This window comes from Olsenella sp. An270 (assembly GCF_002159735.1).
Classification (GTDB): Bacteria; Actinomycetota; Coriobacteriia; order Coriobacteriales; family Atopobiaceae; genus Thermophilibacter.
Genome location: NZ_NFJF01000006.1, coordinates 57,354 through 113,413 on the forward strand (window position 1 = coordinate 57,354; position 56,060 = coordinate 113,413).

The window sequence follows — 56,060 nt, forward strand, 5'->3', positions numbered from 1 at the left end:
ATGCGACATCCCCGAGGTTATGCGACGTTGGCGAGGTTATGCGCAGAAAAGGCCGAGGCTCTCACCTGCACAAACGCGAAAATCGCCGCGTCCTTCTCGACCAGCCATGCCGCATAACCTCGGGGATGTCGCATAACCTTCGGGGCGGACGGGATGAGCGGGCGGGCGAGAAGGACGAGCGCGGGCGCGACGGCTACACTGGAGACGTCCCTATGCAAAGGAGGACCCATGGCCGAGGTCAACGCCGCGCTCTCCAACCCGAGGGCAGACATCTCCGCGCTCGACGAGCTCGAGCGCACGCTCTTCTCGCTGCGCTACGCGATCGACGAGATCGGCTCGCTCGGGCCGGTGATCGACCCGCCCAAGGCAACGGCCGAGCGCGGCGAGGCCCTCGCCGAGCTCGAGCGCGCCCGCGTGGAGGCGCTCTGCGATCCGGACGTGGGCGACGTCCTCGAGCGCCTGGCGGCCGCCCCGGAGCTCCTGAGCGCCACGCAGCGCGCCCAGGTCCGCGTGCTCGCGCGCGACCGCGACGCCCTCGTGCGCATACCCGCCGACGAGCAGGCCGCCTTCAGCCGGCTCACCTGCGAGGCGGAGGACGTCTGGCGCCGCGCCAAGTCCGTGGGCGACTGGGAGGCGTTCTCCCCCTACCTCGACCGCATCGTGGAGGCGCGCCTGCGCATGGCCGCCGCCCGCGACGACGCCCGCGACCCCTACGACGTCTGGCTCGACGAGTACGAGCCCGGCTGCGACGCCGCCTTCTACGACCGGTTCTTCTCGCAGGTCAAGGACTGTGTGGTCCCGCTGCTCGCCGACTGCATGGCCAGCACGCGCAAGCCCGGCCGCTCCTGCGTCGAGGGACGCTTCGACGAGGGCCGTCAGTGGGAGCTGGCGCGCGACCTCGTGGCCCTGGAGGGCGTGGACGAGAAGGCCCTCTGGCTGGGGCGCACCGAGCACCCGTTCACGGGCGGCCCGTCCACGGGCTTTGTCCTGATCGCGAGCCACGCCTACGAGGACGACGTCCTCTCCAACGTGTTCTCCATGCTGCACGAGGGCGGCCACGCCCTCTACGAGCAGGGCGTGGATCCCGCCTACCGCTACACCTCGCTCAGGGGCGGCACGTCCATGGGCATGCACGAGGCGCAGTCGCGCTTCTTCGAGAACCTCGTGGGGCGCTCCGAGGCCTTCGCGCCGACGCTGCTGGCGGCGCTGACCGAGCGCTTCCCGGGCCGCTTCGCGCGCGTGACGCCGCGTCAGCTCTACCTGGCGGAGAACTGCGCCGAGCCGGGCCTCATCCGCACCGAGGCCGACGAGCTCACCTACCCCCTGCACATTCTCGTGCGCTACGAGATCGAGCGCGCGCTCTTCTCGGGCGAGGCCACCGCGTCGGACGTCCCGCGCCTGTGGGCCGAGAAGTACCGCGCATACCTCGGCGTTGAGGTCCCCGATCACGCGCGCGGCGCGCTGCAGGACACGCACTGGGCGGGCGGCGACTTTGGCTACTTCCCCACCTACGCACTGGGGTCGGCCTACGGTGCGCAGATCAAGGTGGCCATGGTCAGGGACGGCGTCGACTTCGACGGCGCCTGCGCCGCGGGCGATCTCGCACCCATCCGCGCATGGCTAGGCGAGAGGATCTGGCGCTGGGGCCGCTCCAAGGACTCGGGCGAGCTCATCGAGGGGGCCTGCGGGGAGCCCTTCTCGCCGACGTACTACACCGACTACCTCACGGCCAAGTTCTCGAAGATCTACGGTCTGGAGGCCTAGCCGTGCGAGCGCTGATCCAGCGGGTCGAGCGGGCGCAGGTCGAGGTGGACGGCGCCGTGGTGGGCAGCTGTGGCGCGGGCTACCTCGTGCTGCTGGGCGTGGCCCCCGGCGACGACGAGGCGCTGACCGAGCGCCTCTGGCGCAAGGTCGCGGCACTTCGCATCTGCGCCGACGACGCCGGGAAGACCAACCGGTCGCTCGTGGACACCGGAGGGGACGTGCTGGTGGTGAGCCAGTTCACCCTCTACGCCGACGCGCGCCGGGGCAACCGGCCCTCCTTCACCGGGGCGGCCGCCCCCGAGCTTGCCGAGCACCTCTACCAGCGCTTCTGTGACCTTGCCGAGAAGGACCTGGGGCCGGCGCGCGTGGGTCGCGGCGTCTTTGGGGCGGACATGCGCGTGAGCCTGGTGAACGACGGGCCGTTCACCGTCCTTCTCGACACCGACGAGCTGGGATGGGGCTCATCCAAAGGTTGAACTTGACAGTCCAGCTGAGTCTCTGCTGAAGATACTATGCTTGATAAGTTGTGCATCCAAGACAGAAAGGCTCATCAATGAAGATCGTCGACGAGTTCAAGGAGTTCATCGCCCGCGGCAACGTGATGGACATGGCCGTTGGTATCATCGTCGGCGGTGCGTTCACCGCCATCGTCAACTCGCTCGTGACCAGCGTCATCACCCCGGGCATCCACTTCCTCACCGCCGTCACCAGCTCCGCCACCGGCGGCGCCGCCGACGGGGCCAGCGACATCATCACCGGCCTCAAGTGGATGGTCCCCGGCACCGATGCCGCCCCCGAGTACATCGACCTCGGCGCGTTCATCGGCGCCGTGATCAACTTCCTGATCATCGCCTTCGTGGTCTTCTGCATGGTCAAGGGCCTCAACACCATGCGCGAGAAGATGGACGCCATCGCCAAGAAGGACGCCGAGGAGGAGGCTGCCGAGGAGGCCGCCGCCCCGCACTGCCCCTTCTGCCTCGAGGAGGTCAAGGAGGGCGCCACGCGCTGCCCGCACTGCGGCGCGGAGATCAAGGCTGCCTAGCCTCTCCCTCACCACGTAACGAAAGGCGCCTTCGGGCCTCTCGCCCGGCGGCGCCTTTTTCGTACGGAAGCTCAGCCCCCTACGACGGGACGCGGGAGGTGATGAGGGTCATGTCACCCGAGAAGAGCAGGTCGCCGCAGCCGGACGGCGCCAGGAAGTGCGCGCCGCGCGCGATCTTGTGCTCCGCGCCCGCATCGGCGGCGCGCACGGAGCCCTCGCCCTCGATCACGCTCACGCAGAGGAAAGGCCAGTCCTCGCCCACGGTCTTCTCGCCCTCCACGCGCACGCGGTCCACGACGAAGTTGGGGCACTCCATGAGCTCGGTCACGCCGTCCACCTCCGGTGCGGTGACCTCGCCCGAGGCGGGCGCCTGCTGCTCGTAGTCGACCACGTCGAGGCTCTGCTGGATGTGCAGGTCACGCGGCTTGCCGTCGTCGCCCACGCGGCCGTAGTCGTAGACGCGGTAGGTGACGTCGGAGGACTGCTGCGTCTCCAGGATCAGCGTGCCGCCCTGGATGGCGTGGACGGTACCCGGCTCGATGGGGAAGAAGTCGCCCTCGTTGCACGGCACGAGGTTGAGCATGTCGTCCCAGCGGCCCTCCTCGATCATGGACGCCAGCTCGGCGCGGTCGTGCGCGCGCTGTCCGATCACGATCTGCGTGCCCGGGTCGGCGCCCAGCACGTACCAGCACTCGCGCTTGCCGAGGCTGCCGTTCTCGTGCTCGCCGGCGTAGGCGTCGTCGGGGTGCACCTGCACGGAGAGGTTATCCTTGGCGTCGATGATCTTCACCAGCAGCGGGAAGCGGTCGCCCTCGAGGCCGCCGAAGAGCTCGCGGTGCTCGTCCCAGAGCTCGGAGAGGTGCTTGCCCGCCCAGGGGCCCTCGGCCACCACGCAGTCTCCGTTGGGGTGCGCGCTGATGGCCCAGCACTCGCCGATGGGACCGTCGGGAATCTGGTAGCCGAAGTCGTCGGCCAGCTTGCGCCCGCCCCAGATCTTGCCGTGGAAGATGGGCGTGGGGAAGATGAGGTCACGCGTGTTGTCTGCCATGGTTCCTCCGCATTCGTTGACGAGAAGGGCGGGGCGCCGCAGCACCCCGCCCCATGATAGACCCCTCTCGAGGCATCCCGCTAGAGGCTCATGCTGTAGAGCCCGTGCAGGTCCTGGTTGACGTCGAGCGCGACGAGCGTGGCCTCGACCGCCGAGCCCTCGCCCACCGTCACCACGTCGTGGTCGAAGTAGAAGAAGGCGTCGTCGGACTCGCCCGCCCTGACCGTGCACGACAGCGTCGCGTAGTCCCAGACGTCCTGCCCGTCGAGCGTGGTCGTGTAGTTGACCACCACGAGGTCCATGTCGGAGCGGTTCTCCACGTGGACGAGGTAGCCCGTGTCACCCTCGACGTCCTCGGCGATGCCCGTGATCTGGATGAGCACGGCCGCGTCATCGGCGACGGTGAGGTCGAGCGGGGCCGTCTCGGTCGCACCCACGTAGATCATCTTCTGCATGAAGATCATCTCGTCGTTGAAGAGGTAGGCAAAGCTGTCGGGGTCGTTCACGTCGGCGGTGTCACCCGTGTCGTCGCCGTCCGACTCGACGAGCTCGTCGGTCAGCTCCTCCACCGTGTCGCCAACGTTGTCCTTGGGCTGACGGTCCATGTTGGGGTCGTCGGACTCCTTCTCGAAGACCATCGTCATGCCCGACGCATCGAGGGTCAGCGTGTCTCCCGAGAACGGGACGTCAACCTCGGCGCCGCCCAGCTCGAAGGTGAGGGCGCCGTCCTCCTCGACGGACCAGGAGCCCTCCTGCTGGTTGCCCACCTCGTTGTAGATGAGGCTGCCATCCTTGTCGAGGTCGATCGTCACGAGCATGCCCGCGTCGGCCATGGAGTCCACGGTCTGCTCGTCCCACGAGTCGTCGTCCGACTCGGCGCTGACGAGCTCCCATGTCCCGACGAGCTCGTCGCGCATCTCCCCCAGGTCGGGACCAGACGTGCCGCCGCCGCACGCGACGAGCGACGTTGCCAGCACGAACGCTCCAGCGAGCGCCCCCAGGGTCCTTCTCAGCCTCATGGTTACCTCCCCGTTGGAAGCCTCATTTGACAGAAGAGTAGCTGAAAGGCACCCACGACGGGAAAGCGTTTCTCCGGATTCGGCGGGCGGAGGGGCTAGCGGCTGCCGCCGCGGCGCCTGCCGTGGGCATTACGCGGCAGGAGGAAGCGCTCGCAGACGTTGGAGGTGCGCAGATACTCCGCGCCAAAGGGGTCCACCGTGGGGACCAGGCCCTCGGGCCGCTCGGCGAAGTGGTTCTCGGGGGTCGTGGCCACGTGCGGGTTGGTGAGCGTGTAGCCGCGGCTGCATGCCCCCTGGTAGAGGCCCGACTCCTCGTGGAGCATGAACGTTGCGTAGGCACAGTCAGAGCAGTGAAGACCCATGGGAACCCCCTCGAGCGGCGTTTCCCTGATGGTACCCCTTTGTCAGGCCTCCCACACCAGCGCGCCGGACGCGGCGTCAAAGCCGTCTCCCAGGCGCTCCGCGCAGAAGTCGACGCACCACGGGAGAGAGAAGTCGGCGCAGCCGGAGACCAGCCTGACCTGGTTGGCCGCGGCCAGCTCCTCGGTGTAGTCGCGGAGCCGGTAGGTGGTGAACGCGGTGCCGTCCGCGCGATGCGTGACGAGCGGCGTGAGCGTGCACGAGGTGACCTCGCGGCCACCGTCGAAGCGCAGCGAGACCTGTGCCATGGCGCCCACCATCGTGTCCTTGCGCGGGGACGTGGAGGTGAAGTTGCCCAGGGACCAGAACACGGGCACGGCACGGCCGTCGGCGTCCTCGATCACCTCGAAGGGCTGCATGACGTGGGGATGGCTGCCAATGATCGCGTCGACGCCGGCGTCGGCGAGGACCTGCGCCCAGCGGCGCTGGTCGTCGCTCGGCCCGGCGGCGTACTCTACGCCCCAGTGCGGGAAGGCCAGGATCGCCTCGGCGCCCGCGGCGCGGGCAGCCTCCGCGTCCTCGGCGATCCGAGCCTCGTCCAACAGGCGTACGGCCCAGGGCTGCGGCAGGGGGATGCCGTTGGTGCCGTAGGTGTAGTTGAGCACGGCGATGCGATGCCCCTCGAGCTCGACCAGCGGAATGACGTCGAAGGCCTCCTGGCTGTCGGCGATGCCGGTGACCAGGACCTCGGGGTGTGCGGAGCGCCAGTACGAGAGCGCGGACTCGATGCCCGCCATGCCCTTGTCGAGGGCATGGTTGGACGCGCCGAGCGAGACGTCAAAGCCCGCGGCGACCTCGGCGTCGCCGATCTCCTGCGGGCTGTTGAACGTGGGATAGCCGGAGAGTCCCAGCCCCTCGCCGCCGAGGATGGTCTCCTGGCCGACGACGGCCACGTCCGCGGCGGCCACGTCGTCCGCCACCTGGGCGAAGAGGTGGTCGTAGGCGCGCGTGCCGTCCGCGCGCACGCCGCTCTCCCAGACGCGCTGGTGCACGAGGACGTCGCCGATCGCGAGGACGGCGAGCTCGTCGGGCGCCGCCTCGTCGAGGACGGTCGCCCGCTCGAGGGCGTCGTCGGACGGAGCGGGCGCCTCGCTGCGGGAGCAGCCCGCAAGGGCACCCAGGCCGGCCATGCCGGCGAGCGAGAAGAACTCTCTGCGCGTGAGCGTCCTGCGTGCCATGGGGCCTCCCCCGGACGGGCGCGCCGCCCGAACCCTAGAAGTCCGCGTTGCCCACGGTGCGCGGGTGCGGGATGACGTCGCGGATGTTGTCCACGCCGGTGAGGTACATCACCATGCGCTCGAAGCCCAGGCCAAAGCCGGCGTGCTCGCAGCCGCCGTAGCGGCGCAGGTCGAGGTAGTACTTGTACTGCTCGGGCTCCATGCCCAGCTCCGCGATGCGGCGCTCGAGGACGTCGAGGCGCTCCTCGCGCTGCGAGCCGCCCACGATCTCGCCGATGCCGGGCACGAGGCAGTCAACGGCCGCCACGGTCTTGCCGTCGTCGTTCAGGCGCATGTAGAAGGCCTTGATGGCGGCCGGGTAGTCGGTCACGAAGGTCGGGCGCCTGAAGTGCTCCTCGGTGAGGTAGCGCTCATGCTCGGTCTGGAGGTCGCAGCCCCACTCCACGGGGTACTCGAAGACGTGGCCGGAGGCGGCGGCCTGCTGCAGGATCTCGATGGCCTCGGTGTAGGTGACGTGCGCAAAGTCCGAGGTGGCCACGTGCGTGAGACGCTCGATGAGGCCCTTGTCGACGAACTTGTTGAAGAACTCCATCTCGTCCGGGCAGGCATCCATCACGTAGTTGATCACGTACTTGAGCATGTCCTCGACGCAGGCCATGTCGCCGGCGAGGTCGCAGAAGGCCATCTCGGGCTCGACCATCCAGAACTCGGCGGCGTGACGGCGCGTGTTGGAGTTCTCGGCGCGGAACGTGGGGCCAAAGGTGTAGACGTCGCCAAAGGCCAGCGCAAAGTTCTCGGCCTGGAGCTGGCCGGAGACGGTGAGGTTGGCGGCGTGGCCGAAGAAATCTTGCGACCAGTCGACGGCGCCGGACTCGGTGCGCGGCGGATTCTCCACGTCAAGCGTGGTCACGCGGAACATCTCGCCGGCGCCCTCGGCGTCGGAGGTGGTGATGATCGGCGTGTTCACGTAGACGAAGCCGCGCTCCTGGAAGAAGCGGTGGATGGCGTAGGCGGCCACGGAGCGCACGCGGAAGACGGCGCGGAAGAGGTTGGTGCGGCTGCGCAGGTGCTGCTGGGTGCGCAGGAACTCGCGGGTCTGGCGCTTCTTCTGCATGGGGTAGTCCGGGGCGGAGGCACCAGCCACCACGATCTTCTCGGCCTGGAGCTCAAAGGGCTGCGGGCGGTCCGGCGTGAGCGCGAGCGTGCCCGTGACCACGAGCGCGGAGCCCACGCCCGTGGCGGCGATCTCGTCGTAGTTGGCCAGGCGCTCGCGGTTCATGACGACCTGCAGGTCCTTGAAGCAGGAACCGTCGTTGAGCATGACGAAGCCAAAGTTCTTCATGTCGCGGACCGAGCGGACCCAGCCGGCAACGGTGACGGTGGTGCCGCCCAGGGCGTCCATGTCGGCAAAGAGCTGCGAGATGTGCGTGCGTTCCACGGATACTCCTTCGATGGTTCTTCTCGCCTGATTTCCAGCCCCTAACTCTAGCGCATCGAAGGCCGCTCATTGTCACGTGACTTTTGAGGCCGCAAATCTCGGACGAGGCTCCACGTTTTCCCAGATAGCCGAAAAATCCGCGTGACTTTTGAGGCCGCAAAAGACACGCGGGCGAGAAGGGCGGTCGGCTAGAATCGAGTCAGCGACAAGAACGCCCGCCCCCCGGAAGGAGCAGCATGGAAGCCTACAAGCGCGAGTTCATCGAGTTCATGGTCGAGTCGAACGTCCTGAAGTTCGGCGACTTCACCCTCAAGAGCGGTCGCAAGTCCCCGTTCTTCATGAACGCGGGCGCCTACGTCACGGGCAGCCAGCTCAAGCGCCTGGGCGAGTACTACGCGCACGCCATCAACGACAACTTTGGCCTGGACTTCGACGTGCTCTTTGGGCCGGCATACAAGGGCATCCCCCTGTCCGTCACCACCGCGATCGCCCTCCACGACCTCTACGGCAAGGAGGTCCGCTACTGCTCGGACCGCAAGGAGGAGAAGGACCATGGCGCCGACAAGGGCAGCTTCCTGGGCTCGGCGCTCGCGGACGGCGACCGCGTGGTCATGATCGAGGACGTGACCACCTCCGGCAAGTCCATCGACGAGACCTACCCCAAGGTGACGGGCGCCGCCAATGTTGAGGTCAAGGGCCTGATCGTCTCGCTGAACCGCATGGAGGTCGGCAAGGGCGGCGTCGTGACCGCGCAGGAGGAGATCCAGGAGCGCTACGGATTTCCCGTGGCGAGCATCGTGAGCATGGCCGAGGTCGTCGAGGCGCTCGACGGCACCGTGATCACGCCCGAGCTCAAGGCCGCGATCGACGCCTACTACGAGCAGTACGGCGTGAAGTAGCGGAAGTCCCCTACTCCGTCGCAGCCATCTCGGTGGGCCAGACGGCGCCCTCCGGCAGCGTGGCGTTGCCGGAGGCGACGTCCTCGGGGATGCGGCTGTCCATGGCCATGAGCTCGTTGATCGTCACGAACTTGTAGCCGCGGGCCTGGAGCGCCTCGATGATCCTGGGGAGCGCCTCGAGGTCCTGGTCGCGGTTGCCGCCGCCGTCATGCATGAGGACGATCGCGCCCGAGTAGGCGCCGTTCGTGCAGTTGGAGACGATCGCGTCGGCACCCGGGAGGCGCCAGTCCTCGCTGTCGAGGTTCCAGATCACGGACGCCGAGAGCGTCGCGCCCGAGGCGAGCCAGGTGTCGTTGTTGAAGTCGCCGTAGGGCGGGCGCAGCACCGTCGTCGCAGGCGCGCCGGACGAGGATATGGCGGAGAACGCGTCGGTGACCTCGGACTGGAGCGTCGCCGCGTCGAGGGTCGTGAGCTGCTGGTGGTTCTGGGTGTGCGAGGCGACCTGGGACCCCTGGTCCTCGATGGCCTTCACGAGGTCGGGGTTGGCGGCCGCGGCGGAGCCGAGGCAGAAGAAGGTCGCGCGGGCGCCGTACTTGTCGAGGATGTCCAGGTAGCGCTGCGTGTAGGAGCTGGGGCCGTCGTCAAAGGTGAGCGCGATGACCTTGGAGCCGTCGTCGGGCGTGGGGTTGACGCTCTCGATCACGGCGTTCTGGACCGGCTCGACCTCCTCCTTGAGGACCGCCTCTCCGGAGACATCGCCCACGGTGTAGACCGCCTTCCCCGCGCGGCCCCACTGGGCCACGTAGGTGATGGCGCCGATTCGCTCGTAGGGCTCCATCTTGGGCGCGGTCTCGCGCTCCTCCTCGTGCGAGGCCTCGGTCACGTCGGCACCGTCGCCGAAGACGATCTCCTCGTTGCCCTCCGCGCGGAATGCCGCGATCTGCTCGGCGTCGAGCTCCCTGCCAGCGACCGTCGCGGAGAACGGCGCGCCGCCGCCCTCCGAGATCACGGCGCCCCCGACCGAGACGAGGTCGCCCGGGGCAACCTCGACCTTCTGGGCGGCGATGATCTCCTCGAGGGTGGCGTCGTGGCGCACGTCGGCGAGCGTCCCGTTGACGCGCACGCTCACGGTCCTGTTGAGCCACAGCCACGCGCCCCCGCCCACGAACGCCGTGACGGCGAGAAGGGCGAGGACGACAAAGACGAGCGAGCCACGGCGCGAGCGACGTGCCGGCCTGCGGCTGTGCGACGTGCGAGCTCCATGGCGGGGCGTGCTCTGCTTCATGGGAACCACCCGTGGGACGAGGCTGGCGGGCGCGCGTTCCGCGGGCCCGATAATGAGAGCACCAGCGTATCAGTTAGCCGCTTTCAGCGGTGTGACGCTCCCGTCACTCAAGCGCGCGTTTCGGCGCTCACAGCCTCGTCACAAGCTCCTCGGTGGGGCGCCGCCTGAGGTGCATGGCCGAGGGCTCGGCGTCGTCGGCTGGATAGCCGATCGGGAAGAGCGCCACGAGGTCGTAGCCGGCGGTCTCCGGGAAGGCCTCGTGCACGGCCGGCGCGTCGAAGTGACCGACCCACGTGGTGCCCAGCCCCAGGTCGTGCGCCGCGAGCATGATGTGCGTCCCCACGATCGAGGCGTCCACGTCCGCGAAGTTGCGGTCGTCGTACTTGCGGACCCACGCCTCGTCCGCCCGGGCCCCCAGCATGAGGATGACCTTGGCGCCAAACGAGAAGCGCGTGAGGGCCGAGAGACGCTCCACCGCCTCCGGGCTCTCCACGACCCAGAGGTGCCAGGGCTGCTTGTCGACCGCCGTGGGCGCGGCGACGGCGGCCTCCACGAGCGCGTCGATCTTCTCGGCCTCCACGGGCCTGTCGGAGAGGTCGCGGCAGGAGTAGCGGTCGTGCGCGAGCTGCAGAAAATCGGTCATGGGAGCCCCTTTCGTCAGCATGTCCCGAGTATACCCGCGCCGCGCCCGGAGGCCGCTCGAGCATTGCTGAACGAAATGTGAAGATGGGAACCTCGTCGCGGTTTGAATTTTGCTTGTATCATGTCGTCATATACTCTTATGCCAATGCTTGACAGCTCGAACCACGGGAGGCTCACATGGCGCCAGACAGCACCGCGCGCCCTGACCTGCTCTACACCCAGGTGGAGAACAGTCTCCGCCAGAAGATAATCTCGGGGGAGCTCGAGGTCGGAGCGCGTCTTCCCACGGAGCAGGAGCTCTGCGAGCAGTTTGGCGTCAGTCGCATTACCGTGCGCCGCGCGGTCCAAAACCTCGTCGACGAGGGCCTCATATACCGGCTCCGCGGCCGCGGGACGTTCGTCTCCGCCCCCAAGCGCATGATTCGGAAGGGCTCCCCCAACTACTTTGGCTACCACGCCTTCTCCGAGGTCGGGGGGAAGAGCCCACGGCGCGTCCTCAGCAGGGAGACGCTCAGCGCGACGGGGCGGCTCGCCAAGGCCCTGGAGATTCCGGAGGGCTCGCGCGTCTCCATGGTCGAGCGTCTCATATACGAGGAGTCCATTCCGATCGCCATAGACTACGTCTACGTCTCCGCCCAGCTCTTCCCCAACTTCCTCGAGGACCTCGGCGAGGACATGAGTCTCTACAGCCTTCTCACCAGCACCTACCAATGCGTGCTCGGAAACGAGGAGCTCGTTCTCGACGTCTCGACCGCCCGCGAGAGCGAGGCCCGGCTCCTCTCGTGCTTCGTCGGCTCCCCGCTCTACGTCCTCTACAAGATCACCAGGGACGCCGACGGGGTACCCCTCCACTACTCCAAGTCGGTCATGCGAGGGGACCGGGCCTCGTTTAGGTTCGTCATCTCCCCCGACGGACGCGTCGTTACCTCGTAGGCGCGCCCTCGGCGCCCCTCATTCGGCGACCCAGGGCGTCGGTGGCGAGAAGGACGTCCACGACCTCCCTCACGTCGAGGTGCACCGGACTCGCCCCCCAGGACTCCGCCTCCAGGGCCGCCCGGGCGATCTTCTCGAGGTCGTCTGACGAAGGGTCGAGACGCAGCTCCTCGAACGTCACCGGGACGCCACAGTCCACGCACAGGTGTGCCGCGCGCTCGATCTCCTCTGAGGGGTAGTCCTCGGCTATGAGCAGGCTCAGGGTCGAGAAGCCCACGCGCTCCCCGTGCATGGATCTCTCTCCGTTCGACACCACCGTCATGGCGTTGCCCAATCCGTGAGCGAGCGAGCACCCAACGTTCTCGAACCCTATGCCGCTGAGAAGAACGTTGGCCTCCACCACGTTCTCGAGGGCGGGCGTGACCGTTCTGGCCGCGTTGGCCCGCACGGCGGCAGGCCCGTCTCGAAACAGCGTCTCGACGCAGGCGCGGGCCACGGCCCTTCCGGCGAGTGTGGCCACGCCGCTCTCGGTGTCGCACCACACGTAGTTCGCGTGTCCCGTCCGCTCGTTCGAGACGCCCTCGTAGTACGTCGAGAGCGCGTCGCCAATGCCCGCGGAAAGAAACCTGACGGGGGCGTTCGCGATCACGCGCGTGTCGACGAGCACGAGGTCGGGGTTCTTTACGTGAATGACGATGTCGTTCATCTCCCCCTCGTCGCTGTAGAGAATCGACATCGCGCTCGTCGGGGCGTCGGTCGCCGCGATCGTTGGGCACACCACCAGCGCGGCACCGTCTGCCGCCAGCATCTTCGCGACGTCGATCACCTTTCCGCCCCCGACCGCCACGATCACGTCATGGCCGGCCCCGGCCTCGCGGCGGACGCGCTCGACGCTCCCCCTACTGATCTCCCCCTCGAAGGTCACGAGGTCATAGGAGGACCCGCCAAGGTCCCCGTACTCGGAGAAGAGCGAGTCCCCCAGCATGTGCTGCACGAAAGCGTCCACGACAAAGAGGTGCCTCGTTCCAAACAGGTTCGCGTAGCGAGCCGCGTGGTCTATGATTCCGGGGCCCTGAAGGTAGTGCCCCACCGATCCCCAAGCCCTCATGCAGGCTCCTTTCGATTCGATTCAACAGGTCGACTCACGTGAGCGGGCTCGTCGCCAGCTGGTCGAGGAGCGCAAGGTCGACGGTGACGTTCTCGGCCCCGGCGAGCAGCGCCCGCTCGACGTCGCGCGGCGTCTTGAGCGAGGCGGCGCACACCATTGCTCGCGCACCAATCTCCCGGAAGGCGGCCGCAATGTCGCGCACGACTCCCATGCCGTCGCACCCCGCCCGGTCAAGGCGACTCACGTAGACCGCGACGCAAACGGCGCCCGCCGCCTCGGCGAGAAGCGCCTGCTCGACGTCAAAGACCGCCGTGCAGGAGGAGCGTATGCCAACCTCGGCAAGCTCGCGTATGGCTCGGTAGCCCTCGGGGCACGCGGGAATCTTCACGAGCGTGTTGCCGGGGACCTCGGCGACGATCCTGCGCGCGTCAGCAACCATTTCCTCGCACGTGTCGCCCATGACCTCGAGATAGAGCTTCGCCTCGGACCCGATCAGCTCCCGAAGGGCGCGCGAGCGCGCCAGGAAGCCCTCCCCCGAGTCCCCGATCCCCTGAACGGCAACGGTCGGATTGTCGGCAAAGCAGTTGCAGGGGTACGTCCCCGTGGCGGCTCTCACCTCGTCCAGGCTCATGCTCACAAGACAGATCTCGATCATGGCCACCCCAAACGGTAGAGAGGCCCCCGCCGACGCGCGGCGGGGGCCGAGGTCGTGCGCTACGCGACCATGTTGGCTATTCTCGCGCCCTTGCCGAACAGCCCCTCCCAGTCGGACTTGAAGGTGTCAAGCGTTCCCTGCGTCATGGGGTGAACGGCCATGGCGCCAAGCATGGGCAGGTCAACGGTAACGTTCTCGGCGCCCGCCTCAATGGCCCTCTGAAGGTCGAGCGGGGTCTTCAGAGAGGCGGCGCTCACCACGCAGTCAATGCCATGGGAGACGAACGCCTCCTTTATGCGCCTCACGACGTCTATGCCGTCGCCACCGTTCTTGTCGAGGCGGCTCACGTACACCGCGACGTAGGAGGCGCCCGCCACGGCTGCGAGCATGGCCTGGTTAAAGGTGTAGACCGCCGTGCAGGACGTGCGAATCCCCAGATCGCGCAGCAGGGAGATCGCCTTGAAGCCCTCGGGGCACGCCGGGATCTTCACGAACGTGTTTCCGGGCACGGCCTTGACCATTGCCTGGGCGTCTTCGACGAGCTCCTCGGCGGTGTCGCCCATGGCCTCGAGGAAGAAGGGGGTCTCGCTTCCGATGACGCCGCGAATGTCGAGGGCGTTCTGAATGAAGGTCCTCCCGGTGCCCTCGAGGCACCTGACCGCAATGGAGGGGTTCATGCTGTAGCAGTTAATGGGGTAGATCTTGCTGGCGGCCTTCACCATTTCAAAGTCGCCGGTGTCAAGGCAAAACTCAAGCATCGTCTCTCCCTTATCCGAGAATCCCAAGAGCTCCAAGGACAACGCCCAGGACCATGATCCCAATGATCTGCGCGAGGATGTTCACACCCTTCTTGTTCAGGGTGTACAGCCCCGCGAAGGCGGCGACGGGAAGCAGGCACGGGAAGATCGAGTCGAAGGTCTCCTGGAGGGAGAACGCGGTGCCGTTGAGGTCAAAGGCAATCGGCGTGCTCACCACAACGTTCGTCGCGACCATGGCGCCAATGACCATGAGGCCGACGACGGACAGCGCGGTCGTGAGCTTCTGCATGACGCTCGTGTCGGAGACCTTGGAGATTATGTTGCCGCCGAGACCGTAGCCGTACTTCACGCCGAGGTAGCGCAGGGCGATGGTGATCACGTTGTAGATCGCCAGGAACAGGATCGGGCCGAGAATCGAGCCGCTCATGCAGAGGCCACCGACGATGCCGGTCGCAATTATGCGCAGGGTGCCGGCAATGAGGGAGTCGCCGATTCCGGCGAGCGGCCCCATGAGCGCGACCTTCATAGAGCTGATCGACGAGGTGTCGAAGCCCTCGTTGTTGGCGTTCTCCTCCTCCATGGCCGCGACGATGCCGCCGATCAGGGGCTGCATGGTGGTCTGGCAGTTGTAGAACTCGAGGTGGCGCTGGTAGGCGGCAATGCGGTCCTCGCGGTTGTCGTAAAGCTTCTTGATCGCCGGAATCATGGACCAGCAGAACGCCATGTGCTGCTGACGCTCGAAGTGCCATGCGTGGGAAGTGGTGAACGACCTCCAGAAGAGGCTGTTGAGCTCCTTCTTGGTGAGCTTCTTCTCGTTAGAACTCGTTGTCATCGTCAACCTCCGTCTCGAGAGCAGAACCCTGGCTGGGAATGAAGATGTGGGCCATCATCAGCACGCCAACGAGCACGACGGCAAAGCAGACGATGCCGAGGACGGGAACGCCGAGGTATGCGGCGAGCAGGAAGCCGAGCAGCAGGAAGACCGCGGTCTCCTTGGAGACGATCATGGTCACCAGCTGGGCGAAGCCGAGGGCGGGAAGAATGCCCGTGGCAATGGTTATGCCCGTCGTGAGCCAGGCGGGAATGCTGTTGACCAGGGCGGACACCGCGTCCCCGCCAAACATGAAGGCCACGAAGCCAATGACGCCGAAGGTCACGTCAAACAGGAAGCCGTTGGCCAGGAAGATCGCAGAAATCCCCTTGTCGTTGTCCTCGGCCGCGAACTTGTCCGCGGAACGGGCCATGATCGGAGTAATGACGCCGTAGAAGAGGTTGACCACAAAGGCCGAGAGAACCGCGGCGGGCATGGCAATGGTGACGGCCGTGTCAATGCCGTTGCCCGTCGTGATCGCAAAGGCCGTGCCGAGCACCGAGCCAACGATCATGTCAGGCGGAATCGAAGCTCCGATCGCCTGCATGCCCATGAAGACGAGCTCGAGCTGGAAGCCGATCATGACTCCCGTGGGAACGTCGCCCAGCGCGAGTCCGACGAGCGCGCCGAGAACGAGCGGCCGTCCCAGCATCGCGGTGCCGACGAAGTAGTCGGCCTTGCCCACGAACACTATGAGGCCAATGAGAAAAGCTTGCAGTGCCATGTGTTTCCCTCCTTGCTTGGTTGTCGTGCGGAGAATCCCCTTGGTCCGCGGCTAGAGATCTGCCGCGGACAGTACCGCCTTCTTGTCCTTTGCCACCTGTCTGACCTCGACCTCGACGCCCTTCTCGACAAGCGCTCGCAGAGTCTCGCGCTCCTGGTCGGTGACGTGAACCGCGATTCCCAGGGTCTTGGTGGTCTGGTCCGTTTTCTCGGTGCCGCCGAGATTGAGCGAGGGAATGCCGCACTCCTCGACGAGGCGTGCGCCGTCCGCCACGCTCCCGGTCACGACAAGGAGCTTGTACTTGTCGGTCACGCCGCTTTTTATGGCTGCAATGGAGTCGTCGATGCTCTTAATCACGAGCTTCATGCCCACCGGCTTGGCCAGGCGCATGGTCTTCATGCGAATGGGATCGCTCGCCGCCGCGTCCGAGGCGACGAGAATGGCGTCCGCCCCCAGTGCGTGGCACCAGGAGAACGCGACCTGGCCGTGCAGGAGTCGGTGGTCAACGCGGCAAAGCTTGATCATGTGCTACCTCTCTTCCTTCTCTGGCTGGCTGTTTTTGTGGTGTGCTAACTGGGCAAGGCAGCCCTCGTAGAGCTCCCTGGTCTCCCGGACGTAGGACTCGGGGTCGCGGAAGCTCATGGGGTGGACGTACTCGAGCGAGAATCCGCCGCGATACCCGTGCCGCTCAAAGGCGCGCAGGCTCTCGAGCATGTCGAGTTCCCCGTGACCCCAGGGCATGTGACCGGTCGGGGTGCCGTCGACGAAGTGGCAGTGGGCCACGTCGTCGCCAAAGGCCTCGAACCAGTCGTCCACAGTCTCGCCCGCCGCCGACATGGCGCCAAAGTCAATGGTCACGAGGAGGTTGTCCCGATTGACCCGCTCCTTGATCAGCGCGAGCGACGCGATGTCGGGACCGACCTCGGACGACTTTGTCCAAATGCTCTCGAGCACGAGGTCAATCCCCCGCTCGGCTGCATAGTCGGCAAGCCGGCGCAGCATGGTGACGCTCCGCTCGCGCGCCCGCTCGACGGGCTCGTCGTAGTAGTTCCACCCCGGGGTGACGAGCACCTTCGGGCAGCTGGTCGCCTGTGCAAGGTCTATGACTTTCTCGAAGTAGGACCTCGTGTTGCTCACGAGAAGCTCTTCGCGGGCGGCTATGTTGTTGGGCTTTGGGTTGTTCTGCTCCCCGCACAGGCATGCGAGGCGCACGCCATAGGCGTCCATGAGGCGAAGAAGGCGCTCGGGGCCCTCGGAGAACTGACCGTTGACCAAAACGTGCTGCGGACAGAGCCACAGCTCGGCCGAGTGCAGGCCAAGGCGCGCACAGCTGGCGAAGAACCCCTCGAGGTCGAAGTAGCGGTAGCAAATGTTCATGGGGTAGAGGGACTGGGCGTCCATGGCCTAGAACTCCTCGGACTCGTCGGAGGCCAACCCGTTGCAGACGAGGATCGACCGCCTTCCCCGCTCGACAACGCTCTGGACCCCCTCGACGGTGGGCTCGTCCTCGGAGACCAGCTCGACGAGCGTCGGCATGTTCATGCCCGCCACGAGAATGAAGTCCTTCTCCCCCAGCAGCGCCATGAACTCGTTGTTTACGCTCCCGCCGAATATGTCCGTCACCACGACGACCGCGTCCTCCGGGGAGAACTCGGCGAACGTTTGGTCAATCTGACTGCGCAGCGAGACGTCCTGGTCAACGTAGGCGCAAATCGTCGAGACGTTGGGAAGGTCACCAAGAATGAAGCTCAGGGTGTCTTTCATGCCGTCGGCCAAACGGCCGTGAGACGCCAGTACGATTCTCGTCATGCGTGCCTCCCTCTCGCCCGATTTATTATGTGTGATGATATAACGTCACATGACATTGTCAATACAAATGGGATTTCTGGCTTCAGCCGACCGCTCGGAGTGGAATACCCACCTTCCACCGGTCCCGGACGCGCGGACACGCCGCCGGGGCGGAGGGCGCGCCGCGCTAGAATGGGTGCCCGCACGAAAGGAGTCATATGCCCGTCACGCCCGCACCCGAGACCGTCGACGAGGGGCCCAACGCGCCCGGATCGCTGGGCCGCCTCATACCCTGGCCCGACGACGAGACCTACCCCAACATCCCCGCCGAGGAGGCGCTCGACCTCTTCCTGGGCTGGGTGGAGTCGCGCGGCATCGAGCTCTGGCCACACCAGGAGGAGGCGCTGCTCTCCCTGGCGGCGGGCGACCACCTGATCCTGGGAACGCCCACGGGCTCCGGCAAGTCGATGGTGGCGCTGGGCATGTGCTTCATGAGCGTCTGCACGGACCGGCGTGCCTACTACACCGCGCCCATCAAGGCGCTGGTGAGCGAGAAGTTCTTTGACCTCGTGGACCTCTTTGGCCGCGAGAACGTGGGCATGATCACCGGCGACGCCTCCATCAACGCGGATGCGCCGATCATCTGCTGCACGGCGGAGATCCTGGCCAACCAGGCGCTGCGCGAGGGCGAGAAATGCGACGTGGGCTGCGTCGCCATGGACGAGTTCCACTTCTACGCAGACCCCGACCGCGGCTGGGCCTGGCAGGTGCCGCTGCTCACGCTGCCACACGCGCAGTTTTTGCTCATGAGCGCCACGCTGGGCGACACCTCGGCCATCGCCGCGGCGCTCTCCGAGCACACCGGCGGGCGCACCGTCGACACGATCGCCGACGCGCCGCGCCCGGTGCCGCTGTCCTACGAGTTCGTGGACACGGCGCTGGAGGGCACCGTCGAGCTCGTGCTGCGCGCGGGCGAGGCGCCGCTCTACGTCGTGCACTTCGCGCAGGACGCCGCACTCGCCAGCGCGCAGAGCCTGGCCAGCTACGGCGTCTCCACCAAGGAACAGCGAGAGGCGATCAAGGAGGCCATCAAGGGAACGCGGTTCACCACCACCTTTGGCAAGACGCTGCAGCGCCTGCTGGGCTGCGGCGTGGGCGTGCACCACGCGGGCATGCTGCCGCGCTACCGCCTTCTCGTGGAGAGGCTCGCGCAGCAGGGGCTGCTGCCGGTCATCTGCGGGACGGACACGCTGGGCGTGGGCATCAACGTGCCCATCCACACCGTGGTGCTCACGGCCTTGTCGAAGTTTGACGGGCGGCGCATGCGCCACCTCAACGCCCGCGAGTTCCACCAGATCGTGGGGCGCGCCGGGCGCGCCGGCTTTGACACCGAGGGCCACGTCATCGCCGAGGCCACCGAGTACGACATCGAGAACGCACGCGCGCTCGCCAAGGCGGGCGGAGACCCCAAGAAGGCGCGCAAGATCAAGACCAAGAAGCCGCCCGAGGGGTTTGTGGGCTGGAACAAGCAGACCTTCGAGCGACTGGTCGCCGCCGTGCCGGAGCCGCTGCGGCCGCGCATGAAGGTGACGCACTCGATGGTGCTCGCCGAGGTCGAGCAGGGCGGCGACGCCTGGGCCCGCGTGCACCGGCTCGTGGAGGAGTCCGCGCAGCCCGAGGCGGAGAAGGCCGCGCTCGCCACGCGCGCGGACGAGATCTTTGCCACGCTGCTCGACGCCGGCGTGGTCACGCGCGAGGAGCTGGCGGACGGCAGCACGTCCTGGTCCACGACCGTGGACCTCCCGGACGACTTTGCGCTGGACCAGCCCCTCTCGCCGTTCCTTCTCGCCGCGCTGGAGCTTCTGGACCCGGAGTCGGAGACCTATGCGCTCGACGTCATCTCCATGGCCGAGGCAACGCTCGAGGACCCCTGGCAGATCCTGCGCGCCCAGCAGCGCGTCGCGCGGGACCGGGCGCTCTCCGAGATGAAGGCCGAGGGCGTCGACTACGACGAGCGCATGGAGCGCCTGCAGGAGGTCACCTACCCCAAGCCGCTCGAGGAGCTGCTCGAGCCCGCCTTCGAGCAGTACTGCGAGAAGGTGCCGTGGGCGCGCGACTTTAGCCTCTCGCCCAAGTCCGTCCTGCGCGACATGATCGAGACCGCGAGCGACTTCAAGGAGTACGTGGCCCGCTACAACGTGGCGCGCTCCGAGGGCCTCTTCCTGCGCTACCTCTCCGAGGCGTACCGCGCGCTCGACCGCACCGTGCCGCTCGACAAGCGCGACGAGCGGCTGCGCGACATCATCTCGTGGCTGGGGCTGGTGGTGCGCACGGTGGACTCCTCGCTCGTGGACGAGTGGGCTGCCGCCGGCGAGGGCACCTCCGAGGGCCTCGACGCCGCGCCACCCGCCGCGGACGAGGTCGTGCGCGACCGCCGCGGCCTCACGCTGCTGGTGCGCAACGCGCTCTTCGCCCGCGTGCGGCTGGCGGCGCACGGACGCGCGGAGGAGCTGGGCAAGCTCGACGCCGAGTGGGGCTGGCGCGCTCCGGTGTGGCAGCGGGCGCTGGAGCGCTTCTTCGACGCACACGAGGAGGTTCTGCTGGACGGCGACGCCCGCAGCGCCGCGTACTTCTCGATAGACGAGAAGGACGAGAAGTCCGCGCACGTCTGGCACGTGCACCAGGCGTTCCGCGACTCCGACGACGACCGCGACTTTGGCATCTGGGGCGACGTAGACCTCGACGCCACCCAGGACGAGGGCGCCGTGGTCTTCTCGGCCTACCGCGTAGGCTTTGTGGACGACGAGGCATAGCCCCGCGCGCTGCGATGGCGTACCATTGAATGCTCGAAATTCCGTGCCCCAACGCAGAAGGAGCGCCATGCAGGACCAGGACCCGATCTTTGCGGCCGAGCAGGCCCACCTGTCGGAGCTCTACGCCAAGCTGCTCAAGATCCGCGACGACATCTCCCAGGACCTCGAGTCCAACCACAAGGGCGCCAAGCAGGACCTCATCGAGATGAGCGAGGAGGTGCGCCTGGACTTTGGCGGCGCGGACGAGACCATCGAGACGCTCGCCGCCATCGAGACGCTCAACTCCATCATCGACGCCTACAACCAGTACCACGACTTCAACGTGGACAAGCTCCGCCGTGTGATGCTGCTGCTCATGCAGCCCTACTTCGCGAAGGTCACGCTCGAGATGCGCCCGGGCCGGCCGCCGCGCGACGTCTACATCGGCGCCGCCGGCATCACCGACGAGCGCAGCCGGCCGCTGGTGGTTGACTGGCGCTCGCCCGTGGCCGAGACCTACTATAACCAGCAGATGGGACCGACCTCCTACCAGGTGGACGGTAAGACGCGCACGGTGAACCTCACGCTACGCCGCCAGTTCGACATCGTGCGCGACACGCTCAACGGCTACTTCGACACCACCGTCGCGATCGAGGACTCGCTGCTGCTGTCGGCCCTCAAGAAGCACCACACAGAGAAGCTTCAGGCCATCACCGCAACGATCCAGCGCGAGCAGAACGAGGTCGTGCGCCACGAGGACGTGCCCGTCCTGCTGGTGAACGGCATCGCCGGTTCGGGCAAGACGTCGGTCTTGCTGCAGCGCATCGCGTTTCTTCTCTATCAGGAGCGCAAGACGCTCGACCCCAGCCAGGTCTGGCTCTTCTCGCCCAACGACGTCTTCGAGAGCTACATCGACACGGTCCTTCCCAGCATGGGAGAGTCCAACCCGCAGACCGTGACCTGGCGCGACTTCGTGGCCGCGCAGGGCGCCGGCGAGCGCGACCTGGGCCTTGCGACCACGCCCGAGACGCTGCGCCGCATGGACGAGGCCGCGCGGGAGCTCGTCCTCGAGCCCGACGACCTGCGCGAGATTCGCCTCGGCGACGAGACGCTGCTCAAGGCGAGCCAGGTGAGGAGCGCCGTCGAGAAGTTCGCGGAGTTCGACGTGGGGCCGCGCTTCACCGCGCTCGTGAAGGAGGAGCTGCACGACCGCCTGAACCGCCGGCTCGCGCAGATGGCTCGCAACGACGACATCCAGGAGGAGATGCTCGGCCTGGACGTGGAGCGCCAGTACGAGATCTTCGGCGAGACGCTCTCCCCCGACGACGAGGACGAGACGGTCGCCTACGCCAAGCGCTACGTCGAGCACCTCTACGAGGACGCGCACGAGAAGATCGAGGGGCTCGCGTGGCTGCGGTTCGACCGCATCGGCATGCGGCTGCTGGGCCAGAGCGCACTCTCGGCGACCGAGTGGCTCTACCTGCGGCTCATCTTCACGGGCATCGGCAGCCGCGACGCTCGCTTCGTCATGGTGGACGAGGTCCAGGACTACACCGAGGCCCAGCTCATGGTGCTCGCGCGGTTCTTCTCTCGCGCGCACTTCCTGCTGCTCGGCGACGAGCACCAGGCCATCTACGAGGGGACTGCCACATTCGCGCGCATCGCCGAGATCTTCCGCGCCAGCCACGGGAGCGTGGATGAATGCCGTCTGCTCACGAGCTACCGCTCCTCGCCGGAGATCACGGAGCTCTTCTGCGGCCTGTTGGAGCCGGACGAGCGGCGGCGACTCACCTCGGTCCAGCGCGCGGGCGTGGAGCCCGTCATCCGCGCGTTCGAAGAAAAGGACGCTTACCTCGAGGCGCTGCGCGCGGCCGTGGCAGAGCCCGGCGAGGGTCTCACGGCCATCGTGGCAGAGAGCGACGCACGCGTGAGCTGGCTCGCCAAGCAGCTGGGTGACGCGGTGACGGTGATCCGCGGGGGCATGTCGCTGCCCGCGGAGGGCGTGGTGCTGCTGCCCCTGCGCGTTGCCAAGGGCCTGGAGTTCGACCACGTCATCGTGCCCGACGCGCAGGCCGAGGTCTACCCCGACACGCCGCTCGCGCGCCGGCGCCTCTACACCGCGCTCTCCCGCGCGATGCATCGCGTGACCGTGCTCGCGCAGGGCCCGATCACACCGATGCTGGGCGCCCGATAGCACGCGCAAACCGGGACACGGGGCGGCTCTCGCCGCCCCCCGTGTCCAAAACCGTCTCTCGTGCTACATTTCTCCGCGTTTGAAATCAAAATGCCCGCTCGTGTAGCACGATTTTCGCTCAAATCCGATTTTTTGTTTTAAAGTTGATTTTGCGAGCTGGGAAAATGCTCCACAACGTCATTCATGTCGCCTCAAAAGCCAAAATCTACGCTGCACGAACGCCACTTTTGATCAGCGAAAGGGCGTTTATGCCGCACGAAGAGACGTTTTATGCAGCGTCGGCCTAGATTAGGCCAAAGTGACGCAGCGCGGTAACGACACCGTCGTCGCGAACGTCGTCGGTCACGTAGTCCGCGTGCGCCTTGACGGCGTCACGGGCATTGCCCATGACCACGGCGGTGTCGGCGATGCTCAGAATCTCAAGATCGTTCTCCGAGTCGCCGAAGGCGTAGACGTGCGCAGGCAGGAAGGGCAGCGCCTCGAGCAGCGCGCGACCGCCCACGCCCTTGCTGGTGCCGGGAATCGTGAGCTCGTGGTTGCCATCGGCCACGTTGAGGTAGGTGTAGGAGCTCATGAGGTAGTCGCTGGCCAGGCAGACGTCCAGGCTCTCGTCGGTGAAGTTCGCCTTGCCGAAGACCATCGGGGCGCCCGAACGCTCGTATTCCTCGAGGGAGGGGATGTCCTCGTAGCCGGGGAGGTGGTCCAGGCCCACACGAAGCGCCGCGGTCCCGTAGGTCCCCTCGAAGGCGGCCTCCATGCCGATCCGGCGCATCTCGTCGACGGTCGCCGCCAGCGTGTCCGGGGCGATCGTACGGTCGTAGATGACCTCGTCGTCATAGATGACGTGCGTTCCGTCGAGCGTCACGTATCCCGAGAAGGGGAGGTGCTCGAGGTCGGAGAGGTTGACGATGCTGCGGCCGGAGCACACCACCGCCACGTTGCCCGCCGCCACAAAGGCGCGGATCGCGTCCTCCACGCGCGGGGTGGGGTTGACGTGCAGGCCTTCGTTGAAGTCACGACACGTGAGCGTGCCGTCCACGTCAAAGAACGCGACCACGGGGCCCTGATTCTTGTTGGCCACTGCTCCTCCTCCGTCGGGGCTTTCCGTGACCGAGCATACCGTATCGCCCGCCGCGCGAGGCTCTTCTATAATGGGCACCTGAATTCGCCCGCACGTCGAAAGGCCCGCCGTGGACATCACCCCGCAGGAAGTCGCCGAGACCATCTCGATGGTCGCCGAGCAGAATCTCGACCTTCGCACCATCACGATGGGCATCTCGCTCGCCGGATGCGCCGACGAGGACATGGGCCGCATGTGCGACAAGGTCTATGACCGCATCACGCACACGGCGGAGCACCTCGTCGAGACCGCGGAGGACCTGGAGGCCGAGTACGGCATCCCCATTGCCAACAAGCGCGTCTCGGTGACGCCGATCACGCAGGTCGCCGCCGGCTGCGCCGACGAGGACCTCTCCCCGCTCGCCCACGCCATGGACCGCGCGGCCGAGTCCCTGGGCATCGACTTCATGGGCGGCTTCTCCGCGCTCGTCCAGAAGGGCATGGGCGCCACGGACCGCAAGCTCATCGCCAGCGTCCCCGAGGCGCTGGCCACCACCGACCGCGTGTGCTCCTCGCTCAACATCGCCTCCACGCGCGCCGGCATCAACATGGACGCCGTGCTGCTCTCCGCCGAGACCATCTTCGAGTGCGCGCGCCGCACGGTCGACATCGACTGCTACGGCGCGGCCAAGTTCGTCGTCTTTGCCAACATGGTCGAGGACTCGCCGTTCATGGCAGGCGCCGTGCACGGCTCCGGCGAGGCGGACGCGGTCATCAACGTGGGCGTCTCCGGCCCGGGCGTCATGGCCGCCGCCCTGGCCGAGCTTCCGGAGTCCGCGAGCCTCATGGACGTTGCCGAGAAGATCAAGCAGACCGCCTTCAAGATCACGCGCGCCGGCGAGCTCATGAGCCGCGAAGCCAGCCGCCGCCTGGGCGTGGAGAAGGGCATCGTGGACCTGTCGCTCGCGCCGACCCCGGCCGCCGGCGACTCCGTTGCCCGCATCCTGGAGATCATCGGCGTGGGCGAGTGCGGCGGCCCCGGTACCACCTGCGCGCTCGCGCTCCTGAACGACGCCGTCAAGAAGGGCGGCGTCATGGCCTCCTCCAGCGTGGGAGGCCTGTCCGGCGCGTTCATCCCCGTCTCCGAGGACGCCGGCATGATCCGCGCGGCCGTGGACGGCGCGCTCAGCCTCGAGAAGCTCGAGGCCATGACCTGCGTGTGCTCCGTGGGCCTGGACATGATCGCCGTGCCCGGCGACACCTCCGTGGAGACCATCGCCGGCATCATCGCCGACGAGATGGCCATCGGCGTCATCAACACCAAGACCACGGCGGTGCGCCTCATTCCGGCAATCGGCTGCGAGGAGGGCGACATGCTCGAGTTTGGCGGCCTCTTCGGCTCCGCGCCGGTCATGCCCGTCAACAAGTTCGCGGGCAGCGTCTTCGCGCACCGCGGCGGCCGCTTCCCGGCCCCGCTCAACTCGCTGAAGAACTAGCGGGGAGCCACGCCCGCAGCCTATCCCAGGAAGCGCACCTCGGGCTCCAGGTGCACGCCAAACTGGCGCTCCACCTCGTCCTGGACGTGCTCAATCACGGCGTGAACGTCGGCGGCGGTGGCGCCACCCGTGTTCACCACAAATCCGGCGTGCTTGCGGGAGACCTCGGCGCCGCCCACGCGATAGCCCTGCAGGCCCACGTCCATGATGAGCTTGCCGGCAAAATGGCCCTCGGGCCGCTTGAACGTGGAGCCCGCGCTCGCCATCTCGAGCGGCTGCTTCTCCTCGCGCTGGCGCATGAGGTCGTCCATCTTGGCACGGATCTTCTCGGGGTCGCCCTTCTCGAGGTCGAACGTTGCGGAGAGGACCACCAGCCCGTCCGTCGCCACGCGGCTGCGGCGATAGCCCAGGTCGAGGTCGTCCACGCCGATCGTCTCCTGCGAGCCGTCCGGCATGAGCACGCGCACGCACTTGAGCACGTCGGCCACGCACCCGCCGTAGGCACCCGCGTTCATGAAGCACGCACCGCCGACCGACCCCGGGATCCCGCAGGCAAATTCCAGGCCGGAGAGCCCCAGCTCGCATGCCATCTCGGAGGCCTCACGCAGGTCGACGCCGGCCTGGCACGTCATCTCTGTGCCGTCCACGCTGACGCCCATGAGGCCCTCGCCCACGGCGACGATCACGCCGCGATAGCCCTCGTCGGAGACCAGCAGGTCGGAGCCGCGGCCCAGCACGAAGCGCGCCACGCCCGCCTCGTCGCAGGCGCTGATGACGTCGCGCAGCTCGTCAAAGCTCTCGGGGATGACGTAGAGGTCCGCAGGACCGCCCACCGCAAACGTCGTGTGCTCGCTCATGGGCTCGTCGACGAGGACGTTCTCCTCGCCCACGATGGCGCGCAGCCGCCACTCGAGGGGCTCGCGGGCGCTCTCGCTCTCAGGCATGTCGACCTTTCCACGGGTTTTTGGTCACGTCCAAGTATAGTCGGTTCTTCTCGCCGAGAAGTGATACGCTACGGGGGTCAGTTTCAGGGCGGGGTGAAAGTCCCCACTGGCGGTGACGGGCGGCCGTGAGCGGCGCCCCCAGTCCGCGACCCGCGAAAAGGCGGCTGACCCGGTGCGACTCCGGGACCAACGGTCACAGTCCGGACGGAAGAAACGGAGGCCATCATGGCCGTTTCCACGCGTACGCACGCATCGCACGACACCCACTCCACGACCTCGGGCGGCTCCTGGTCCACGCGTCGCATCGCCACGACGGCGCTGCTCTGCGCGCTGGCGTTCGTCCTCACGTTCGTCGAGGTCCCCATCTTCCCGCCCGCCCCGTGGCTCATGTACGACCCCTCCGGCATCGTCGCCTTTGTTGCCGCGCTCGTGTACGGGCCGGCCACCGGCGTGATCGTGACCGTGCTGCCGTGGGTGCTCAAGACGCTCTTCTCGTTCAACGTGTGGGGCCACCTCATGGCGATCCTCGCCGGCGTGGCGCTCTGCGTGCCGGCCGCCCTCGTCGCGCGGCGCCTGGGCGGCGCGCGCGGCCTGGCGGCGGGCATGGTGGTCGGCGGCGTGGTCTCGCTCGCCGCGTGCGTCCTGGGCAACATCGTCGTGACGCCGCTCTACACCGCGGTCTCCACGGCCGAGGTCGTCGCTATGATCGTGCCAATCCTGCTGCCGTTCAACCTCCTCAAGATCGTCCTCAACTGCGTCGTGACGGCGCTGGTGCAGCGGCCGGTCTCCGCGCTGGTCAGCCGTTAGGCATCAGGCGAGAAGGACGTGGCACCTTCGCAGGACACGCTCGTGCGGCTCTCGCACGTGAGCCTCTTCTACGAGGGGGGCGTCACCGCGCTCGACGACGTCTCCCTCGAGCTCGCGCGCGGCGAGCGCCTCTGCGTGCTCGGAGCCAACGGCTCGGGCAAGTCCACGCTGGCGTCCGTGATCTGCGGGCTGCTCGCGCCCGACGAGGGCGAGGTCGAGCTCGTCGGCGAGCGCGTGTGCGCGGGCGGCCGACCCGACCTCGAGGCGTACCGCCGCGCGCGGCGCTCGCTCGGGCTGGTGTTCCAGAACCCGGACGACCAGATCGTGACGAGCGTCGTGGAGGACGACGTTGCCTTCGGGCCGGAGAACCTGGGGCTGCCGCGCGACGAAATCGCCCTTCGCGTGGCCCGCGAGCTGCATCGCGTTGCCATGGACGACTACGCGCACGCCGACCCCTCGCGCCTCTCCGGCGGGCAGCGCCAGCGCGTCTGCATCGCCGGTGCGCTGGCGATGGAACCCGCGGTGCTTGTGCTCGACGAGCCGGGGTCGCTCCTTGACGTCCGAGGGCGCGCCGCGATCCTGCGCGTGATGGGGCGGCTCGCCGCGGCGGGCACCACCCTCGTCCACGTGACCCACTTCATGGAGGAGGCCCTCGAGGCCGACCGCGTGATCGTGCTCGACCACGGCCGCGTGGCGCTCGCGGGCGCGCCGGAGGAGGTCTTCGCCCAGGACGAGAAGATCGCAGGGCTGGGGCTGGAGGTCCCGTTCGCCGCACGCCTCTCCGAACGGCTGGGCCTGCCCCGGACCTGCGACGAGGCCGCCCTGGTGGATGCTCTGTGTGAGACGAAGGGGACGGGTTCGTTTGTCTCATCTACCCAGGCGAGCAAGACGCATGAGCCCGCTCGCCCTGCCTCACCCATCCTGCAGGTCGAGCACGCGTCCTTCTCGTACGGGCCGCGTTCGCACGCTCTCGGGGACGTCTCGCTCGAGATTGCCGCCGGCACCTCCACGGCGATCGTCGGCCAGACGGGCTCGGGCAAGTCCACGCTGCTGCGGCTGCTCTGCGGCCTCGAGGCGCCCGACGAGGGGCGCGTCCTCGTGGACGGCAGCGACACCGCGAGGCGGCGCGGGCGCAGGGCCGCCCGCTCGCTCGTCGGCTACGTCATGCAGCACCCCGAGCGCCAGCTCTTCGCCGAGACGGTCGAGAGGGACGTGGCGTTTGGCCCGCGCAACCTCCGCCTCCCGGCGGACGAGGTCGAGCGGCGTGTGACGCGCGCCCTCGAGCTGGTGGGCCTCGCCGACAGGCGCGACGCCTCCCCGTTCAAGCTCTCCGGCGGGCAGCGCCGCCTCTGCGCGCTCGCCGGCGTCCTCGCCATGGAGCCGCGTGTGCTCGTGCTCGACGAGCCCACCGCGGGCCTGGACCCGAGGGGCCGCGCGATGCTGCGGGGCGTGCTCGGGCGCCTGCGCGAGCTCGGCGTCACGCTCGTCCAGGTCACGCACTCGATGGAGGACGCCGCCCGCGCCGACCGCGTGGTCGCACTCGACCAGGGACGCCTCGTCGCCGACGGCACCCCCGCAGAGGTCTTCTCGGCGGCAAACGAGCGCCGTCTCGACGAGGGAGGGCTCGGCATCCCCCGCGCGCTGCGCGTGGCGCGCGAGCTCGAGCGACGCGGCTGGCCCTCGCTCGGCGACCCCCTCACCACCGACGACCTCGTCGCCGCGATCCGAGGGGGCGAGGCCTGATGGCGCTGCGCATAGAGATCGGCCAGTACTACGCCGTGGACTCCCCCGTCCACGCGCTCGACGCCCGCGTGAAGCTCTGCTGCGCGCTGGTCGCGCTGGTCGCCGTCTTCTGCTCCGCCAACGCGACCCAGCTCGGCGCCTCCGCGGCATTCACCCTCGGCGTCCTTGTCGCCGCGCGCGTCCCGGGCGGGCGCGTGATCGCCTCCGTCCGCCCGCTCGTTGCCTTCCTTGCCGTGCTCTCGCTCTTCAACCTCGTCTTCGTACGGACCGGCGAGCCGCTCGCGACCCTGGGGCCGCTCACCGTCACGACCGGCGGCGCCTGGGCAGCGGTCCTGTACACCGCGCGCTTTGCCGTCGCGCTCGTGCTCGGCTCGCTCGTCCTGCTCACCACGACGCCCACCCGCCTCGCCGACGCCCTCGACTCCCTGCTCTCCCCGCTCTCGCGCGTGGGCCTGCCCGGCCATGAGATCGCCATGGTCTTCTCGCTCATGCTGCGCTTCGTCCCCATGCTCGCCGACGAGGCCTCCGCGATCATGGACGCCCAGGCGCTGCGCGGCGGCGGTCTCGACGAGGGGGGGCCGGCGCAGCGCGTCCGCTCGATCGCGCCCGTGGTGGTGGCGCTGCTTGCCAGCGGCCTGCGCCATGCCGACGGCCTCGCCCGCGCCCTCGACGCCCGCTGCTACGAGGGCGGGTCCGGACGCACCCACTTCCATGAGCAGCCCCTCGCCCGCCGCGACGCCGTCGCCGCGCTCGTCACCGTCATGTTCGTCGCCGCCCTCGCGCTGCTGGGCGCGCTGCCCGGCTGACAGCGTCGAGCGACCGGCGCGAAGAATCTGCCTCCAAACCCGACTTCTGAACAGTCCCGCCCCATCCGAGGACGATTTATCAAACACTGAATCTAATCCACCTGCGGAAACGACACCGAAGGCGGGTCGGCCGAGCGAACGACCCCAGAAAACTGTTCAGAAGTCGGTTTCGAAGGCAGGTTGCTCCGAAAGTGCCCGCGAAGAGCGCAGTTTTATCGAGTCGGCACGCCTGCGCCCGGAACCCGTCGCGTGCACGCCGCGTTTGCCGTAGAATGGAAGACGCTATGGTCATGACCCCGAAACACCGGAGGTAGCAGCGCATGGTCTCTCGCATCTACGTGGAGAAGAAGCCGGGCTTTGACGTGGAGGCGCAGCAGCTCAGAGCCGAGCTCACGAACGTCGTCTCCGAGGGGCTGGCGCCCGACGCGCGCCTGCGCATCGTCAACCGCTACGACGTGGAGGGCCTGGGCGACGAGCTCTTCGAGCGCTGCGTGCCCGTGGTCTTCTCCGAGCCGCAGGTGGACGTCACCTCGCGAGAGCTCCCCGCAGACGCAGACGCCGCCGACGTGCGCGTCTTCGCCGTGGAGGCGCTGCCCGGACAGTTTGACCAGCGCGCCGACTCCGCCGCGGAGTGCGTGCAGCTCATCTCCCAGGGCGAGCGCCCCACCGTGCGCTGCGCCAAGGTCTACGTGATCGAGGGCGCCTGCACCGACGAGGCGCTCGCGGCCATCAAGCACTACGTGATCAACCCCGTCGAGGCGCGCGAGGCGAGCCTCGAGGAGCGCGCCACGCTGCGCCAGAGCTACCCCGAGCCGGCCGACGTCGAGGTGCTGGACGGCTTCCTCGAGCTGGACGACAAGGGCCTCCAGGCCATGATCGACGACCTGGGCCTGGCCATGGACCTCGCCGACATCACGTTCTGCCAGAGCTACTTCACGGGCGAGGGCCGCGTGCCCACGATCACCGAGATCCGCATGATCGACACCTACTGGTCGGACCACTGCCGCCACACCACCTTTGGCACGACCCTCGAGCACCTGCAGTTTGACGACAAGGTCGTGGCAGCCGCCTTCGAGCGCTACCTCGAGATGCGCCGCGAGCTCGGCCGCGAGGAGAAGCCGGTCACGCTCATGGACATGGGCACGATCGGCGCCAAGTACCTCAAGCACACCGGCCAGCTCAAGAACCTCGACGAGTCCGAGGAGATCAACGCCTGCACCGTAAAGGTCACCGTTGACGTGAACGGCGAGGACCAGGACTGGCTCTTCCTCTTCAAGAACGAGACCCACAACCACCCCACCGAGATCGAGCCCTTTGGCGGCGCAGCCACCTGCATCGGCGGCGCCATCCGCGACCCGCTCTCCGGACGCAGCTACGTCTACCAGGCCATGCGCGTCACCGGCGCGGCCGACCCCACGGTCCCCGTGTCCCAGACCATGGAGGGCAAGCTCCCGCAGCGCAAGCTCGTGACCACCGCCGCGGCCGGCTACTCCAGCTACGGCAACCAGATCGGCCTGGCCACCGGCCAGGTCAGCGAGCTCTACCACCCCGGCTACGTGGCAAAGCGCATGGAGATCGGCGCCGTCGTGGGCGCCACCCCGGCCTCCCACGTCCGTCGCGAGTGCCCCGCGCCGGGCGACAAGATCGTGCTTCTCGGCGGGCGCACCGGCCGCGACGGCATCGGCGGCGCCACCGGCTCCTCCAAGGCCCACAACGTCGAGTCCCTCGAGAAGGACGGCGCGGAGGTCCAGAAGGGCAACCCGCCCATCGAGCGCAAGCTCCAACGCCTCTTCCGCCGCGAGGACGCGTGCCGCCTGATCAAGCGCTGCAACGACTTCGGCGCGGGCGGCGTCTCCGTGGCCATCGGCGAGCTGGCCGACGGCCTGGACATCGACCTCGACCTCGTGCCCAAGAAGTACGAGGGCCTCGACGGCACCGAGCTCGCCATCTCCGAGTCCCAGGAGCGCATGGCCGTGGCGCTGGCGCCCGAGGACGTGGACGAGTTCATGGGCTACGCCCGCGAGGAGAACCTCGAGGCCACGGTCGTTGCCACGGTCACCGAGGAGCCCCGTCTGCGCATGAGCTGGCGCGGCAAGACGATCGTGGACGTGAGCCGCGAGTTCCTCGCCTCCAACGGTGCGCCCAAGTCCACCTCGGTGCGCGTGACCGCGCCCGCCGAGTACGAGCGCACCTGGACCGGCGACACCCTCGCCGAGAAGATGCGCTCCCTCGTGACCGACCTCAACGTGGCCTCCAACAAGGGCCTCTCCGAGCGCTTTGACTCCACGATCGGCGCCGCCACCGTGCTCATGCCCTTCGGCGGTCGCACGCAGCTCACGCCGCCCATGGCCATGGTCGCCAAGCTCCCCGTTGACGGCGAGACCACCACGTGCTCCGGCATGGCCTGGGGCTTCAACCCCTACCTCATGAGCGCCAACTGCTACACCGGCGCCTACCTCTCCGTCGTCGAGTCCGTGAGCCGCATGGTCGCCGCGGGCTTTGACCATGAGGACCTCTACCTCACGTTCCAGGAGTACTTCGAGCGCCTGCGCGACGTCCCCGCCCGCTGGGGCAAGCCCACTGCGGCCCTGCTCGGCGCCCTCATGGCGCAGGTCGACCTGGGCATCGCCTCCATCGGCGGCAAGGACTCCATGTCCGGCAGCTTCGAGGACCTGGACGTGCCGCCCACGCTCGTCTCCTTTGCCACGGGCCTCGGCCACGTGGACCGCGTGACGTCCCCCGAGTTCAAGGGCGCCGGTCACCGCGTCGCGGTGCTCGTCCCCGACTACGCCGACGACGGCCTCACGCCCGACCCCGCGGCCCTTCTCGACACCTATCGCCTGGTCGAGGGCCTGATTGAGCGCGGCGAGGCGCTCGCCGTCTCCACGCTGGGCTACGGCGGCGTCGCCGAGGCTGCGTTCAAGATGTGCGTGGGCAACCGCCTGGGCATCGAGGTCGCGCCCGCCTTTGGCGCCGACGCGCTCTTCTGCCCCTCCTACGGCAGCTTCCTCGTGGAGCTCTCCGACGACGCGGTCCAGCCCGAGATTCCCGCCAGCGTCACGGCCTCGCTCTTTGGCACCACCACCGAGGCCTACGAGCTCGTCGCCGAGGGCGAGCGTATCGACCTCGCCGAGCTCCAGGATGCTTGGGAGGGCGCGCTCGAGGGCGTCTTCCCGTATCGTGCTGAAGGCGAGAAGGTCGAGGCGGTCTCGTTCGACGTGGCAAGCGCGGGCGTCTCCCGTCCCACCCCGGCGGTCCACGTCGCCCGCCCGCGCGTCATCATTCCCGTGTTCCCGGGCACCAACTGCGAGTACGACACCGCGCACGCCTTCGAGCGCGCCGGCGCCGTGGCGGACGTCTTCGTCATCAACAACCTCACGCCCGAGGCCGTGGCCGAGAGCACCCACGAGCTGGCGCGTCGCATCCGCGAGAGCCAGATCGTCATGATCCCCGGCGGCTTCTCCGGCGGCGACGAGCCCGAGGGCTCGGCCAAGTTCATCACCGCGTTCTTCCGCGCGCCCGAGGTCACCGAGGCGGTGCGCGACCTGCTGCAGGCCCGCGACGGCCTCATGCTTGGCATCTGCAACGGCTTCCAGGCGCTGGTGAAGCTCGGCCTGGTCCCGTTCGGTGACATCGTCGAGGCCACGCCCGACGCCCCCACGCTCACGTTCAACACCATCGGCCGTCACCAGAGCCGCCTGGTGCGCACGCGCGTGACGTCCAACCTGAGCCCCTGGCTCTCCAAGTGCGAGGTCGGCGACGTCCACAACATCGCGATCTCCCACGGCGAGGGCCGCTTCGTCGCCTCGCCCGAGACGGTGCGCGAGCTCGTGGCCGCGGGTCAGGTCGCCACCCAGTACGTGGACGAGAACGGCGTGCCGGGCATGGCGCTCGACGTCAACCCCAACGGCTCCGTCCTGGCCATCGAGGGCATCACCTCGCCGGACGGCCGCGTGCTGGGCAAGATGGGCCACACCGAGCGCTCCGGGGCCGGGCTCTACAAGAACGTGCCGGGCAACGCGTACCAGCCCCTGATTGAAGGCGGCGTGAGCTACTTCACCGAGTAGACGCAAACGCAAGGGTGGCCGCCCCGACTTTCACGCAGGAACTGCGCTTCGCGGAAGATTCCTGCTTAGAAAGTCGGGGCGGCCTGCTTCTGACACATTATTCACGCAGCACAAGCGCCGCCTGAGGAGCTGGACGTGATTGCTGAAAAGGAGAACAGACCATTCATCGCCACGACGCCGGGGGTGGTGCTGGCGTGTCTGGCGTCGTGCTTTCTGTGGGGGTCGGCGTTCCCGTGCGTGAAGATCGGCTACGAGCTGTTTGGGATTGACGCCGCCGACGTGCCGTCCATCCTCGCGTTCGCGGGCACGCGCTTCGTGATCGCGGGCCTCATGGTCGTCGCGGGCATGAGCGTGGCACGGCGACGGGCGTTCGTGCCGGAGCGCCGCGACCTGCCGTACGTGGGCGCGCTCGCAATCTTCCAGACGATCCTTCAGTACATCCTCTTCTACGTGGGCCTGGCCAACTGCGCGGGCGTGACGAGCTCGATCCTGGAGGCGAGCAACTCGTTTCTCTGCGTCCTGCTGGCCGCCCTCGTGTTCCGCTTCGAGCGGCTCACGAGCCGCAAGGTCCTGGGCTGCGTCATCGGCTTTGCCGGCGTGGTGCTGGTGAACGTTGCCGGGGAGACGGGAGGCTTCAGCTTCACGCTCGCGGGCGAGGGCATGGTGCTCGCGTCCACCGTCGCCGCCGCCACGTCGAGCAACCTCGCCAAGCTCTTCTCGCGCGACCACGATCCCGTGCTGCTCTCCGGATGGCAGTTCGTCCTCGGCGGCGCGGTGCTGCTCGCGGCGGGGCTCGCCCTCGGCGGGCACGTCGCCCCGGCCGACGCCACGAACCCGCTCCCCGCGCTCGCGCTTCTCGCCTACCTGGGCTTCATTTCCGCGGGTGCCTACTCGCTGTGGTCGCTCGCGCTGGCCGCGAACCCCGTCTCGCGCGTCGCGGTCTTTGGCTTCATGAACCCGGTCTTTGGCGTGCTGCTCTCCGCCGTCCTGCTCGGCGAGGCCGACGTGGTGAGCCCCGCGGTCGCCGCCGGCGCGCTCGTGCTGGTGAGCGCGGGCATCGTGGTCGTCAACCGACGCGAGGGCAGGGCGCGCCGCGCGGACGGGTAGGATAGGGGCAAGCTTCCCGACGAAGGGAGACGCCATGTCCCGTCGCATGCTCGGAATCGCCGCATCCGCCCTTGTCGCCGTCTCGCTGCTCGCTGGATGCGCCGGCAGCAGCAATCTCACGGCAACGGAGCTCACCGCGGGCACGTCGCCCGCGAGCTCCGGCTCCCTCGAGGTCGGCGAAGGCTCGGATACCTACGACTTTGCCCTCGGCCTGCTGCGCGAGAGCGCCGACGAGAAGAACACGCTCGTCTCCCCTCTCTCGGTCCTGTCCGCGCTCGCGATGGCCGAGAGCGGCGCCAGCGGTGAGACCCTGGCCCAGATGGAGCAGGCCACGGGCATGGGCGCGGACGAGCTCGCGGACATGCTGCAGGCCTACGGCGCGCTTGCCGGCGACGGTCCGCTCAGGACCGCCAACTCCGTCTGGCTGCGCGACTCCGACGGCCTTTCCGTCGAGGACGACTTCCTCGTGACGTGCGGCGAGCGCCTCGGCGCGCAGGTCTTCTCGGCACCCTTCGACGACTCCACCGTGGCAGACGTCAACGCCTGGGTGAGCGAGAAGACCGACGAGATGATTCCGCAGATGCTGAGCCAGATCTCCGACAGCGCGCAGGTCCTGCTCGTGAACGCCCTCGCCTTCGACGGCGGCTGGGAGGACCCGTTTGACTCCGCGCTGGTCTCACCCGATACGTTCACCTGCGAGGACGGCACCGAGCAAGACGTCACGATGATGCACTCCGCGGAGGACAGCTACCTGGAGGGCGAGTTGGCGACCGGCTTTGTCAAGCCGTACGAGGACTACGACTACGCCTTCGTGGGCCTGCTGCCCGCCGAGGGCGTGAGCGTGGAAGAGCTGCTCGCAAGCCTTGACGGTGACGCGCTGGAGGAGCTGCTCACGCCCGTGGCGGGCGCCGCCGCGGAGATCGGGCTGCCCAAGTTCACGTCCAGCTACGAGGCGGAGCTCTCGGACGCACTGCGATCGCTCGGCATGACGGACGCCTTTGACGCGACGCGCGCGGACTTCTCGCGCATGGGCACCTCCGAGCAGGGTCCGCTCTACGTGGGCAGCGTGCTGCACAAGACGTTCGTCGACGTCAACGAGGAGGGCACGCGCGCCGCGGCGGCCACGACCGTCTCCATGGACGGCGCTGCCGCCCCCGGCGGCCCGGTCGAGTACCACGAAGTCATCCTCGACCGGCCCTTCGTCTACCTCATCGTGGACCTGCGCTGCGACCTGCCGGTCTTTATCGGCACCTACATGGGCACGGAGTAGGTCTCGCGCATTGTCTGGGTACTTTTTTCCGCACCACGGAAGTATTCGATCGACTGGGCGCCATATTTCTGCAGGTAGAAAAATGGTACAGACGAGACCGTACTTCACCACCTCTCAAAAAAGTACCCAGACAATGAATCAGCGGGCCGGACGGCGGTGCGTGAGATGCCAGCCGCCACAGTACGGGCACTCGTAGACGAAGATCTTGGGCGCGTCCTTGCGGCGGGAGCTCTTCTCCGCCGCCTTCCGGGCGTCGACGCGCGTCTCGTAGCGCTTCTTGCGCCCGCATGCCCTGAACTCCTGCTCGTCCATCGCACCTCCCCGTCTCCCTTGGGGAACATTATGCGACGCTGGCGCATGTAATGGACAAGGAGGTGAGGGGCATGACCGACAAGAGCATCAAGCGCATCGAGAAGTTCATGCGACACGCGATGGCCGCGCACGGCGGCTCCGTCTACCTCGTGGCCCTCGCGCAGACGCGTTCGGAGGCCGACGCCCAGGACGTGGCCCAGGACGTCTTCTGCCGCCTGCTCACGGACGGCACCGCGTTCACGAGCGACGAGCACCTGCGCGCCTGGCTTCTGCGCGTGACCGTCAACCGCTGCCGCGAGCTCTGGCGCGCGCCGTGGCGGCACCGCGTGGAGAACGTAGACGAGCTCGCCCAGCTGCCGGCCCCGGACGCGCCCGTGGAGGACGCGGCGCTCGAGGAGCTGCGCGCCGACCCGGTCTGGCAGGCGCTCCGGTCCCTGCCCGAGAAGCTCCGCGTGGTGGCGCTGCTCCACTACGTGGAGGAGTACACGACCGAGGAGATCGCCCGCATCGTGGGCAGCCCGCCAGCGACGGTGCGCACGCGCCTGCACCGGGCGCGCAAGCTGATGAGAGAGACGCTCGAGTCCCCCGCGAGCCCCGCAGAGGAGGAGAACTATGGACAGGCACACGCTTGAGCAGTTCCGCACGCGGGCACGCAAGGCCACGCTGCCCGAGGACGTGCGCGAGTCCGTCTTGGACGAGATCAGGGTCGAGAAGGGCGAACGCGCCCGCGGCCCGCGCAGGCCGCGCCGGGAGCGGCGGGGCGTCACGCGGCGGACCTTCGTGCGCGTGGGAGCCGTGGCGGCCGGCGGCGTCGCAGCGTTTCTCGGCGTCAGTGCCCTCATGAACCACGCTGCCGGCAAGAGGGGCAACTGGTTCGCGCTCACCGCCTACGCCGAGGGCACCGAGGAGCCGGACGGCTCGCGCCTGGCACTCGGCGAGACGTTTGGCGGGCGCATCAGCTGGGCCGGCGGCGTGGACCCGGAGAGCGACGGAGACGACCTGCTCATGGTCCACACCGAACTCAACCTCTCGTGCACGGGCGACAACGTGGACACCCTCACGTACCAGCTCGAGGGCGACAGCGTTGGCACCAGCGTGGACGTCTACTTCAAGCCCGGGATCTGGATCTTCCAATCCGACTACGAGGGCAGCGGTCCCGTAGCCAACTTCACCGTTGACTACGACAGCCAGGACACTCAGAGTCTCCAGGCCCTTCTCACCGGGCGCCTTGCCTACTACGCCATCTACGCCAACATTCCTGTCCCGGACGACCTCGTTCCCGTGTTTCTGGAGCTTCAGGAGACCGAGGGGACCGAGGAGGAGTCCTCCCGCTTGCTGGAGCTCATGAACCAGGTAGAAGTGCGCGCCGCCGAGCTCTTTGCCGAGGAGCTCGCCAAGACCACGCTCGTGATGACGGCCACGTTCAACGACGGCAGCGAGCAGACCAAGCGCTACTCGTTCTCCCCGCGCGAGGACTACACGCAGATCTACGCCAACTACCTAGAAGAGGATTGGGGGGCCTACCTCGCCGGCGACGACGCCCGCCGGACCGAGCTCACGCAGAACCCGCCGAGCCTCTATCTGATCACGGAGGCCGAGGGATAAACGAGACCGCCCCGACGTCCTTCTCTCGAGGGAACGTCGGGGCGGCATTAGTAATTATTGTCCGGTCCACACCGTACATTTGTTCTACCGAAAGAACGGGAGAGCGGAGGTACGGTATGGGAACGGAGAAGAGCATCGTACTGTTTGAATCGGCGGACGGGTCGGTTGAGCTGCCGGTGATGCTCGACCCGGCGCGGGAGGACGTCTGGCTGAGCCGCGCGCAGCTTGCGACCCTCTTTGGGCGCGACGTCAAGACCATCGGCAAGCACGTCGCCAACGCGCTGCGCGAGGAGCTTGCCGGGTCCGAGAATCGAGTTGTCGCAAAATTTGCGACAACTGCCCGGGACGGCAAGACGTACCAGACTGAGCACTACAACCTCGACATGGTCCTCTCCGTCGGCTATCGCGTGAAGTCCGCACGCGGTGTGGAGTTTCGCCGCTGGGCGACGGACGTGCTGCGTCGCTACGTCATAGCCGGACACGCGGCGAACGAGCGACGACTCGAGCAGCTGGGCCAGGTCGCAAAGATCATGGCACGCGTCCCCGAAAGCCTGGAATCCCGCCAGATCCTCGACATCGTCCAGAGCTACACCGGGGCACTCGACCTGCTGGACGACTACGACCACCTCTGCGTAACGGCACCCGAGGGCACGCCCGCCGCGCGGGAGATCACCTACGAGGAGTGCCGCGAGGTAATCGAGTCCCTGCGCTTTGGTCGGGAGAGCTCGCTCTTTGGCGTGGAGAAGGACGGGTCGTTCAAGGGCGCCATCGGCAACGTCTTCCAGAGCTTCGACGGACGCGACCTCTATCCCATGCTCGAGGAGAAGGCGGCCCACCTGCTCTACTTCGTGGTGAAGGACCACAGCTTCCTCGACGGTAACAAGCGCATCGCTGCTGCGGTCTTCCTGTACTTCCTCGACCGCAACCGGGCGCTCTTCACGCCGGCGGGCGAGAAGGCCATCGACGACAGCGCGCTCGTGGCCATGACCATCCTCATCGCCGAGTCAAAGCCGGAGGAGAAGGACGTGATGGTGGCGCTCGTGATGCACTTCCTTAAGAGGACGTAAGGAAGCCGCCCCGACGTCCTTCTCGCAAAGGAACGTCGGGGCGGCGAAATGATGAAAAGGGACTGTCCCTTTTCATCACAGGCGGGCGACGCCGGACTTGCGGGCGGCCTCGGCCACGGCGGCGGCCACGGCGGGCGCCACGCGCTCGTCGAAGGCGCCGGGGATGATGTAGTCGGCGGCGCGGTGCTCGTCGTCGACGAGGCCGGCGATCGCGTAGGCCGCGGCCTCCATCATGTCGTCGTTGATGTCGGACGCGCGCACGTCGAGGGCGCCGCGGAAGATGCCCGGGAACGCGAGCACGTTGTTGATCTGGTTGGGGAAGTCGGAGCGGCCCGTGGCTGCCACGGCGGCCCCCGCCGCGAGCGCCTCGTCCGGCATGATCTCCGGCACGGGGTTGGCGCAGGCGAAGATGATCGGGTCGGCGGCCATGGTGCGGACCATGTCCTGGGTGAGCACGCCCGGGGCGGAGACGCCCACGAAGACGTCGGCGCCCTTGACGGCGTCGGCAAGGCTGCCCTTCACGCCCTCGCGGTTGGTCCACGTGGCGATCTCGGCCTTCTCGGGGTTGAGGCCCTCGCGGCCCTCGTAGATGGCGCCCGTGCGGTCGCAGATGATGACGTCCTTCACGCCCATGCGCTGCATGAGTTTGGCAATGGAGATGCCCGCGGCGCCGGCGCCGGAGAAGACCACGCGCACGTCGGAGAGCGCACGACCCGTGAGGCGGCACGCGTTGATGAGCGCGGCGCAGGTCACGACCGCGGTGCCGTGCTGGTCGTCGTGGAAGACGGGGATGTCGCAGACCTCCTTGAGGCGGCGCTCGATCTCGAAGCAGCGCGGCGCGGAGATGTCCTCGAGGTTGACGCCGCCGAAGCTGCCGGCGATGAGCTCGACGGTGCGGACGATCTCGTCCACGTCCTTGGAGCGCACGCACAGGGGGAACGCGTCCACGTCGGCGAAGGTCTTGAACAGGGCGCACTTGCCCTCCATGACCGGCATGCCCGCCTCGGGGCCGATGTCACCGAGACCCAGCACCGCGGTGCCGTCCGTGACGACGGCCACGAGGTTGCCGCGGCGGGTGTAGGTGTAGGAGTCCTCCACGTTCTCGGAGATCTTGAGGCACGGCTCGGCGACGCCCGGCGTGTAGGCCACGGCCAGCTCCTCCGGCGTGGTGATCGGCGCGCGGGTGATCACCTCGATCTTGCCCTGCCACTCCCTGTGCTTGTCCAGCGCGTACTGCTTGGCGTCCTCAGCCATGGATGCTCCTATCTCGCGGGCCGGCCACCGCCGGCCAAATACACACCGACTGCAAGTCTAATCCTACGGAGCGCCGTTGTGGGCCACGACTCAACCCAGCGAGATCGCGCCCAGCCATCCCCAGCGCGGCTCGCATGCCACGCCGTACGCGGAGAGCCAGGGGGCGAGAGGAACCGCGCGCACGCGACCGCCCGCGCAGTCCATCACGCGGCCGTCGCCCACATAGAGCCCCACGTGCCCGTGGTCCCACCCGTCGGCGACGTACGGGTGCCTCGCAACCGCGCAGACCATCCCGACGAGCAGGTCGCGCGTGTCCGTGAGGTGACAGAACCCGTCGTAGACCTCGCGCGCGTCGCCGCTCACGTAACCCAGGCCCAGCCTCGAGAACGCACGCTCGACCCACGCCGCGCACAGGCCCTCGCCCATCGCGGCGGTGCCGCAGGCGCACTCGACCAGCCGCCGCTGGAGCGTCCCGGCCTCCATCAGCGCCTGCGGCTCGTGGCCGACGGGCACCCCGCGCCAGGCGGGCTGCCCAAAGGTCGTGGTCACGCCGTCGGCGGCAAGAAGCCCGCGCTCGCCCAGCGCCGACAGCACGCTCAGCCGCTCGTCCCCCTCGCTCATGCCGCCTCCCCGCGAAGCGCCGTTCGCCAATTGCCGGGCACCCGTGGCGTCCGTGCCCCGGCACGGACGTATACTAGAAGATGGCGGAAATCGGAGCAAAGCGCTCGAGGCGCCCCACGGGAAAGGACCCAGCATGAGTGAGAAGATCGCGCCCCAGGACACCTGCGTGCTCGTGACCGGCGGCGCCGGGTTCATCGGCAGCCACACCGTCGTGGAGCTCCTCCAGGCCGGCTATCAGGTCGTCATCGTGGACGACCTCTCCAACGCCTCCGTCAAGGTGCTCGACCGCATCAAGACGATCGTGGGCGACGAGGCCGCTGCGCGCATGACCTTCTACGAGGCCGACGTCAACGACCGCGCCGCGCTCGCCAAGATCTTCGACGCGCACCACCCCAGCCGCGTCATCCACTTCGCCGGCTACAAGGCCGTGGGCGAGTCGGTCACCAAGCCCGTCGAGTACTACTCCAACAACATCGGCAACACCCTCACGCTGGTGGACGTCATGCGCGAGCACGGCTGCAAGTCCATCATCTTCTCCAGCTCCGCCACCGTCTACGGCGACCCGGACTCCCTGCCGCTCACCGAGGCGAGCCCCAAGAAGCCCGCGACCAACCCCTACGGCTGGACCAAGTGGATGATCGAGCAGATCCTCACCGACCTCCACACCGCGGACCCCGAGTGGGACGTCGTCCTTCTCCGCTACTTCAACCCCATCGGCGCGCACCCCTCGGGCCTCATGGGCGAGGACCCCAAGGGCATCCCCAACAACCTGGTGCCCTACGTCGCACAGACCGCCATCGGCAAGCGCGACGCCGTGCACGTCTTTGGCAACGACTACGACACCCCCGACGGCACGGGCGTGCGCGACTACATCCACGTCGTGGACCTCGCGCGCGGCCACGTGGCGGCGCTCGCGTGGATGAACGGACGCGAGGGCGTTGAGGTCTTCAACCTGGGCACGGGAACGGGAACCTCGGTCCTGCAGATCATCGAGGCCTTCTCCAAGGCCTGCGGCCACGAGATCCCCTACGTCATCGAGCCGCGCCGCGCCGGCGACGTCACCGCCAACTACGCCGACTGCTCCAAGGCCCGCGAGCTCATGGGATGGGAAGCGCAGTTCGACATCGAGGACATGTGCCGCGACTCCTGGAACTGGCAGTCCAACAACCCCAACGGCTACGAGGGATAGGCGGACGAGAAGAACATGGCAGGCTCCTTCGTCGACTATCTGACGCGTCGCCTCCCGCTCGTCGAGCGGGCGCTCGCGGGCTCCTCGGGATCGGCACTCACGGACGGCCCCGTCGCGGGCGACCTCGAGCGCTACCTCTACCGGCCGCTGGAGCGCTTCACCGCGAGCGGCGGCAAGCGCGTGCGTCCCGTGCTCTGCCTGCTGGGCGCCGAGGCGGCGGGGGGCGACCCCGAGGCCGCGCTCTCGTGCGCGGTGGCCGTCGAGCTCTTCCAGAGCGCGGCCCTCATCCACGATGACATCGCCGACGAGGGCGAGCTGCGCCGCGGCGAGCCGTGCCTGCACCGCGTGGAGGGCACCGGGCTGGCGATAAACGCCGGCGACCTGGCGCTCACCCGCGTCTTCGAGGCCATCCTCTCCGACGAGCGCCTCGACGCCGAGCGCACGGCGACCGTGCTCGCCGAGGTGGCCCGCATGGAGCGCCACACCCTCGAGGGCCAGGCGCTCGACCTCGGCTGGGTCCGCGACGGGCGCTGGGACGTCACGCCCGACGACTACCTCTACATGGTGCGCAGCAAGACCGCGTGGTACACGGTCGCCAGCCCGCTGCGCCTGGGCGCGCTCGCCGCGGGCGGCCCGCGCGAGACGGCCGACGGCCTCGAGCGGGTGGGCCTGCCCGCCGGCCTGGCCTTCCAGCTGCAGGACGACCTGCTCAACCTCGTGGGAGACGCCGAGGCGCAGGGCAAGGACTTCCGCTCCGACATCACCGAGGGCAAGCGCACGCTCGCCGTGGTCTGGGCCCTCGCCCACCTGGGGGACGCCGATCGCGACGAGCTCGTCGCCCTTCTCGGCTCCCACGTCACGGGCACGGCCGAGAAGGACCGCGCGGTCGGGCTCATCGAGCGCGGCGGGGGCGTCGAGCGGTGCCGCGAGCTCGCGCGGGAGTGCGCCGACGAGGCCAGGGGCGCGGCGGACGATCTCGCGCGGGACGGTCGCATCTCGGTTGAGGCTCGCGACCTTCTGTGCTCTATGGCAGACTTCTTCGTGGAGCGCGCGAGCTAGGACGCGCCCGCGAGTACGGGAGAGACGATGGAAACGATACGCGAGGGAGCGACGGGCGCAGCCGTCGAGGACATTCAGGAGCGGCTGACGTCGCTCGGGTACGCGATCGAGGAGTCGGAGCGCGAGGAGTGCTCCTTCGGTCGCTCCACGGCCACGGCGGTCGCGCGCTTCAGGCTCGACCACGGGCTCTCGCTCGGCGACGCCGTCGACGGGCCCACGTGGGCGGTTCTCGTCGACGAGGGCTACCAGCTCGGCGACCGCACGCTCTACCTGCGACTCCCCAACTTCCACGGCAACGACGTCCGCCAGCTCCAGGAGCGCCTCAACGTGCTCGGCTTCTCCTGCGGGCCCGCCGACGGCGTCTACGGCGTGCACACCGAGGCGGCGGTGAAGCTCTTCCAGGAGAGCATCGGCGCCCTCGCGGACGGCATGGCGTTCCAGGACACCTTCGACGCCGTCGAGCGCCTGCGTCACGTCTGGGCCGGCAAGCCCGCCGACGGCCCGCACCCCCAGGGGTCCATGGGCTTCGCGCGCGCCGCGAGCGTGCTCGAGAGCGCCGGCATCGCCATCACGGCCGACGACCCCATCTCGCGCAACGTGGCCGGGCGCCTCTGGAACCTCGCCCACGCCACCGTGGACGACTGCGCCCTCGAGCTCGTGGACGACCCCGAGGCCGCCGGCGACGACACCCGCGTCCTTATCGTCCTCTCGACCGAGCCCCTGCCCGAGAACGTGGCCGCGGGCATGGGAAACCTCGTCCTCGACGACTTTGACACGCTGCCGCGGCGCCTTCGCTCGGCGATTCAGAGCTCCCCGGCCTCGCCGCGCGCCGTCCGAATCGAGCTCCCGGTGGGAACGGGCGCGTTCACGATGAGCGACGCGCAGACCTTTGCCGTGCTCCTGCTCGACGCCGTCTGCGCCGCGTTCGACCACCTCGAGCTGTAAGCGGGTCATCTGGGGAGCGCCCCAGCCGACAGACGGGAGGGCCCATGTTCAGCCCGTTCAGAGACGCCAACGGGGCGCCCAAGCGCCTCGCCGAGGTGGCCTGGGACGACCTCGCGCAGCTCGCGGACCTCGACGAGGGCTTCGTCCTTGAGTTCAAGCGCGAGTACGGGCCCTCCGTCCAGCGCAAGATCCCCAAGATCGTGGCGTCGTTCGCCAACTCGCGCGGCGGCTGGCTCGTGATCGGCGTCGACGACGACACCCACGCCGTCTGCCCCGTCGCACGTCGCAGCGCCGACTTCGGGCAGATCATCGGCGAGCTCTGCCGCCGGCACGTCTCGCCCGCGCCGGCCTTCGACGTGCGCTTCCTGCCCGACCCCGCCGACGAGTCCCAGGGGGTTGTCATCGTCCGCGTCGCCGAGGGCGACTTCCCGCCCTACATCGCCGACGGCGTGGTCGAGATTCGCGAGGGCTCCACGTCGGGCCCCGCCACGGGCGCCTCCCTCGTGGAGCTCTACGGCAAGGCCACCGGACGCCGCCACGAGATCGCGCAGTTCTGCAACAGGACCGTCTTCTACCCGTCCGCAGGTCCCGACGGCAGGCCGCTGCCCCTCTTTGACCTCTACCTCTACCACCTGGGGCGTCCCGAGGGCACCCCCTCGCGCGAGGAGGTCGCGACCCACGTGGAGGCCATGCGCGCCGTCTTCGCCGACCAGCACCTCGACTGCCACGTGAGTCACGCCCACGACTCCCTCATCATCCGCAACGCCCTCCCGGCGGGCCCCGCCGACACCCACTCGGCGATCGAGCTCTTTGGCGACGAGTCGATGAAGCTCACGGTCCCGGCCGTCCTTCTCGACGACGCCCGCCGCGCGCGGGCGCTGGCCAGCATGCGCCGGCTCGGGCTCTTCTCGGCGAACGAGGAGCGCCTCATAGACGCCCGGGCCACGCTGCGCCGCGTCTCTCGCATGGCGTCGCTGCTCGACCGCTACGTGCGTCGGCGCGAGATTGCCTGGCAGGAGTACGCCGTCGCCTACGAGCTGGAGAACATGGCCGGAATCATCCTCTGGAGCGACAGCCCCGTCTACCGTGACTACGTCGCCGAGCGGGGGCTGCTCTCGTGCGGGACCACCGACTGCCGCAGCCGCGTGCGCTACCTCGACGACGGCGAGCACGACTCCTTCCGCGCCCGGCAGTTCGCGGGCAGCCACTTCTTCGAGGCGTGCGGCCTGCCGCTCGGCTCCCCCGACCCGCAGGACAACGCCCTCGTGGACGCCCTGCTCCGCTGACCGCCCGCCCCGACCGGCCGCTTCCTGCTACAATTGGCCCCGGCGGCACAGGGGTATCGTCCAATGGTTAGGACAGTGGTTTTTGGTGCCATCAATGTGGGTTCGAATCCTACTACCCCTGCCACCGCTGCCTCGCGTTATCATGTTTGTGTAAGGGACTCACGCGTCGCTTGGAGGCTACCTATGCCCATGACCGCGATCGTCCTCGCTGCCGGCGAGGGAACGCGCATGAAGTCCCGTCACCCCAAGGTCATGCACAAGCTTCTCGACCGTCCGCTCGTCTCCTGGGTCACGCGCGCCGCGCGCGAGGCCGGGGCCGAGCGCATCGTCGTGGTCGTGGGGCATGGCGCCGACGAGGTGCGGGCACATCTTGCAAACGAGAAGTACGTCGAGTGCGTCGAGCAGACGGAGCGCCTGGGCACCGGCCACGCCGTGCGCGTCGCCCTCGAGGGCGCCCACGTCACCGAGGGGCCCGTCGTGATCCTGAACGGCGACCTGCCGCTCATCGAGCCCGCCACCGTCCGCGCCTTCGCGGACTCCGTCGCCGACGGCGGCCACGCCGCCGCCATCCTCACGATGACGCCGCCCGACCCGTACGGCTACGGCCGCGTCGAGCTCGCCGAGGACGGGACCGTCGCGCGCATCGTCGAGCAGAAGGACTGCACGCCCGAGCAGGCCGCGCAGCTCACCGAGTGCAACGCCGGCTGCTACGCCTTCGACGGCGCCCTTCTCGCCGCGCACATCGGCGAGGTGGGCAACGACAACGCCCAGCACGAGTACTACCTCCCCGACATGGTGGAGATTCTGCGCGGCCACGGCCACGCCACCACGATCGTCCACTGCGAGGACTACCGCGAGGGCCTCGGCGCCAACAACCGCTCCCAGCTCGCGGAGCTCACGCGCCTCGCGCAGGAGCGCATCAACGAGCGCCTGATGGACGAGGGCGTCACCATGCTCGACCCGCGCACGGTCTGGGTGGGCCCCGACGTCACCGTGGGCCGCGACACGGTTCTTCTCCCCATGACCATGCTCTGGGGGAAGACGAGCGTGGGCGAGGAGTGCACGGTCGGCCCCAACACGCGCCTCACCGACTGCACCGTCGCCGACCACGTGTCCCTCGAGGAGACCGTGGGCGTTGACGTGACCATAGACGAGGGCGTCACCTGCGGCCCGCGCGCGTACCTGCGCGGCGGCGCGCACGTGCTGGCCGGCGCCCACGTGGGCACGCACGTGGAGATCAAGAACTCCACGATCGGCAAGGGCTCCAAGGTGCCGCACCTCTCCTACATTGGCGACTGCACGATGGGCGCCGGCGTCAACATCGGCGGTGGCTCCATCACCTGCAACTACGACGGCGTGCACAAGAACCGCACCACGATCGGCGACAACGTCTTCGTGGGGTCCGACACCATGATGGTCGCGCCCGTCACGATCGGCGACGGCGCGCTCGTGGGCGCCAGCTCCTGCGTCACCGCGGACGTCCCTGCCGACGCGCTCTACCTCGAGCGCGCCGAGCAGCGCATCGTAGAGGGGTACGCCGCGAGGCGACTCGAGAGACTCAAGAGAGACGAGGCCTAGATGTACGAGAACCTGAGCCAGCCCATGCCGCTCCAGAAGGAGATCAAGCTCTACAGCGGCACCGGCAACCCCGAACTGGCCGAGAAGATCGCCGAGATCCTGCACCTCGAGCTCCAGGGGCTCAACATCGAGAAGTTTGCCAACGGCGAGATCTACGCCCGCTTTGACGAGTCCGTCCGCGGCGACGACGTCTTCTTCATCCAGTCGCTCTCCGGCGCCAACGTGAACGACCTGCTCATGGAGACGCTCGTCGTGGCCGACGCCGCCAAGCGCGCCTCCGCCTCCAAGTTCACCGCGGTGCTCCCCCACTACTGCTACGCCCGCCAGGATCGCAAGGCCGCCGCGCGCGAGCCCATCACCGCGCGCCTGGTGGCCAACCTCCTCGAGGCCGCCGGTGTGGACCAGGTCATTACCATCGACCTGCACCAGGGTCAGATTCAGGGCTTCTTCGACATTCCCGTGACGCACCTCACCGCGCTCTACCTCATCGGCGACTACTTCAAGGCCAAGGACTTCGACTGGGACAACACCGTCGTCGTCTCCCCCGACATGGGCCGCGCCAAGGTGGCCAAGCGCCTCGCCGACTACCTGGGCTGCGAGTTTGCCATCGCACACAAGAGCCGCCCGAAGCACAACGCCTCCGAGGTCATGGGCATCATCGGCAACATCGAGGGCAAGACCTGCATCGTCAACGACGACATGATCGACACGGCGGGCACCCTCTGCAGCTCGGTCCGCAAGCTCAAGGAGATGGGCGCCGGCGACATCTACGTCTCCGCGACGCACGGCATCTTCTCCGGCCCCGCCATCGAGCGCCTGCAGGACGCGCCGCTCGAGGAGTGCGTGGTCACCGACATCATCCCCTGCGAGGCCGCCAACAAGCCGGGCTCCAAGATCCGCGCCATCTCCGTGGCCAACGAACTCGCCGAGGCCATCAACAGCGTCTACATGCGCCAGTCCGTCTCCGAGATCTTCGGCGGCCGCGGCGCCGAGATCTGATCTATCCGCACGCGGCGAGAAGAACCTGTCGCGGGGTCGCCTCCGGGCGGCCCCGCCTTTCGTAGGGGGAGACATGCTCGCACCAGCAAGGCCCGCCACCATCCGCATCGTCTGCGGCCTCGGCAACCCCGACGCCGAGTACGCCCGCACGCGCCACAACGCCGGCTTCGCCACCGTCGACGCCGTGGCGGCGCGTCGGGGCGTGCGCTACTGGAAGTCCGAGGCGGGCGCACAGGTGGCCTCCATCACGGTGACCGACAAGGACGGCGAGAAGCGCGAGGTTCTTCTCGCCAAGCCCATGAGCTATATGAACACCTCCGGCGGGCCGCTCTCCAAGCTGGCCCGCGCCCACCGCGTAAGGCCGGAGGAGATCCTCGTGGTCCACGACGAGGTGGACCTGGATGCCGGCGAGGTGCGCCTCAAGCTGGGCGGCGGCCTCAACGCCCACAACGGCCTGCGCTCCATCGCCGACAAACTCGGGAGCCGCGACTTCGCGCGCGTGCAGTTTGGCATCGGCCGGCCGCCCGGGCGCATGCAGGTCGCCGACTACGTGCTGCGCGAGCTCAAGGGCACCTTCCTCGAGGAGTTCGAGCTCACCGTCGAGCGCGCCGCCGACCTCGTGGAGCAGACGCTGTAGTGAGACAAACGAACCTGTCCCCTTTGTCTCACCGCTCGCCGCACGAATGTTGGAATGTGCCAGCGCTGGGGTACAATCGAGAGTTGGAAGGCCACATGGCCCAACAACGAGGGAATGCAGGAGAGGAGTGCGGTTAATGTACAAGATCCTCGAAAAGACGCAGTTCTCGGAGAAGGTGTTCAAGTTCCGCATCGAGGCGCCCCGGATGGCCAAGCACGCTCACGCCGGCCAGTTCCTGATGGTGCGCGCCAACGAGACGGGCGAGCGCGTCCCGTTCACGCTCGCTGGCTGGAACGCCGACGAGGGCTGGGTCGAGTTCATCTTCATGGTGATCGGCAAGACCACCGAGATGCTGTCCACCTACGAGGCGGGCGACTCCATCAAGGACGTCACCGGCCCGCTGGGCATGCCCACCGAGATGGCCGACGGCCCCTGCGCGGTCATCGGCGGCGGCGTCGGCCTGGCCATCGCCTACCCGGTCGCCAAGCACCTGGTCGAGACCGGCCACGAGGTCCACGCCATCATGGGCGCGCGCACCAAGGACCTCCTCCTGCTCGAGGAGCAGTTCCGCGAGCTCCTGCCGGAGGACCACATCCACATCACCACCGACGACGGCTCCTACGGCGAGAAGGGCGTGGTCACCGCGCCGCTCGAGCGCCTGCTCCAGGAGAAGGCCGTCACCCAGGTCTTCTGCGTCGGCCCCGTGCCGATGATGAAGTTCTCCGCCCTCACGGCCGAGAAGTACAACACGCCGATCACCGCGTCGCTCAACCCGATCATGGTCGACGGCACCGGCATGTGCGGCTGCTGCCGCGTCGAGGTCGACGGCGAGACGAAGTTCGCCTGCGTCGACGGCCCCGACTTCGACGCCACCAAGGTCGACTGGAACGACCTTCGCGCGCGTCAGGCCGCGTATCTCACCGAGGAGGGCCAGTCCCTCAAGGCCTACGAGGAGGCGAACTGCGCATGCCACAGGTAAACGGTCGCTTTGTCCCCGACATGAAGTCCCCGCGCACGCCGGACAACGAGGAGCCGGCAGCCGAGCGCGCGTGCGACTTCCGCCCCGTCGACAAGGGCTTCACCAAGGAGATGGCGCTGGCCGAGGCCGAGCGCTGCATGGACTGCAAGAAGCCGTTCTGCGTTGACGGCTGCCCCGTCAACATCAACATCCCCAAGTTCATCGAGAAGATCCGCGAGGAGAAGTTCGGCGAGGCGCTGGACATCATCCGCGAGGACTCGATGCTCCCCGCCATCTGCGGCCGCGTGTGCCCACAGGAGAACCAGTGCGAGGGCAAGTGCATCCGCGGCAAGAAGGGCGACCCGGTGGCCATCGGCCAGCTGGAGCGCTTCCTCGGCGACCAGCCCGAGCTCGCCTCCAAGCCCAAGATGGCCCCCAAGAACGGCAAGAAGGTCGCCGTCGTGGGCTCCGGTCCGTCCGGCATCACCTGCGCCGGCGAGCTCGCCCGCAACGGCTTCGACGTCACCGTCTTCGAGGCCTTCTTCACCGGCGGCGGCGTGCTCGTCTACGGCATCCCCGAGTTCCGTCTGCCCAAGGCCGTCGTCAAGCGCGAGATCGACGGCCTGGAGGAGATGGGCGTCAAGTTTGAGTACAACTCGGTCGTGGGCCGCATCACCGACGCCGACGAGCTCTTCGCCGAGGGCTTCGACGCCATCTACATCGCCACGGGCGCGGGCCTGCCCAAGTTCCTCAACGTCCCGGGCGAGAACCTCCCCAACGTCTTCTTCGCCAACGAGTACCTCACGCGCGTGAACCTCATGAAGGCGAACCGCTTCCCCGAGTACGACACCCCCACCAAGCACGGCAAGAACGTCGTGGTCTTTGGTGGCGGCAACGTCGCCATGGACGCGGTGCGCACCGCCAAGCGCCTGGGCGCCGAGCGCGCGATCATCGCCTACCGCCGCACCGAGGACGAGATGCCCGCCCGTCGCGCGGAGCTCCACCACGCCAAGGCCGAGGGCGTCGAGGTCATGCCGCTCGTCGCGCCGCTGGAGTTCGTGAAGGGCGAGGACGGCGCCGTGTGCGCCGTGCGCGTCCAGAAGATGGAGCTCGGCGAGCCCGACGCCTCCGGGCGTCGTCGCCCCGTGCCCATCGAGGGCGCCGTCGAGGAGATCCCCTGTGACGTGGCCATCTCCGCCATCGGCACCAACGCCAACCCGTTCGCCAAGATGATCGGCGACATCAAGCTCAACAAGTGGGGATACATCATCGCCGACGAGGACGGCCGCACCTCCGACCCGCGCATCTGGGCCGGCGGCGACATCGTCACCGGCGCAGCCACGGTCATCCTGGCCATGGGCGCCGGCAAGACCGCGGCGGCCAGCATCACCAAGGCGCTCGTCGGTTAGCGCTCAGAGCCGCAGCACACGAGAGCGGGCCTCCCGGGAAGCCGGGGGGCCCGCTTTTTGCCGGGACGAGGTTCTTCTCGCCCGCCCTCGTCTCCTCTTCCTAGCCTCTCTTTCGCCGAGTGTACGAGTTTGCGCCCACCGGCCACTGCTCGGGCGAGAAGAACGACCCGTTTGCCCAGTTGGCGTTATTCTCAGCCCTAGCCCGGCATCCCTAACTCGTACACTCGATGAAAACGCCCCTCCCGCAGGAAGCGTCAGCCAAAAGGAGGAGCCCCCGGTCGCGTGACCGGGGGCTCCACAGCCTGGACTGATTCAGCCGGGCGACTCTTTAGTACATGCCACCCTGGCCGCCCTGGGCCGCCGCCGCGGAGATGGCCTCCTCGATGGTGGTGTTCTTGGGCTCGTCGGAGACGGTGGCCTCGGTGATGAGGATCAGAGACGCCACGGACGCGGCGTTCTGCAGCGTGACGCGGCAGACCTTGACCGGGTCGAGCACGCCCATCTCGATCATGTCGCCGTACTCGCCGGTGGCGGAGTCGAGGCCCTGGCCAGCGGGCAGGCCCTTGATCTTCTCGGCCACGACGGAGCCCTCGAAGCCGGCGTTATTGGCGATGGTCTTCACGGGCGCCTCGAGCGCCTTGCGGACGATCTCCACGCCGATCTTCTCGTCGGAGTCGACGGTCTCGACGCCGTCGAGCACCTTGGAGGCCTCGAGGAACGCCACGCCGCCGCCGGCGACGATGCCCTCCTCCACGGCCGCGCGGGTCGCCTGCAGGGCGTCCTCGATGCGGTGCTTGATCTCCTTGAGCTCGACCTCGGTGGCCGCGCCGACCTTGATGACGGCCACGCCGCCGGCCAGCTTGGCGAGACGCTCCTGGAGCTTCTCCTTGTCGAAGTCGGAGGTGGTCACGTCGTACTCGGCCTTGATCTGGGCGATGCGCTCGTCGATGGCCTGCTTGGAACCGGCGCCGCCGACGATGGTGGTGTCGTCCTTGGAAATCTTGACGGACTTGGCGCGGCCGAGCATCTCGGCGGTAACGTCGGTGAGCTGGACGCCGAGCTCCTTCATGGCGACCTGGCCGCCGGTCAGGATGGCGATGTCCTCGAGCATGCGCTTGCGGCGGTCACCGTAGCCGGGGGCCTTGACGGCACAGACGTTGAGGACGCCGCGGAGCTTGTTGAGGATCAGCGTGGCCAGGGCCTCGCCGTCCACGTCCTCGGCGATGATGAGCAGCGGCGCGCCCTGCTTCTGGACGGCCTCGAGGATCGGCAGGATCTCCTGGATGTTGGAGATCTTCTGGTCGGTCATGAGGATGTAGGGGGAGTCGAGCTCGGCCGTCATGGTCTCGTTGTTGGTCGAGAAGTACGGGGAGATGTAGCCCTTGTCGAACTGCATGCCCTCGACGGTGTCGATGTCGATGCCGAAGGTCTGGGACTCCTCGACGGTGATGACGCCGTCCTTGCCCACGACCTCCATGGCGTCGGAGATCTTGGCGCCGATCTCGGGGTCGGAGGCGGAGATGGTGCCCACCGAGGCGATCTGCTTCTTGGTAGAGACCTCCTGGGCGGTGCTGCGCATCTGGTCGACGACGGCGTTGACGGCCTTGTCGACGCCGCGGCGGATGGCGATGGGGTTGGCGCCGGCGGCCACGTTGCGCAGGCCCTCGTTGACGATGACCTGGGCGAGGAGCGTGGCGGTGGTGGTGCCGTCACCCACGGCGTCGTTGGTCTTGGTGGCGACCTCCTTCACGAGCTGGGCGCCCATGTTCTCGATGGGATCCTTGAGCTCGATCTCCTTGGCCACGGAGACGCCGTCGTTGGTGATGGTGGGGGCGCCGTAGGAGCGCTGCAGAGCCACGTAGCGGCCCTTGGGGCCCATCGTGGTGGTCACGGCGTCAGCGAGGGTGTTCACGCCCTTGGCAAGCTTAGCGCGAGCGTCGGTGCCGAAAAGAATGTCCTTAGCCATGTGTCATTCCTCCAAAGTTCTTCTCGCGTGGTGCGAGGCTAGTCCTCGATGATGGCGTAGATGTCGTCGGCGCGCAGGAGCAGGTAGTCCTCGCCGTCGATCTTCACCTCGTTGCCGCCGAACTTGCCGTAGAAGACCTCGTCGCCGGGCTTCACGTCCATGGCGATGCGCTCGCCCTTGTCGTTCGTCTTGCCGGCGCCCACGGCGACGACCTGACCGCGCTGCGGCTTCTCCTGCGCGCCGCTGGAGATGTAGAGACCGGTCGAGGTCTTCTCCTCCTTGGGGGCGGGCTTCACGAGGACGCGGTCACCAAGCGGCTTGAGAGTCATGTTCGAGTACCTCCTTCTTGCGTCCGAGCGGACGCACCTGCGGCGCCTGAGCGCGCCGCCCTAGCCAACGTTGTGAATGATACCCAGACGCGCGGACTTATACCAGCACGCGTGAAAAAATCTTACAACACGCACTTAGATTTTCTGAGGCGTTCGCGCACAGACAGAAGAACGGGCCAAGGGACGTCCCTTGGCCCGTTCCGCGCGTCGGCTCTCTGCCGGGGGTTATGCCGCCGGGGAGGTGAACACGTAGGTCGCCGTGCCGGAGGCGAAGGTGGCGTCGATCCCGTAGCGATAGCCGGGCTCGACGCTGAACTCGACCTTTCCGCCCGCGACCTCCACGTCGACGGGCTCGCCCGTCACGGAGGCGGGGTCGACCGCGCTCGCGGAGCCGGCCGCGGCCACGGCGTCGGCGAGCTCGGCCTCGCTCCAGCGGGTCACGGTGGCGCCCGTGGCGTCGGCGTTGAAGGCCACGACGACGGGGGTGGCAGCCGTCACGTCGGCGGAGACCATGCCCTTGGCCGCGTACTGGACCGGATGCGGGGCGTCGGTGGTGACCGTCATGGGCTCGCCGTCGTTGTCGAACGTCCACACGGAGCCGCAGCTCATGGGATAGAACTCGGCGGTCTGGCCGTCGAGCTCGTAGGTGCCGGTCGCCAGCGGCGGGTCGGCGGGGTCGGCCTGGGAGGTCGAGGGCTCCTCGGGCTCCGTGGCCTCTGCCTGCTGGTCGTCCCTCTCGGCCGGCTCGTCCTCGACGACCTGCTCCTGCTGCTCCTCCGCCGGGTCCGACGCGGGCTCCTGCCTGGGTCCGCAGCCGGCGGCGACGAGCGTGAGGCAGAGCGCGCCGGTCAGCATGAGGGCGGGCAGCGCGACGTTGCGCTTCATGTCGATACCTCCCTGGGTCTCGTGGGACTCCATCATAGCACGCGCCCCCTCGCGGCCCCGCCGCCCGCGCCTCTGCTACGATGACCGGACCCGACCACGGAGGACCGCATGACCCGAACGATCGCCGCACGCGCCGCCCTTCTCGCCGTCCTCGCGCTTCTCGTCCTTGCCGGATGCGCGTCCGGCCGAGCCGGCACGGACCCCGTCGACGAGGAGGAGGGTTTCGTGAGCACCGCGATGGTCGTCACGTTTGGCGACGGCGAGGTCCTCTTTGTGGACCAGGACACCGAGTCGCCCTACTACCCCACGCTGCCGGAGGGCACGCCCGAGCTCGCGGCAGGCAACATCGTGCGCGTGACCGGCAACGGCATCATGCTGGAGAGCTACCCCGGACAGTACCCGGGCATCACCAAGGTCGAGGTCGTCGAGGAGGGCACGCCCGCGGACGCCGAGAAGTACGACGAGCTCGTGGCACAGATCTGGCAGCCCAAGGACCCGTCCGAGCCGCCGCTGGCCTCCCTCGAGTACGCGACCGATCTTGCCGTCGTCACGCTTCTCCCGACGACCTGCGGCTATACGTGGACATACGAGCAGGACGGCAACGAGCAGACCGTTGCCGTGGACACGCTCGCGCCGACCGACTACGCCGCCGGTGAGCTCCCGGACGCCATGCTCAAGGAGCCCGCGGAGGTCACGGTGAGCTCTGACGTGGAGGTCACGGGGATCGAGGTCATGCGCTGGAGCGAGGACGCGCTCGACGTCGAGGGCGAGAAGGTCGAGGTCGCAGGCCTCACGTTCGCCGCCGAGCCCGACTATCGCTATGCGATTCTCGCCACCTTCGACGCCGGCGAGGTCACCTACGCCTTCACTGCCTAGCTACAGCTCCTCCAGCTCGGCGAGCCAGAGGGTCGAGCAGGCGTCGGAGGGCATGCGCAGGTCGCCGCGGGGACTCACCGCCGCCGAGCCCACCTTGGGGCCGTCGGGCAGACAGCTGCGCTTGAACTGCTGCGCGAAGTAGCGGCGGTAGAAGACCTTGAGCCAGGAGAGGATCGTCTCATCGTCGTAGGTCCCGCCCAGCGCGTGGCGCGCCAGCCGGAAGACCTTGCGCGGGCCGGCACCGTGGCGCAGCACCTCGTAGAGGAAGAAGTCATGCAGTTCGTAGGGGCCGACGAGGTCCTCCGTCCTCTGCGCGATCTGGCCGTCGCCCGTGGCGGGCAAAAGCTCCGGAGAAACGGGGGTGTCCAAGATGTCCAGCAGGACGTCCTTCTCGGCCGCGTTGTCGCAGGTGTCGGCCACGTAGCGCACGAGGTGGCGCACCAGCGTCTTGGGCACGCTCGCGTTGACGGCGTACATGGACATGTGGTCACCGTTGTAGGTGGCCCAGCCCAGTGCGAGCTCGGAGAGGTCGCCGGTGCCGATGACGAGGCCACCCTCCTGGTTGGCCACGTCCATCAGGATCTGCGTCCGCTCACGAGCCTGGGAGTTCTCGTAGGTGACGTCGTGGACCGACTCGTCATGGCCGATGTCGGCGAAGTGCTGGCGCACGGCGTCGGCGATGGCGATCTCGCGCAGGGTCGCGCCGAGCGCGTCGGCGAGCTGGGCGGCGTTATCGTGCGTGCGGTCGGTGGTGCCAAATCCGGGCATGGTCACGGCGATGACGTCCTCGCGTGCGAGGCCCAGGAGGTCGAAGGCGCGCACGGTCACGAGCAGAGCGAGCGTGGAGTCCAGGCCTCCCGAGAGGCCGATCACGGCGTGGCGGGAGCGCGTGTGCCCGAGCCGCTTGGCAAGGCCGTGGGCCTGGATGGCGAGGACGTCCTCGCAGCGCTCGGCACGGCGCGAGGCGTCGGACGGCACGAAGGGATGCGGGTCCACCCAACGCGTGAGGTGCACGTGGTGCACGTCCAGCGTAAAGCGGCTCACGTGGTAGTCGAGCTGCGCGGCGTTGGCGACGGTCTGGAACGTGGACATGCGGCGGCGCTCGGCGGCGAGCTGACGCACGTCGACCTCGGTGAGCGCGCGGCCGCCGCCGAAGGGGACGCCCTCCGCGAGCAGACGACCGTTCTCGGCAACGAGGTCGTGCCCGGAGAAGACGAGGTCCTGCGTG

51 protein-coding genes, 1 tRNA gene and 1 riboswitch (1 of these 53 only partly in view) are annotated in these 56,060 nt (G+C 68.1%); of the genes, 28 read left to right on the forward strand and 24 right to left on the reverse strand.

What is annotated here, in order from left to right; all coding sequences use genetic code 11:
• The first annotated feature begins 228 nt into the window (after positions 1 to 228).
• The 3 genes from B5F73_RS07430 (at position 229) to mscL (ending at position 2,806) form a co-directional block, all read left to right on the forward strand.
• Positions 229 to 1,764: a carboxypeptidase M32 gene (locus B5F73_RS07430; protein WP_087227619.1), complete on the forward strand. Its 1,536-nt coding sequence runs from the start codon at positions 229 to 231 to the stop codon at positions 1,762 to 1,764.
• A gap of 2 nt (positions 1,765 to 1,766) precedes the next feature.
• A complete protein-coding gene (gene dtd, locus B5F73_RS07435; RefSeq protein ID WP_087227620.1) occupies positions 1,767 to 2,240 on the forward strand; it encodes a D-aminoacyl-tRNA deacylase in 474 nt (157 codons plus the stop codon).
• Between the two features lie 77 nt (positions 2,241 to 2,317).
• On the forward strand, positions 2,318 to 2,806 hold the full coding sequence (gene mscL / locus B5F73_RS07440; protein ID WP_087227621.1) for a large conductance mechanosensitive channel protein MscL: 489 nt from the start codon (positions 2,318 to 2,320) through the stop codon (positions 2,804 to 2,806).
• A gap of 79 nt (positions 2,807 to 2,885) precedes the next feature.
• On the opposite strand, the gene B5F73_RS07445 is transcribed toward mscL, so the two are convergent.
• The 5 genes from B5F73_RS07445 to asnS form a co-directional block, all read right to left on the reverse strand.
• Positions 2,886 to 3,854, reverse strand: coding sequence for a type I phosphomannose isomerase catalytic subunit (locus tag B5F73_RS07445; RefSeq protein ID WP_087227622.1), 969 nt, complete (start codon positions 3,852 to 3,854; stop codon positions 2,886 to 2,888).
• Positions 3,855 to 3,934: 80 nt separating this feature from the next.
• Positions 3,935 to 4,873: a hypothetical protein gene (locus tag B5F73_RS07450; RefSeq protein ID WP_087227623.1), complete on the reverse strand. Its 939-nt coding sequence runs from the start codon at positions 4,871 to 4,873 to the stop codon at positions 3,935 to 3,937.
• A 95-nt stretch (positions 4,874 to 4,968) separates the two neighbouring features.
• Positions 4,969 to 5,235, reverse strand: a complete 267-nt coding sequence (locus tag B5F73_RS07455; RefSeq protein ID WP_087227624.1) for a hypothetical protein — start codon at positions 5,233 to 5,235, stop codon at positions 4,969 to 4,971.
• A 42-nt stretch (positions 5,236 to 5,277) separates the two neighbouring features.
• A complete protein-coding gene (locus B5F73_RS07460; protein ID WP_087227625.1) occupies positions 5,278 to 6,471 on the reverse strand; it encodes a CapA family protein in 1,194 nt (397 codons plus the stop codon).
• A 34-nt stretch (positions 6,472 to 6,505) separates the two neighbouring features.
• Positions 6,506 to 7,909: an asparagine--tRNA ligase gene (gene asnS, locus B5F73_RS07465; protein ID WP_087227626.1), complete on the reverse strand. Its 1,404-nt coding sequence runs from the start codon at positions 7,907 to 7,909 to the stop codon at positions 6,506 to 6,508.
• A gap of 236 nt (positions 7,910 to 8,145) precedes the next feature.
• Here asnS and pyrE point away from each other — a divergent pair, with 236 nt between their 5' ends.
• Positions 8,146 to 8,808, forward strand: coding sequence for an orotate phosphoribosyltransferase (pyrE, locus tag B5F73_RS07470; RefSeq protein ID WP_087227627.1), 663 nt, complete (start codon positions 8,146 to 8,148; stop codon positions 8,806 to 8,808).
• A 10-nt stretch (positions 8,809 to 8,818) separates the two neighbouring features.
• Here pyrE and B5F73_RS07475 read toward each other — a convergent pair whose 3' ends face one another.
• Positions 8,819 to 10,093 carry a polysaccharide deacetylase family protein gene (locus B5F73_RS07475; protein ID WP_143803168.1) on the reverse strand — a complete coding sequence of 425 codons (1,275 nt, stop codon included), beginning with the start codon at positions 10,091 to 10,093 and terminating at the stop codon, positions 8,819 to 8,821.
• A gap of 127 nt (positions 10,094 to 10,220) precedes the next feature.
• On the reverse strand, positions 10,221 to 10,736 hold the full coding sequence (locus B5F73_RS07485) for a nitroreductase family protein (protein ID WP_087227629.1): 516 nt from the start codon (positions 10,734 to 10,736) through the stop codon (positions 10,221 to 10,223).
• Between the two features lie 176 nt (positions 10,737 to 10,912).
• Here B5F73_RS07485 and B5F73_RS07490 point away from each other — a divergent pair, with 176 nt between their 5' ends.
• Entirely contained in the window at positions 10,913 to 11,668 is a 756-nt protein-coding gene (locus tag B5F73_RS07490; RefSeq protein ID WP_087227630.1) for a GntR family transcriptional regulator, read from the forward strand.
• On the opposite strand, the gene B5F73_RS07495 is transcribed toward B5F73_RS07490, so the two are convergent.
• The 8 genes from B5F73_RS07495 to B5F73_RS07530 are packed head-to-tail and all read right to left on the reverse strand — an operon-like array spanning position 11,658 to position 17,593.
• Complete coding sequence (locus tag B5F73_RS07495; protein ID WP_087227631.1) at positions 11,658 to 12,776, reverse strand: glycerol dehydrogenase; 1,119 nt, start codon at positions 12,774 to 12,776, stop codon at positions 11,658 to 11,660. The two genes, B5F73_RS07490 and B5F73_RS07495, sit on opposite strands and share 11 nt — an antisense overlap.
• A 34-nt stretch (positions 12,777 to 12,810) precedes the next feature.
• Entirely contained in the window at positions 12,811 to 13,431 is a 621-nt protein-coding gene (locus B5F73_RS07500) for a transaldolase family protein (RefSeq protein ID WP_087227632.1), read from the reverse strand.
• 59 nt (positions 13,432 to 13,490) lie between these two features.
• The gene (locus tag B5F73_RS07505) at positions 13,491 to 14,189 is read right to left on the reverse strand and encodes a transaldolase family protein (RefSeq protein WP_087227633.1); all 699 of its coding nucleotides are present in this window, start codon (positions 14,187 to 14,189) and stop codon (positions 13,491 to 13,493) included.
• A 10-nt stretch (positions 14,190 to 14,199) separates the two neighbouring features.
• Complete coding sequence (locus B5F73_RS07510) at positions 14,200 to 15,021, reverse strand: PTS system mannose/fructose/sorbose family transporter subunit IID (protein WP_087227634.1); 822 nt, start codon at positions 15,019 to 15,021, stop codon at positions 14,200 to 14,202.
• Entirely contained in the window at positions 15,005 to 15,784 is a 780-nt protein-coding gene (locus B5F73_RS07515) for a PTS sugar transporter subunit IIC (RefSeq protein WP_087227635.1), read from the reverse strand. The genes B5F73_RS07510 and B5F73_RS07515 overlap by 17 nt, the downstream gene beginning before the upstream one ends.
• Positions 15,785 to 15,835: 51 nt before the next feature.
• Positions 15,836 to 16,309, reverse strand: a complete 474-nt coding sequence (locus tag B5F73_RS07520; protein ID WP_087227636.1) for a PTS sugar transporter subunit IIB — start codon at positions 16,307 to 16,309, stop codon at positions 15,836 to 15,838.
• 3 nt (positions 16,310 to 16,312) lie between these two features.
• Positions 16,313 to 17,185, reverse strand: coding sequence for a sugar phosphate isomerase/epimerase family protein (locus B5F73_RS07525; RefSeq protein ID WP_087227637.1), 873 nt, complete (start codon positions 17,183 to 17,185; stop codon positions 16,313 to 16,315).
• A gap of 3 nt (positions 17,186 to 17,188) precedes the next feature.
• Positions 17,189 to 17,593, reverse strand: coding sequence for a hypothetical protein (locus B5F73_RS07530; RefSeq protein WP_087227638.1), 405 nt, complete (start codon positions 17,591 to 17,593; stop codon positions 17,189 to 17,191).
• Positions 17,594 to 17,790: 197 nt separating this feature from the next.
• Between B5F73_RS07530 and B5F73_RS07535 the strand changes: the two genes are divergently transcribed.
• The gene (locus B5F73_RS07535) at positions 17,791 to 20,385 is read left to right on the forward strand and encodes a DEAD/DEAH box helicase (RefSeq protein WP_087227639.1); all 2,595 of its coding nucleotides are present in this window, start codon (positions 17,791 to 17,793) and stop codon (positions 20,383 to 20,385) included.
• Positions 20,386 to 20,452: 67 nt separating this feature from the next.
• Entirely contained in the window at positions 20,453 to 22,558 is a 2,106-nt protein-coding gene (locus B5F73_RS07540) for a UvrD-helicase domain-containing protein (RefSeq protein WP_087227640.1), read from the forward strand.
• Positions 22,559 to 22,841: 283 nt separating this feature from the next.
• Here B5F73_RS07540 and B5F73_RS07545 read toward each other — a convergent pair whose 3' ends face one another.
• The gene (locus B5F73_RS07545) at positions 22,842 to 23,639 is read right to left on the reverse strand and encodes an HAD-IIB family hydrolase (RefSeq protein WP_158094782.1); all 798 of its coding nucleotides are present in this window, start codon (positions 23,637 to 23,639) and stop codon (positions 22,842 to 22,844) included.
• A 109-nt stretch (positions 23,640 to 23,748) separates the two neighbouring features.
• Here B5F73_RS07545 and B5F73_RS07550 point away from each other — a divergent pair, with 109 nt between their 5' ends.
• Entirely contained in the window at positions 23,749 to 25,113 is a 1,365-nt protein-coding gene (locus B5F73_RS07550) for a PFL family protein (RefSeq protein ID WP_087227641.1), read from the forward strand.
• 20 nt (positions 25,114 to 25,133) lie between these two features.
• Here B5F73_RS07550 and murB read toward each other — a convergent pair whose 3' ends face one another.
• Positions 25,134 to 26,057 (reverse strand): UDP-N-acetylmuramate dehydrogenase, encoded by a 924-nt coding sequence (murB, locus tag B5F73_RS07555; RefSeq protein WP_087227642.1) that lies wholly within the window; start codon positions 26,055 to 26,057, stop codon positions 25,134 to 25,136.
• Positions 26,058 to 26,132: 75 nt separating this feature from the next.
• A riboswitch (FMN riboswitch) is annotated at positions 26,133 to 26,277 on the forward strand.
• A gap of 5 nt (positions 26,278 to 26,282) precedes the next feature.
• On the opposite strand from murB, the gene B5F73_RS07560 reads away from it, so the two are divergent.
• From B5F73_RS07560 to B5F73_RS07585, 6 genes are all read left to right on the forward strand, one after another.
• Complete coding sequence (locus tag B5F73_RS07560; RefSeq protein ID WP_087227643.1) at positions 26,283 to 26,864, forward strand: ECF transporter S component; 582 nt, start codon at positions 26,283 to 26,285, stop codon at positions 26,862 to 26,864.
• Between the two features lie 18 nt (positions 26,865 to 26,882).
• A complete protein-coding gene (locus B5F73_RS07565) occupies positions 26,883 to 28,607 on the forward strand; it encodes an energy-coupling factor transporter ATPase (protein WP_087227644.1) in 1,725 nt (574 codons plus the stop codon).
• Positions 28,607 to 29,413 carry an energy-coupling factor transporter transmembrane component T gene (locus tag B5F73_RS07570; RefSeq protein WP_087227645.1) on the forward strand — a complete coding sequence of 269 codons (807 nt, stop codon included), beginning with the start codon at positions 28,607 to 28,609 and terminating at the stop codon, positions 29,411 to 29,413. Before B5F73_RS07565 ends, B5F73_RS07570 begins: the two co-directional genes overlap by 1 nt.
• Before the next feature lie 320 nt (positions 29,414 to 29,733).
• Positions 29,734 to 33,480, forward strand: a complete 3,747-nt coding sequence (locus tag B5F73_RS07575; RefSeq protein ID WP_087227646.1) for a phosphoribosylformylglycinamidine synthase — start codon at positions 29,734 to 29,736, stop codon at positions 33,478 to 33,480.
• Positions 33,481 to 33,615: 135 nt separating this feature from the next.
• A complete protein-coding gene (locus B5F73_RS07580) occupies positions 33,616 to 34,587 on the forward strand; it encodes a DMT family transporter (RefSeq protein WP_239379839.1) in 972 nt (323 codons plus the stop codon).
• Between the two features lie 34 nt (positions 34,588 to 34,621).
• Positions 34,622 to 35,857 (forward strand): serpin family protein, encoded by a 1,236-nt coding sequence (locus B5F73_RS07585; RefSeq protein ID WP_087227647.1) that lies wholly within the window; start codon positions 34,622 to 34,624, stop codon positions 35,855 to 35,857.
• A gap of 138 nt (positions 35,858 to 35,995) precedes the next feature.
• On the opposite strand, the gene B5F73_RS09410 is transcribed toward B5F73_RS07585, so the two are convergent.
• Complete coding sequence (locus B5F73_RS09410) at positions 35,996 to 36,169, reverse strand: hypothetical protein (protein ID WP_158094783.1); 174 nt, start codon at positions 36,167 to 36,169, stop codon at positions 35,996 to 35,998.
• Between the two features lie 71 nt (positions 36,170 to 36,240).
• Here B5F73_RS09410 and B5F73_RS07590 point away from each other — a divergent pair, with 71 nt between their 5' ends.
• From B5F73_RS07590 to B5F73_RS07600, 3 genes are all read left to right on the forward strand, one after another.
• Positions 36,241 to 36,801: an RNA polymerase sigma factor gene (locus tag B5F73_RS07590; protein ID WP_204206288.1), complete on the forward strand. Its 561-nt coding sequence runs from the start codon at positions 36,241 to 36,243 to the stop codon at positions 36,799 to 36,801.
• The gene (locus B5F73_RS07595) at positions 36,782 to 37,774 is read left to right on the forward strand and encodes a hypothetical protein (protein WP_087227648.1); all 993 of its coding nucleotides are present in this window, start codon (positions 36,782 to 36,784) and stop codon (positions 37,772 to 37,774) included. Before B5F73_RS07590 ends, B5F73_RS07595 begins: the two co-directional genes overlap by 20 nt.
• A gap of 116 nt (positions 37,775 to 37,890) precedes the next feature.
• Positions 37,891 to 38,841 carry a virulence protein RhuM/Fic/DOC family protein gene (locus B5F73_RS07600; RefSeq protein WP_087227649.1) on the forward strand — a complete coding sequence of 317 codons (951 nt, stop codon included), beginning with the start codon at positions 37,891 to 37,893 and terminating at the stop codon, positions 38,839 to 38,841.
• A 75-nt stretch (positions 38,842 to 38,916) separates the two neighbouring features.
• Here the strand turns inward: B5F73_RS07600 and B5F73_RS07605 are convergent, their stop codons facing one another.
• Together B5F73_RS07605 and B5F73_RS07610 are read right to left on the reverse strand one after the other, a co-directional pair.
• Positions 38,917 to 40,095 (reverse strand): malic enzyme-like NAD(P)-binding protein, encoded by a 1,179-nt coding sequence (locus B5F73_RS07605; RefSeq protein ID WP_087227650.1) that lies wholly within the window; start codon positions 40,093 to 40,095, stop codon positions 38,917 to 38,919.
• Between the two features lie 90 nt (positions 40,096 to 40,185).
• Complete coding sequence (locus B5F73_RS07610; protein WP_087227651.1) at positions 40,186 to 40,716, reverse strand: hypothetical protein; 531 nt, start codon at positions 40,714 to 40,716, stop codon at positions 40,186 to 40,188.
• A 133-nt stretch (positions 40,717 to 40,849) separates the two neighbouring features.
• On the opposite strand from B5F73_RS07610, the gene galE reads away from it, so the two are divergent.
• From galE to gltA, 10 genes are all read left to right on the forward strand, one after another.
• Positions 40,850 to 41,905: a UDP-glucose 4-epimerase GalE gene (gene galE / locus B5F73_RS07615; protein ID WP_087227652.1), complete on the forward strand. Its 1,056-nt coding sequence runs from the start codon at positions 40,850 to 40,852 to the stop codon at positions 41,903 to 41,905.
• 15 nt (positions 41,906 to 41,920) lie between these two features.
• Positions 41,921 to 42,964, forward strand: coding sequence for a polyprenyl synthetase family protein (locus B5F73_RS07620; protein ID WP_087227653.1), 1,044 nt, complete (start codon positions 41,921 to 41,923; stop codon positions 42,962 to 42,964).
• A 27-nt stretch (positions 42,965 to 42,991) separates the two neighbouring features.
• On the forward strand, positions 42,992 to 43,909 hold the full coding sequence (locus B5F73_RS07625) for a peptidoglycan-binding protein (RefSeq protein WP_087227654.1): 918 nt from the start codon (positions 42,992 to 42,994) through the stop codon (positions 43,907 to 43,909).
• 44 nt (positions 43,910 to 43,953) lie between these two features.
• On the forward strand, positions 43,954 to 45,195 hold the full coding sequence (locus tag B5F73_RS07630) for an ATP-binding protein (RefSeq protein WP_087227655.1): 1,242 nt from the start codon (positions 43,954 to 43,956) through the stop codon (positions 45,193 to 45,195).
• 49 nt (positions 45,196 to 45,244) lie between these two features.
• A tRNA-Gln gene (locus B5F73_RS07635) sits at positions 45,245 to 45,319 on the forward strand.
• 59 nt (positions 45,320 to 45,378) lie between these two features.
• Positions 45,379 to 46,773: a bifunctional UDP-N-acetylglucosamine diphosphorylase/glucosamine-1-phosphate N-acetyltransferase GlmU gene (glmU, locus tag B5F73_RS07640; protein WP_087227656.1), complete on the forward strand. Its 1,395-nt coding sequence runs from the start codon at positions 45,379 to 45,381 to the stop codon at positions 46,771 to 46,773.
• Positions 46,774 to 47,772 carry a ribose-phosphate pyrophosphokinase gene (locus tag B5F73_RS07645; RefSeq protein ID WP_087227657.1) on the forward strand — a complete coding sequence of 333 codons (999 nt, stop codon included), beginning with the start codon at positions 46,774 to 46,776 and terminating at the stop codon, positions 47,770 to 47,772. It abuts the gene before it with no gap.
• A 73-nt stretch (positions 47,773 to 47,845) separates the two neighbouring features.
• A complete protein-coding gene (gene pth, locus B5F73_RS07650; protein WP_087227658.1) occupies positions 47,846 to 48,409 on the forward strand; it encodes an aminoacyl-tRNA hydrolase in 564 nt (187 codons plus the stop codon).
• Between the two features lie 136 nt (positions 48,410 to 48,545).
• The gene (locus B5F73_RS07655) at positions 48,546 to 49,388 is read left to right on the forward strand and encodes a sulfide/dihydroorotate dehydrogenase-like FAD/NAD-binding protein (protein ID WP_087227659.1); all 843 of its coding nucleotides are present in this window, start codon (positions 48,546 to 48,548) and stop codon (positions 49,386 to 49,388) included.
• Complete coding sequence (gltA, locus tag B5F73_RS07660; RefSeq protein WP_087227660.1) at positions 49,376 to 50,776, forward strand: NADPH-dependent glutamate synthase; 1,401 nt, start codon at positions 49,376 to 49,378, stop codon at positions 50,774 to 50,776. The genes B5F73_RS07655 and gltA overlap by 13 nt, the downstream gene beginning before the upstream one ends.
• Positions 50,777 to 51,104: 328 nt before the next feature.
• Here the strand turns inward: gltA and groL are convergent, their stop codons facing one another.
• From groL to B5F73_RS07675, 3 genes are all read right to left on the reverse strand, one after another.
• The gene (gene groL, locus B5F73_RS07665) at positions 51,105 to 52,742 is read right to left on the reverse strand and encodes a chaperonin GroEL (protein ID WP_087227661.1); all 1,638 of its coding nucleotides are present in this window, start codon (positions 52,740 to 52,742) and stop codon (positions 51,105 to 51,107) included.
• A gap of 38 nt (positions 52,743 to 52,780) precedes the next feature.
• On the reverse strand, positions 52,781 to 53,071 hold the full coding sequence (groES, locus tag B5F73_RS07670; RefSeq protein WP_087227662.1) for a co-chaperone GroES: 291 nt from the start codon (positions 53,069 to 53,071) through the stop codon (positions 52,781 to 52,783).
• A 225-nt stretch (positions 53,072 to 53,296) separates the two neighbouring features.
• Positions 53,297 to 53,956 (reverse strand): hypothetical protein, encoded by a 660-nt coding sequence (locus B5F73_RS07675; RefSeq protein WP_087227663.1) that lies wholly within the window; start codon positions 53,954 to 53,956, stop codon positions 53,297 to 53,299.
• A 108-nt stretch (positions 53,957 to 54,064) separates the two neighbouring features.
• Here B5F73_RS07675 and B5F73_RS07680 point away from each other — a divergent pair, with 108 nt between their 5' ends.
• A complete protein-coding gene (locus tag B5F73_RS07680; RefSeq protein ID WP_087227664.1) occupies positions 54,065 to 54,832 on the forward strand; it encodes a hypothetical protein in 768 nt (255 codons plus the stop codon).
• Here B5F73_RS07680 and B5F73_RS07685 read toward each other — a convergent pair whose 3' ends face one another.
• Positions 54,833 to 56,060: the 3' portion of an NAD(+) synthase gene (locus B5F73_RS07685; RefSeq protein ID WP_087227665.1), read on the reverse strand. The gene runs 701 nt beyond the window's last position; 1,228 of the gene's 1,929 nt are visible here — the last part of the coding sequence; its start codon lies beyond the right edge, outside the window; it ends in the stop codon at positions 54,833 to 54,835. It lies immediately after the preceding gene.

Excerpts from the sequence above, each read along its gene's own strand:
- B5F73_RS07485 (WP_087227629.1), bottom strand. The coding sequence starts at position 10,736 with ATGACCGATTTTCTGCAGCTCGCGCACGACCGCTACTCCTGCCGCGAC.
- groL (WP_087227661.1), bottom strand. The coding sequence starts at position 52,742 with ATGGCTAAGGACATTCTTTTCGGCACCGACGCTCGCGCTAAGCTTGCC.
- glmU (WP_087227656.1), top strand. The coding sequence starts at position 45,379 with ATGCCCATGACCGCGATCGTCCTCGCTGCCGGCGAGGGAACGCGCATG.
- B5F73_RS07625 (WP_087227654.1), top strand. The coding sequence starts at position 42,992 with ATGGAAACGATACGCGAGGGAGCGACGGGCGCAGCCGTCGAGGACATT.
- B5F73_RS07510 (WP_087227634.1), bottom strand. The coding sequence starts at position 15,021 with ATGACAACGAGTTCTAACGAGAAGAAGCTCACCAAGAAGGAGCTCAAC.
- B5F73_RS07645 (WP_087227657.1), top strand. The coding sequence starts at position 46,774 with ATGTACGAGAACCTGAGCCAGCCCATGCCGCTCCAGAAGGAGATCAAG.
- B5F73_RS07610 (WP_087227651.1), bottom strand. The coding sequence starts at position 40,716 with ATGAGCGAGGGGGACGAGCGGCTGAGCGTGCTGTCGGCGCTGGGCGAG.
- B5F73_RS07655 (WP_087227659.1), top strand. The coding sequence starts at position 48,546 with ATGTACAAGATCCTCGAAAAGACGCAGTTCTCGGAGAAGGTGTTCAAG.
- B5F73_RS07490 (WP_087227630.1), top strand. The coding sequence starts at position 10,913 with ATGGCGCCAGACAGCACCGCGCGCCCTGACCTGCTCTACACCCAGGTG.
- B5F73_RS07495 (WP_087227631.1), bottom strand. The coding sequence starts at position 12,776 with ATGAGGGCTTGGGGATCGGTGGGGCACTACCTTCAGGGCCCCGGAATC.
- B5F73_RS07560 (WP_087227643.1), top strand. The coding sequence starts at position 26,283 with ATGGCCGTTTCCACGCGTACGCACGCATCGCACGACACCCACTCCACG.
- B5F73_RS07520 (WP_087227636.1), bottom strand. The coding sequence starts at position 16,309 with ATGATCAAGCTTTGCCGCGTTGACCACCGACTCCTGCACGGCCAGGTC.
- groES (WP_087227662.1), bottom strand. The coding sequence starts at position 53,071 with ATGACTCTCAAGCCGCTTGGTGACCGCGTCCTCGTGAAGCCCGCCCCC.
- B5F73_RS07455 (WP_087227624.1), bottom strand. The coding sequence starts at position 5,235 with ATGGGTCTTCACTGCTCTGACTGTGCCTACGCAACGTTCATGCTCCAC.
- B5F73_RS07515 (WP_087227635.1), bottom strand. The coding sequence starts at position 15,784 with ATGGCACTGCAAGCTTTTCTCATTGGCCTCATAGTGTTCGTGGGCAAG.
- B5F73_RS07535 (WP_087227639.1), top strand. The coding sequence starts at position 17,791 with ATGCCCGTCACGCCCGCACCCGAGACCGTCGACGAGGGGCCCAACGCG.
- B5F73_RS07600 (WP_087227649.1), top strand. The coding sequence starts at position 37,891 with ATGGGAACGGAGAAGAGCATCGTACTGTTTGAATCGGCGGACGGGTCG.
- B5F73_RS07675 (WP_087227663.1), bottom strand. The coding sequence starts at position 53,956 with ATGAAGCGCAACGTCGCGCTGCCCGCCCTCATGCTGACCGGCGCGCTC.
- B5F73_RS07430 (WP_087227619.1), top strand. The coding sequence starts at position 229 with ATGGCCGAGGTCAACGCCGCGCTCTCCAACCCGAGGGCAGACATCTCC.
- B5F73_RS07605 (WP_087227650.1), bottom strand. The coding sequence starts at position 40,095 with ATGGCTGAGGACGCCAAGCAGTACGCGCTGGACAAGCACAGGGAGTGG.
- B5F73_RS09410 (WP_158094783.1), bottom strand. The coding sequence starts at position 36,169 with ATGGACGAGCAGGAGTTCAGGGCATGCGGGCGCAAGAAGCGCTACGAG.
- B5F73_RS07540 (WP_087227640.1), top strand. The coding sequence starts at position 20,453 with ATGCAGGACCAGGACCCGATCTTTGCGGCCGAGCAGGCCCACCTGTCG.
- B5F73_RS07500 (WP_087227632.1), bottom strand. The coding sequence starts at position 13,431 with ATGATCGAGATCTGTCTTGTGAGCATGAGCCTGGACGAGGTGAGAGCC.
- B5F73_RS07525 (WP_087227637.1), bottom strand. The coding sequence starts at position 17,185 with ATGGACGCCCAGTCCCTCTACCCCATGAACATTTGCTACCGCTACTTC.
- galE (WP_087227652.1), top strand. The coding sequence starts at position 40,850 with ATGAGTGAGAAGATCGCGCCCCAGGACACCTGCGTGCTCGTGACCGGC.
- B5F73_RS07575 (WP_087227646.1), top strand. The coding sequence starts at position 29,734 with ATGGTCTCTCGCATCTACGTGGAGAAGAAGCCGGGCTTTGACGTGGAG.
- B5F73_RS07595 (WP_087227648.1), top strand. The coding sequence starts at position 36,782 with ATGGACAGGCACACGCTTGAGCAGTTCCGCACGCGGGCACGCAAGGCC.
- murB (WP_087227642.1), bottom strand. The coding sequence starts at position 26,057 with ATGCCTGAGAGCGAGAGCGCCCGCGAGCCCCTCGAGTGGCGGCTGCGC.
- B5F73_RS07475 (WP_143803168.1), bottom strand. The coding sequence starts at position 10,093 with ATGAAGCAGAGCACGCCCCGCCATGGAGCTCGCACGTCGCACAGCCGC.
- B5F73_RS07585 (WP_087227647.1), top strand. The coding sequence starts at position 34,622 with ATGTCCCGTCGCATGCTCGGAATCGCCGCATCCGCCCTTGTCGCCGTC.
- B5F73_RS07570 (WP_087227645.1), top strand. The coding sequence starts at position 28,607 with ATGGCGCTGCGCATAGAGATCGGCCAGTACTACGCCGTGGACTCCCCC.
- mscL (WP_087227621.1), top strand. The coding sequence starts at position 2,318 with ATGAAGATCGTCGACGAGTTCAAGGAGTTCATCGCCCGCGGCAACGTG.
- B5F73_RS07620 (WP_087227653.1), top strand. The coding sequence starts at position 41,921 with ATGGCAGGCTCCTTCGTCGACTATCTGACGCGTCGCCTCCCGCTCGTC.
- pyrE (WP_087227627.1), top strand. The coding sequence starts at position 8,146 with ATGGAAGCCTACAAGCGCGAGTTCATCGAGTTCATGGTCGAGTCGAAC.
- gltA (WP_087227660.1), top strand. The coding sequence starts at position 49,376 with ATGCCACAGGTAAACGGTCGCTTTGTCCCCGACATGAAGTCCCCGCGC.
- B5F73_RS07450 (WP_087227623.1), bottom strand. The coding sequence starts at position 4,873 with ATGAGGCTGAGAAGGACCCTGGGGGCGCTCGCTGGAGCGTTCGTGCTG.
- pth (WP_087227658.1), top strand. The coding sequence starts at position 47,846 with ATGCTCGCACCAGCAAGGCCCGCCACCATCCGCATCGTCTGCGGCCTC.
- B5F73_RS07630 (WP_087227655.1), top strand. The coding sequence starts at position 43,954 with ATGTTCAGCCCGTTCAGAGACGCCAACGGGGCGCCCAAGCGCCTCGCC.
- B5F73_RS07680 (WP_087227664.1), top strand. The coding sequence starts at position 54,065 with ATGACCCGAACGATCGCCGCACGCGCCGCCCTTCTCGCCGTCCTCGCG.
- B5F73_RS07590 (WP_204206288.1), top strand. The coding sequence starts at position 36,241 with ATGACCGACAAGAGCATCAAGCGCATCGAGAAGTTCATGCGACACGCG.
- B5F73_RS07530 (WP_087227638.1), bottom strand. The coding sequence starts at position 17,593 with ATGACGAGAATCGTACTGGCGTCTCACGGCCGTTTGGCCGACGGCATG.
- B5F73_RS07505 (WP_087227633.1), bottom strand. The coding sequence starts at position 14,189 with ATGCTTGAGTTTTGCCTTGACACCGGCGACTTTGAAATGGTGAAGGCC.
- B5F73_RS07460 (WP_087227625.1), bottom strand. The coding sequence starts at position 6,471 with ATGGCACGCAGGACGCTCACGCGCAGAGAGTTCTTCTCGCTCGCCGGC.
- B5F73_RS07445 (WP_087227622.1), bottom strand. The coding sequence starts at position 3,854 with ATGGCAGACAACACGCGTGACCTCATCTTCCCCACGCCCATCTTCCAC.